Annotated in this window: 38 protein-coding genes; 21 read left to right on the top strand and 17 right to left on the bottom strand. The window is 71.2% G+C overall.

Translation table 11 applies throughout. From position 1 onward, the window contains the following. Positions 1–299: 299 nt before the first annotated feature. Positions 300–1,202 carry an LLM class F420-dependent oxidoreductase gene (locus RM704_RS27090; RefSeq protein ID WP_033531987.1) on the bottom strand — a complete coding sequence of 301 codons (903 nt, stop codon included), beginning with the start codon at positions 1,200–1,202 and terminating at the stop codon, positions 300–302. Between the two features lie 53 nt (positions 1,203–1,255). After that, the gene (locus tag RM704_RS27085; RefSeq protein WP_311591328.1) at positions 1,256–2,539 is read right to left on the bottom strand and encodes an amidohydrolase family protein; all 1,284 of its coding nucleotides are present in this window, start codon (positions 2,537–2,539) and stop codon (positions 1,256–1,258) included. 187 nt (positions 2,540–2,726) lie between these two features. Here RM704_RS27085 and afsR point away from each other — a divergent pair, with 187 nt between their 5' ends. The 3 genes from afsR (at position 2,727) to RM704_RS27070 (ending at position 6,689) form a co-directional block, all read left to right on the top strand. Beyond that, on the top strand, positions 2,727–5,732 hold the full coding sequence (gene afsR / locus RM704_RS27080; protein ID WP_033531828.1) for an SARP-family global regulator AfsR: 3,006 nt from the start codon (positions 2,727–2,729) through the stop codon (positions 5,730–5,732). A gap of 228 nt (positions 5,733–5,960) precedes the next feature. Next, positions 5,961–6,188, top strand: a complete 228-nt coding sequence (afsS, locus tag RM704_RS27075; RefSeq protein ID WP_052146496.1) for a regulatory protein AfsS — start codon at positions 5,961–5,963, stop codon at positions 6,186–6,188. Positions 6,189–6,314: 126 nt separating this feature from the next. Then, complete coding sequence (locus RM704_RS27070; protein ID WP_033531827.1) at positions 6,315–6,689, top strand: DUF6247 family protein; 375 nt, start codon at positions 6,315–6,317, stop codon at positions 6,687–6,689. A gap of 46 nt (positions 6,690–6,735) precedes the next feature. On the opposite strand, the gene RM704_RS27065 is transcribed toward RM704_RS27070, so the two are convergent. Continuing rightward, a complete protein-coding gene (locus tag RM704_RS27065; RefSeq protein ID WP_192829850.1) occupies positions 6,736–8,382 on the bottom strand; it encodes a fatty acid--CoA ligase family protein in 1,647 nt (548 codons plus the stop codon). A gap of 190 nt (positions 8,383–8,572) precedes the next feature. Here RM704_RS27065 and RM704_RS27060 point away from each other — a divergent pair, with 190 nt between their 5' ends. The 9 genes from RM704_RS27060 (at position 8,573) to RM704_RS27020 (ending at position 30,961) form a co-directional block, all read left to right on the top strand. Continuing rightward, on the top strand, positions 8,573–9,721 hold the full coding sequence (locus RM704_RS27060) for a lipid-transfer protein (RefSeq protein ID WP_033531825.1): 1,149 nt from the start codon (positions 8,573–8,575) through the stop codon (positions 9,719–9,721). A 12-nt stretch (positions 9,722–9,733) separates the two neighbouring features. Next, on the top strand, positions 9,734–10,150 hold the full coding sequence (locus tag RM704_RS27055; RefSeq protein ID WP_033531824.1) for a Zn-ribbon domain-containing OB-fold protein: 417 nt from the start codon (positions 9,734–9,736) through the stop codon (positions 10,148–10,150). Then, the gene (locus RM704_RS27050; protein ID WP_033531823.1) at positions 10,147–10,926 is read left to right on the top strand and encodes an enoyl-CoA hydratase/isomerase family protein; all 780 of its coding nucleotides are present in this window, start codon (positions 10,147–10,149) and stop codon (positions 10,924–10,926) included. Before RM704_RS27055 ends, RM704_RS27050 begins: the two co-directional genes overlap by 4 nt. Before the next feature lie 215 nt (positions 10,927–11,141). After that, the gene (locus tag RM704_RS27045; protein ID WP_438828953.1) at positions 11,142–15,536 is read left to right on the top strand and encodes a LamG domain-containing protein; all 4,395 of its coding nucleotides are present in this window, start codon (positions 11,142–11,144) and stop codon (positions 15,534–15,536) included. 129 nt (positions 15,537–15,665) lie between these two features. Further along, positions 15,666–22,547 carry a polymorphic toxin-type HINT domain-containing protein gene (locus tag RM704_RS27040; protein ID WP_078937479.1) on the top strand — a complete coding sequence of 2,294 codons (6,882 nt, stop codon included), beginning with the start codon at positions 15,666–15,668 and terminating at the stop codon, positions 22,545–22,547. A 6-nt stretch (positions 22,548–22,553) separates the two neighbouring features. After that, entirely contained in the window at positions 22,554–22,862 is a 309-nt protein-coding gene (locus tag RM704_RS27035) for a hypothetical protein (protein WP_033531822.1), read from the top strand. A 448-nt stretch (positions 22,863–23,310) separates the two neighbouring features. Continuing rightward, the gene (locus RM704_RS27030) at positions 23,311–23,676 is read left to right on the top strand and encodes a hypothetical protein (protein WP_157856810.1); all 366 of its coding nucleotides are present in this window, start codon (positions 23,311–23,313) and stop codon (positions 23,674–23,676) included. A gap of 114 nt (positions 23,677–23,790) precedes the next feature. Further along, positions 23,791–30,570, top strand: a complete 6,780-nt coding sequence (locus tag RM704_RS27025) for a polymorphic toxin-type HINT domain-containing protein (protein ID WP_107072440.1) — start codon at positions 23,791–23,793, stop codon at positions 30,568–30,570. Beyond that, complete coding sequence (locus RM704_RS27020; RefSeq protein ID WP_033531820.1) at positions 30,557–30,961, top strand: hypothetical protein; 405 nt, start codon at positions 30,557–30,559, stop codon at positions 30,959–30,961. The genes RM704_RS27025 and RM704_RS27020 overlap by 14 nt, the downstream gene beginning before the upstream one ends. A 55-nt stretch (positions 30,962–31,016) precedes the next feature. On the opposite strand, the gene RM704_RS27015 is transcribed toward RM704_RS27020, so the two are convergent. From RM704_RS27015 to kbpA, 4 genes are all read right to left on the bottom strand, one after another. After that, positions 31,017–32,318 (bottom strand): acyltransferase family protein, encoded by a 1,302-nt coding sequence (locus RM704_RS27015; RefSeq protein WP_078937477.1) that lies wholly within the window; start codon positions 32,316–32,318, stop codon positions 31,017–31,019. Positions 32,319–32,337: 19 nt separating this feature from the next. Further along, positions 32,338–32,850: a hypothetical protein gene (locus RM704_RS27010; RefSeq protein WP_033531819.1), complete on the bottom strand. Its 513-nt coding sequence runs from the start codon at positions 32,848–32,850 to the stop codon at positions 32,338–32,340. A 267-nt stretch (positions 32,851–33,117) separates the two neighbouring features. Then, positions 33,118–35,457, bottom strand: a complete 2,340-nt coding sequence (locus RM704_RS27005; protein WP_033531818.1) for a serine/threonine-protein kinase — start codon at positions 35,455–35,457, stop codon at positions 33,118–33,120. Positions 35,458–35,786: 329 nt separating this feature from the next. Beyond that, entirely contained in the window at positions 35,787–36,707 is a 921-nt protein-coding gene (kbpA, locus tag RM704_RS27000; RefSeq protein ID WP_033531817.1) for an AfsK-binding protein KbpA, read from the bottom strand. A gap of 443 nt (positions 36,708–37,150) precedes the next feature. Here kbpA and RM704_RS26995 point away from each other — a divergent pair, with 443 nt between their 5' ends. Then, positions 37,151–37,798, top strand: a complete 648-nt coding sequence (locus RM704_RS26995; RefSeq protein ID WP_033525860.1) for a TetR family transcriptional regulator — start codon at positions 37,151–37,153, stop codon at positions 37,796–37,798. 180 nt (positions 37,799–37,978) lie between these two features. On the opposite strand, the gene RM704_RS26990 is transcribed toward RM704_RS26995, so the two are convergent. Together RM704_RS26990 and RM704_RS26985 are read right to left on the bottom strand one after the other, a co-directional pair. After that, positions 37,979–38,467: a nitroreductase/quinone reductase family protein gene (locus RM704_RS26990; RefSeq protein ID WP_033525861.1), complete on the bottom strand. Its 489-nt coding sequence runs from the start codon at positions 38,465–38,467 to the stop codon at positions 37,979–37,981. Between the two features lie 23 nt (positions 38,468–38,490). After that, positions 38,491–39,993, bottom strand: coding sequence for an acyl-CoA dehydrogenase family protein (locus RM704_RS26985; protein ID WP_311591326.1), 1,503 nt, complete (start codon positions 39,991–39,993; stop codon positions 38,491–38,493). A gap of 133 nt (positions 39,994–40,126) precedes the next feature. Here RM704_RS26985 and RM704_RS26980 point away from each other — a divergent pair, with 133 nt between their 5' ends. From RM704_RS26980 to RM704_RS26970, 3 genes are all read left to right on the top strand, one after another. Then, positions 40,127–41,314 carry a thiolase C-terminal domain-containing protein gene (locus RM704_RS26980; protein WP_052145894.1) on the top strand — a complete coding sequence of 396 codons (1,188 nt, stop codon included), beginning with the start codon at positions 40,127–40,129 and terminating at the stop codon, positions 41,312–41,314. 84 nt (positions 41,315–41,398) lie between these two features. Next, positions 41,399–41,824, top strand: a complete 426-nt coding sequence (locus RM704_RS26975) for a pyridoxamine 5'-phosphate oxidase family protein (protein ID WP_033525863.1) — start codon at positions 41,399–41,401, stop codon at positions 41,822–41,824. Positions 41,825–41,837: 13 nt separating this feature from the next. Further along, complete coding sequence (locus RM704_RS26970; RefSeq protein WP_033525864.1) at positions 41,838–42,566, top strand: pyridoxine/pyridoxamine 5'-phosphate oxidase; 729 nt, start codon at positions 41,838–41,840, stop codon at positions 42,564–42,566. Positions 42,567–42,729: 163 nt separating this feature from the next. Here RM704_RS26970 and RM704_RS26965 read toward each other — a convergent pair whose 3' ends face one another. The 5 genes from RM704_RS26965 to RM704_RS26945 all read right to left on the bottom strand — a co-directional run bounded on the left by RM704_RS26965 (position 42,730) and on the right by RM704_RS26945 (position 46,733). Further along, entirely contained in the window at positions 42,730–43,524 is a 795-nt protein-coding gene (locus tag RM704_RS26965; protein WP_033525865.1) for a class I SAM-dependent DNA methyltransferase, read from the bottom strand. Further along, the gene (locus RM704_RS26960) at positions 43,521–44,147 is read right to left on the bottom strand and encodes a GNAT family N-acetyltransferase (RefSeq protein ID WP_033526030.1); all 627 of its coding nucleotides are present in this window, start codon (positions 44,145–44,147) and stop codon (positions 43,521–43,523) included. The genes RM704_RS26965 and RM704_RS26960 overlap by 4 nt, the downstream gene beginning before the upstream one ends. Positions 44,148–44,172: 25 nt before the next feature. Further along, the gene (locus tag RM704_RS26955) at positions 44,173–44,601 is read right to left on the bottom strand and encodes a Zn-ribbon domain-containing OB-fold protein (protein WP_311591325.1); all 429 of its coding nucleotides are present in this window, start codon (positions 44,599–44,601) and stop codon (positions 44,173–44,175) included. Positions 44,602–44,621: 20 nt separating this feature from the next. After that, complete coding sequence (locus tag RM704_RS26950) at positions 44,622–45,071, bottom strand: DoxX family membrane protein (RefSeq protein WP_033526032.1); 450 nt, start codon at positions 45,069–45,071, stop codon at positions 44,622–44,624. 141 nt (positions 45,072–45,212) lie between these two features. Next, entirely contained in the window at positions 45,213–46,733 is a 1,521-nt protein-coding gene (locus tag RM704_RS26945) for an AAA family ATPase (protein ID WP_078936997.1), read from the bottom strand. Positions 46,734–47,075: 342 nt separating this feature from the next. Here RM704_RS26945 and RM704_RS26940 point away from each other — a divergent pair, with 342 nt between their 5' ends. The 4 genes from RM704_RS26940 to RM704_RS26925 all read left to right on the top strand — a co-directional run bounded on the left by RM704_RS26940 (position 47,076) and on the right by RM704_RS26925 (position 52,617). Beyond that, positions 47,076–48,299 (top strand): flavin-containing monooxygenase, encoded by a 1,224-nt coding sequence (locus RM704_RS26940; protein ID WP_033525866.1) that lies wholly within the window; start codon positions 47,076–47,078, stop codon positions 48,297–48,299. Between the two features lie 247 nt (positions 48,300–48,546). After that, entirely contained in the window at positions 48,547–50,844 is a 2,298-nt protein-coding gene (locus tag RM704_RS26935; protein ID WP_033525867.1) for an acetate--CoA ligase family protein, read from the top strand. A 73-nt stretch (positions 50,845–50,917) separates the two neighbouring features. Further along, positions 50,918–51,814: an enoyl-CoA hydratase/isomerase family protein gene (locus RM704_RS26930; protein WP_052145895.1), complete on the top strand. Its 897-nt coding sequence runs from the start codon at positions 50,918–50,920 to the stop codon at positions 51,812–51,814. 98 nt (positions 51,815–51,912) lie between these two features. Then, on the top strand, positions 51,913–52,617 hold the full coding sequence (locus tag RM704_RS26925) for a flavin reductase family protein (protein ID WP_311591324.1): 705 nt from the start codon (positions 51,913–51,915) through the stop codon (positions 52,615–52,617). Positions 52,618–52,751: 134 nt separating this feature from the next. Here RM704_RS26925 and RM704_RS26920 read toward each other — a convergent pair whose 3' ends face one another. Beyond that, positions 52,752–54,107, bottom strand: coding sequence for an MFS transporter (locus RM704_RS26920; RefSeq protein WP_033525869.1), 1,356 nt, complete (start codon positions 54,105–54,107; stop codon positions 52,752–52,754). Positions 54,108–54,178: 71 nt separating this feature from the next. On the opposite strand from RM704_RS26920, the gene RM704_RS26915 reads away from it, so the two are divergent. Then, positions 54,179–55,300: a GlxA family transcriptional regulator gene (locus tag RM704_RS26915; protein WP_078936998.1), complete on the top strand. Its 1,122-nt coding sequence runs from the start codon at positions 54,179–54,181 to the stop codon at positions 55,298–55,300. On the opposite strand, the gene RM704_RS26910 is transcribed toward RM704_RS26915, so the two are convergent. Both RM704_RS26910 and RM704_RS26905 read right to left on the bottom strand, forming a co-directional pair. After that, positions 55,290–56,339, bottom strand: coding sequence for a Zn-dependent alcohol dehydrogenase (locus RM704_RS26910; protein ID WP_033526036.1), 1,050 nt, complete (start codon positions 56,337–56,339; stop codon positions 55,290–55,292). The genes RM704_RS26915 and RM704_RS26910 overlap by 11 nt on opposite strands. Positions 56,340–56,359: 20 nt before the next feature. Beyond that, complete coding sequence (locus RM704_RS26905; protein WP_033525870.1) at positions 56,360–57,526, bottom strand: acyl-CoA dehydrogenase family protein; 1,167 nt, start codon at positions 57,524–57,526, stop codon at positions 56,360–56,362. Between the last annotated feature and the right edge of the window lie 145 nt (positions 57,527–57,671).

Below are 57,671 nucleotides of genomic sequence, written 5' to 3'. Positions count from 1 at the left end.
CACGGACAGGACCCGGCACGGACAGGGCCCGGTGAAAGCTGGGCGGTACCCCGAGAGCGGAGTTTCCCGGCTGACCACCCGCACGTACCGCATCCGCCCCGACGGCATGGCCGTCGGCCAACCGCACCAGCGCACGGTCACCAGCGGGCACGACCCCGAGCGCCTGCCGACGTCGCACGAGTGGCCGCCGTGCGGATGTCCTCGCTGCCGGACCGGGCGGGAGACGGAACCGCGGTAACCCGCACCCTCACCATCGGCCGCCCGCCTCGCCACGGCCCCCGTGACAGGGCAGGCGGCTTCTACAACAGGGGGCCCACCTCGGCCCCGAAGGCCCGCATCTGGTCCACGAGTTCATCCGCACCCCGGCTCCGGAACCGCACCTGGATCTGATCCACCCCCATCGCCCGGTACGCACGCAAGGACTCGGCCATCGCGGCCGGGCTCCCGGTGAGGGTGCGGCGTCCGACGTCCCAGTTCGGGTCGCCCACGTACAGCGGCTCGGTGATCGCGCCGATGGTGAAGGGGCCGGTGGCGCCCGCCTCCTCCCGTAGTCGGCGGAGCCGGGCGATCTGCGCCGGGAGGCGGTCGCGCGGGTCGCCCTGGGGCAGCCAGCCGTCGCCCCGGACGGCGGCCCGGCGGACGGCGGCGGGGGACGAGCCGCCCACCCAGAGGGGCACCCGGTCCTGGGCGGGCCGGGGCAGCTGGCCCAGATCCTCGAAGTCGTACAGCTTGCCGTGGTGGGAGGGGAATTCGTCCGGTCCGAGGGCCGCGCGCAGCGCGTCCACGCACTCGTCCAGGACCGCTCCCCGCCGCTCGAAGTCCACCCCCAGCGCCTCGAACTCCTCCCGCACGTGCCCGGCGCCCACGCCGAGGATCAGCCGGCCTCCGGAGAGGTGGTCGAGGGTGGCGTACTGCTTCGCCGTGAGGAGCGGGTGGCGCAGGCCGACCACCGCGACATGGCTGAGCAGCCGGACGCGTTCGGTGACGGCGGCCAGGTGGGCGAGCGTGGCGACCGGGTCGTACCAGACGGTGCTCATCGCGGGCGCGAGGCGGCGCGGGACGGCCACGTGGTCGCAGACGGCGACATACGCGAACCCCGCCCGGTCGGCGGCCCGCGCGACCTCGGCCAGCTCCCGCGGCCCCGCGTCCGCCTCCCAGGGCTCGGCGTAGAGGGTGCTCTGCGACTGGACGGGGAGCTGCATGCCGTAGCTGAGCGCCAGGCCGGTTCCGTTCGACGGGCGTTCCCCGGACCCGCTCAACTCGCGCTCCCCGGCCCCGCCCACAACCCGTCCTCCGTCAACCCCAGCAACTCGATCGCGTTCCGCCGCACGATCCGGTCCACCACGTCCGGGTCCAGGTGGCCCATCTGGGCCTCGCCCACCTGGCGGGACTCGGGCCAGGTGGAGTCGGAGTGGGGGTAGTCGGTCTCGTAGAGGACGTTGCCGACGCCGATCGCGTCCAGGTTGCGGAGGCCGAACGCGTCGTCGAAGAAGCAGCCGTAGACGTGGTCGGCGAACAGCTCGGACGGCGGGCGGTGGACCTTGTCCGCGACGCCGCCCCAGCCCCGGTTCTCCTCCCAGACGACGTCCGCGCGTTCCAGGATGTACGGGATCCAGCCGATCTGGCCCTCGGCGTACATGACCTTGAGGTTCGGGAAGCGTTCGAACTTGCCGCTCATCAGCCAGTCGACCATCGAGAAGCAGCAGTTGGCGAAGGTGATGGTGGAGCCGACGGCGGGTGGCGCGTCCGCGGAGGTGGACGGCATGCGGCTGGAGGAGCCGATGTGCATGGCGACGACCGTGCCGGTCTCGTCGCAGGCGGCGAGGAAGGGGTCCCAGTCGTCGGTGTGGACGGAGGGGAGGCCCAGGTGCGGGGGTATCTCGGAGAAGGCCACCGCTCGGACGCCGCGCGCCGCGTTCCTGCGCACCTCCGCCGCCGCCAGCTCCGCGTCCCACAGCGGGATGAGGGTGAGCGGGATGAGCCGGCCCCGCGCCTCGGGGCCGCACCACTCCTCCACCATCCAGTCGTTGTACGCCCGGACGCCGAGCAGCCCCAGTTCACGGTCCGCGGCCTCGGTGAAGGTCTGGCCGCAGAAGCGGGGGAAGGTCGGGAAGCACAGGGCCGACTGGACGTGGTTGACGTCCATGTCGGCGAGGCGCTGCGGGACGTCGTACGAGCCGGGGCGCATCTGCTCGTACGTGATGATCTCCAGCTTGATCTCGTCCCTGGAGTAGCCGACGGCGGTGTCGAGGCGGGTCAGCGGGCGGTGCAGGTCCTCGTAGACCCACCAGTCGCCGATGGGGCCGTCGTCGCCGGGGGCGCCCATCACGGGCTTGAACCGGCCGCCGAGGAACGTCATCTCCTTCAGCGGCGCGCGGACCACCCGGGGGCCCGTCTCCAGGTACTTCTTGGGGAGCCGGTCCTGCCAGACGTTCGGGGGCTCCACCGTGTGGTCGTCGACGGAGATGATCATCGGGAAGGGGGCCGGGGCGGGGGTGGGGCTGTCGGGATCCGTGGCGCTCGTCTCCAAGGTGTCCATGTCCGTTACGGTAGCGCCGATCTGACGGTCCGTCAGTAATGGACCGCCGACAACCCCCGTGCGAAGAGCCTGTGTGGACCTCGTGACATCCCGCGCGTCACCTGTGATCGACCTCTCGCACGGCTGACGGATCTGCCATGAACAAGGCAAACTGGCCTGGATATCAGGAGGCCTTAGGGGGCTGTCGATGGGCGGTGGACCGGGAGTGCCGGAGGTCGGTGGGCCGCGAGTGCCGGAGCAAAGGACTGCCGTGGACGCCGAGACCGCGCAACCGGACCCCGAGGCCCCGGCCGAACTGCGCTTCAGCGTGCTCGGACCCGTGCGGGCCTGGCGCGGCGCCGAACCCCTCGCCACCGGTTCGCCACAGCAACGCGCCCTGCTCGCCGCACTGTTGCTCCGCGAGGGCCGTACGGCCACCGCGAGCGAGCTGATCGACGCGCTGTGGGGCGACGAGCCGCCGTCCCAGGCGCTGGCCGCCGTACGGACGTACGCCTCCCGGCTGCGCAAGGTGCTCTCCCCCGGTGTCCTGGTCAGCGAGTCCGGTGGCTACGCGGTCCGCGCGCTGCCTGCCGGCGCCCTGGACCTCGCCGTGGCCCAGGAACTGGCGACCGACGCGGAGAAGGCCAAGAACTCCGGGGACCTGTGCCAAGCCCGCCAGCTGCTGAACAAGGCGCTCGGGCTGTGGGACGGCGAGGTCCTGGCGAGCGTCCCGGGGCCGTACGCGGAGACCCAGCGGGCCCGTCTTGAGGAATGGCGCCTCCAACTGGTCGAGACCCGCCTCGACATGGACCTGGAGCAGGGCTGCCACGCGGAGGCCGTCTCCGAGCTGACCGCCCTCACCGCCGCGCACCCTTTGCGGGAGCGGCTGCGCGAACTGCTGATGCTGGCGCTGTACCGCAGCGGACGGCAGGCGGAGGCCCTCGCGGTGTACGCCGACACCCGCCGCCTGCTCGCCGACGAACTGGGTGTGGACCCCCGCCCGGGACTGCGGGAGTTGCAACAGCGCATCCTGCAAGCGGACCCGGGACTCGCGGAACCCTCCGCGCCCCTGACCGCCGAGCCCGCCGCGACACCCGTCCGCCCCGCCCAGCTGCCTGCCACCGTGCCCGACTTCACCGGTCGGTCCGCCTTCGTCAACGACCTGAGCGAGGTCCTCGCGGAGGCGTCCGGCGCCGAGGGGCAGGTGATGGCCGTGTCCGCGCTGGCCGGCATCGGCGGCGTCGGCAAGACGACCCTCGCGGTGCATGTGGCCCACCAGGCCCGGTCGGCCTTTCCGGACGGTCAGTTGTACGTCGACCTCCAGGGCGCCGGGGCCCGCCCCGCCGAGCCCGAGACGGTCCTCGGCTCCTTCCTGCGGGCGCTGGGCACGGCCGACTCCGCGATCCCCGACTCCCTGGAGGAGCGGGCCGCGCTGTACCGGTCGGTCCTGGACGGCCTCCGGGTGCTGGTCCTGCTCGACAACGCGCGGGACGCCGCCCAGGTACGGCCCCTCCTGCCGGGCACGGCGGGCTGCGCGGCCCTCGTCACCGCCCGGGTGCGCATGGTGGACCTGGCCGGGGCCCACCTGGTCGACCTCGACGTGATGTCCCCCGACGAGGCCCTCCAGCTCTTCACGAAGATCGTCGGCGAGGAGCGGGTGGCGGCGGAGCGCAAGGCCGCGCTCGATGTCGTCGCGGCCTGCGGCTTCCTGCCCCTCGCCATCCGCATCGCCGCGTCCAGGCTGGCGGCACGCAGAACCTGGACGGTCTCCGTCCTCGCCGCCAAACTCGCCGACGAGCGGCGGCGGCTGGACGAGCTGCAGGCAGGCGACCTGGCAGTGAAGGCCACCTTCGAGCTGGGCTACGGTCAGCTGGAAGCCGCCCAGGCCCGCGCCTTCCGCCTGCTCGGCCTCGCGGACGGCCCGGACATCTCGCTGGCCGCCGCGGCCGCCGTACTGGACCTGCCGCCGGAGGAGACCGAGGACCTCCTGGAGATCCTCGTCGACACCTCCCTCCTCGAATCCGCCGCGCCCGGCCGCTACCGCTTCCACGACCTCGTACGGCTCTACGCGCGTGCATGTGCCGAACGGGACGAACAGCCGCCAGGTGAGCGGGAGTCGGCGATGTCGCGGCTGCTGGACTTCTATCTGGCGACGGCGACGCGGGTGTACGCGATCGAGCGGCCGGGGGACCGGACGGTGGACCACCTGGAGGTGACCGAGCGGGCGGGCCAGGAGTTCAGCGACGACATGAGAGCACTCGACTGGCTGCACTCGGAAGCGGCCTCCATCCTGGCGTGCGTCCAGCAGTCGCTGGGGGCTGCCAGCCTGCGTCGCAGTGTCGATCTCCTTCTGGCGTCGAAGGACCTGGCGGAGTCGGGTGCGAGTTCGCTCCGCTATGAAGCGGCCGCCATCGCCGCGCGGGACGCCGCGGCCGCTGAGGGGGACGCCCACGCGGAGGGCCGCGCCCGCACAACCCTGGCCCAGGTACTCAGCCGGGCCGGACGGTTCGACGAGGCGCACCCGGAGGCGGAGCGAGCCATCGAACTGGGACGGCGAACAGGTGACCCCTGGACCTGCGGCAACGCCCACAACGAGCAGGGGATCATCGCCAACTGCCGGAACCAGCGCACCGTCAGCGAGGCGCATCTCCTCGAAGCGATCAAGGCGTTCCGCGCCGACGGCAACCGGCCGGGCGAGGCCAGCGCGCTGTGCAACCTCTCCCGGGTACTGGTCTCTCTCGGCCGTACGGCAGTGGCCATCGACCTGGTCCGCCAGGGCATCGCCATCTACGACGAGCTGGGACTCACCTTCCGCCTGGCCAACGCGAGGTACGCCCTCGGCATCGCCCTCAGTCACGCCGGGCGTCAGAGCGAGGCCCTGGACCAGCTCACCGAAGCGCTGAGCACGTTCGTGCAGAACCGTCAGCGGCTGTGGGAGGGAGCGACCCACTTCCGTATCGCCCAGGTGCACCTCTCGGCCCGCCGGCCGGCCCAGGCGGCACAGCACGCCGAGCAGGCCCTCACGACGGGATGCATCGGCGGCGACTGGATGCGCGCCAACATCCTCACCCTGCTGGGCCGCTCGCTCGACAGCCTCGGACAGGCCGACCGTGCGCGGGCGTGCTGGCGGGAAGCGCTGACGATCTACGAGGCGTCCCGCGCGCCGGAGGCCGCCGAGCTGAGGGCACTCCTGCAGCCGGTCGCAGCGGCTTGAACGGCGGCCGGAACGGCGGCTCGACCGGGGTCGGGCGGGCGTTCATCGAACGTTTATGAGTGGCTGCCACTCTTCAGTCCATCGATCCGTCGCGTCGGGGGGCAGGCGGGTCTCACGGGCCTCATTCATAGAGTGAGCGCCCCGGGAACGCCCGCTCGGCGGCCCTCGGGGGAGTTGCCGAACGGGCGTTCCACCCAACGCTCGACAAAACTCATGGGGGTTCCAGCAATGAGCAGCACCGAGAAGACGAAGCAGGACCCGAGCACGGCGAACGGCACGGACACGGCGGCCGAGGAGATCAGGACCCTCGACAGCCACATGCCTGCCCCGCCGAAGGACGGCGGCACCGCCACCCCGCAGGACAGCCACATGCCCGCCCCGCCGACCGACGACACCATCACCACCAAGGACAGCCACATGCCCGCCCCGCCGGCTCTGGACCTGGGCGGCAAGTAGACCTTCCTCCCGCAACGGGGATCGGCCGCGGTGGCGCGGAGGGGGAGCCACCGCGGCCGAGGTGTGTCCGGGACCGGTCAGCCGGAACCCCCGGCGGGGGCCGGCACGATCCAGGGAGGGACCAGGATGATCGCAGCGCATGTCGGACCCGGCGCTCCCGCGGCCTCACGGCCGGAATGGACACCGACCGCGCTGCGTGCGGCCCTGGAACAGGTGGCCCCTCACCGCCTCGGCGAGATGGAACGGCAGAAGGACGAGGCCATCACCCTGGCGGCCCGCACGGGCAGCCTCGGCCCGATCAACCGCTTCCTCGAAACCTGGGCCGTGACCGTCGAGATCGCCAGGATTCCCGCCTGCGCCGCGCGGCTGCGCGCCGCCGAGCACACCGCCCGCACCGTCGACCACGACGACCCGGCCTGGCGCGAGGCCATGGACGAGATCCGCGATCTGCACTCGGCCGCACGGCAGTCGCTCGACCGGCAGTCGCTCGACCGGGAGTGACCGGCACGGACTCGGCTCGCCCGCGGCCCCCGGCCCCACACCGCCCTCACCGCCCCCGCAACTCCCCCTTCACCACCTTCCCGCTGGCGTTGCGCGGCAGTTCGCCCACGAAGTCGACCGCCCTCGGCACCTTGTAGTTGGCCATCTCCCGACGGGACCAGGCGATGAGGTCGTCGGCGGTCACCAGGGACCCCGGGCGGCGGACGACGAACGCCTTGCCGACCTCGCCGAGGCGCGGGTCGGGGACGCCGACGACCGCCACGTCCGCGACGTCCGGGTGGAGGCCGAGGAGTTGCTCGATCTCGGCGGGATACGCGTTGAACCCGCCGACGATGAACATGTCCTTGACGCGGTCGGTGATCCGCAGGTTGCCGTCCTCGTCCAGGACGCCTATGTCCCCGGTGCGGAGCCAGCCGTCGGCGGTGACCACGCGCGCGGTCTCGGCGGGGTCCTCGAAGTAGCCGCGCATGACGTTGAAGCCGCGGACGAGGACCTCTCCGGGGGAGCCGGGCGGCAGCGGGGAGCCCAGCGGATCGACGACGCGCACCTCCGCCCCCGGGATCGCCCGGCCGGACGTCGACGCGATCACCGACGGCTCGTCGCCGCGCCGGCACATGGTGACGATGCCGGACGCCTCGGACAGGCCGTACGCCGTCAGCACGGTGTCCACGCGCAGTTCGGCCCGTAGCCGTTCGACGAGTCGGAGCGGGACCACCGCCGCGCCCGTCACCACCAGACGCAGCGCGCCGAGGTCGTAGTCGTCGCGGGCGGGGTGGTCCAGGAGGGACTGGTGCAGGGTGGGCGGGCCGGGCAGGACCGAGACCCGCTCGGCCGCCACGTTGGCCATCGCCGTCTCCACGTTGAACACCGGCTGGGGGATCATCGTCGCGCCCCGCATGAGGCAGGCGATCACCCCGGCCTTGTAGCCGAAGGTGTGGAAGAACGGGTTCACGATGAGGTAGCGGTCGCCCTGCCGGAGGCCGGCCAGCTCGCTCCACACCTCGTACGCGCGCAGGGTCTGCGCATGGGTGATCACCGCGCCCTTGGGGCGGCCGGTCGTCCCGGACGTGAAGATGATGTCGGAGGGGGAGTCGCCCGTCAGTCCGTCCGACCGCGCCCGCACCTCCTGCGCGCTCACCCCGTCGCCGCTGGCGAGGAAGTCCTTCCAGGTGCGGAAGTCGGCGGGGGCGTCGTCCGAGAGCACCACCACCTGTTCCAGGTGCGGGAGTCCGGGCAGCGGCCCCGGCCGCTCGCACACGCCGTCGGCCCCCGGTGCCCGCAGCCGCCCGCCGTCCGCCCCGGCCGCGCGCCGGAGCGAGGCCACGTACGAGGTCCCGAGGAAGGTTCCGGTGACGAACAGCAGCCTGGCCCGGCTGCGCGCCAGTACGTCCGCCGCCTCGCCGCCCTTGAAGCGGGTGTTCAGCGGGACGAGGACCGCGCCCGCCGAGACCGCGCCGAGCGCGGAGACGATCCAGTCGAGGGAGTTCGGGGCCCAGAGGGCGACCCGGTCGCCGACCCGCACCCCGTTCGCGACGCACGCCGCCGCCGCGCGCTCCACCCGGGCGCCCAGCTCCGCGTACGACACCCGCGTACGCCCGTCGACGACGGCCTCGACCCCGGCGAACCGCCGGGCCGCCGCGCGGACCAGCCCCGGGACGGTCCCCCACTCCAGGTCACCGCGCCGTCCCTCCATGTCACCGCTCACAGCAGGCCTCCGTACCCGAGAACCAGTGTTCAAGTGCCCAAGTGCCCTGGCGACAGCCGGACATCGGGAGCTGACTACCCGTCAGATTAGCTGTACCCTGACGGACTGTCAGCAGCCGACAGCCCCTTGCGGAGGTGTGCTCCGCAACCCTGTGCGGAGGTGTGCCCCTATGGCTCCCATGGCCGTGCTCAAGGACGCGACAGCGATCGTCGGCATCGGCCAGACCCCCTTCGCCAAGCGCCTTCCGGAATCCGAACGGGCGTTGGCGTGCCGGGCGATCCTGGCCGCCCTCGACGACGCCGGGATAGCGCCGGACGAGGTCGACGCGCTCGCCTCGTACACCATGGAGGAGACCGACGAGGTCGAGGTGGCCAAGGCCCTGGGCCTCGGCGACCTCACCTTCTTCAGCAAGGTCGGCTACGGCGGCGGCGGTTCGTGCGCCACGGTCGCGCATCTCGCCGCCGCGATCGCCACCGGCCAGGCCACGGTCGGTGTCGCCTGGCGGTCCCGCAAACGCGGCTCCGGCCCCCGCCCGTGGAAGAACACCGCGGTCCAACTCCCCACCCCGGCCCAGTGGACCCGCCCCTACGGCCTGCTCCGGCCCGCCGACGAGATAGCCATGCTGGCCCGCCGCCACATGCACGAGTACGGCACCACCCGCGACCACCTCTTCAACGTGGCCCTCGCCTGCCGCAACCGGGCCAACCAGAACCCCGCCGCGATCATGTACGAGCGCCCGCTGACCCGCGAGATGTACATGAACTCCCGCTGGATCAGTGAACCCCTGTGCCTGTTCGACAACTGCCTGGAGACGGACGGCGCGCTGGCCTGCGTGGTGGTCTCCGCCGAGCGCGCCCGCGACTGCCGCCGCACCCCCGTCTACGTCCACTCCGCCGCCCAGGGCCTGCCCGCCCAGCACCACGGCATGGTCAACTACTGGAACGACGACCCGCTGACCGGCCCCGCCTGGACCGCCGCCCGCCACCTGTGGAAACACGCGGACCTCGCCCCGGACGACATCGACGTCGCCCAGATCTACGACGCGTTCACCGCCCTGATCCCCCTGTCGCTGGAGGGCTACGGGTTCTGCGCGCGCGGCGAGGGCGGCGCCTTCACCGAGGGCGGCGCCCTGGAGATGGGCGGCCGGCTTCCCCTCAACACCTCCGGGGGCGGCCTCAGCGAGGCCTACGTGCACGGCTTCAACCTGATCACCGAGGGCGTACGGCAGCTGCGCGGCACGAGCACCGCCCAGGTCCCGGACGCGGCGACCTGCCTGGTCACGGCGGGTGAGGGGGTTCCGACCTCCGCCCTGCTGCTGAGGAACTGAGGAGTCGAGGAGATGCTGACACCGGTGGTGGACGACGACGGGGCCCCCTTCTGGGAGTACGCCGCGCGGGGCGAGCTACGGATCCAGGCGTGCGCCGACTGCGGCGAACTCCGCTTCCCGCCCCGCCCCTGCTGCCCGCACTGCCGCTCCTTCGCGACCGAGTGGCGCCGGGTCTCCGGCCGGGGCCGCGTCTGGTCGTACGTCCGCCCGCACCCGCCGCTCCTCCCCGACTACGCCGAGCAGGCCCCGTACCACGTGGTCCTCGTCGAACTGACCGACGCCCCCCGCATCCGTCTCGTCGGCAACCTGGTGAGCGGGCCGGACGCCCGCCTGGACTCGGTGCCGGCCGAGCGGATCCGGATCGGGGCGCGGGTGCAGGTGGTGTTCACGTCCACCGGCGTCCCCCAATGGGTACTGGAGCGGCCGTGACCGTGCGCACCACGACGGACAAGTCCACGGGCGTCGCCCTCCTGACCCTGGACCGCCCGGAGAGGCTGAACGCGATCGACCTGCCGACCGCGCAACAACTCGCCTCGTTCTGGCAGGACTTGAGGTTCGACGACGCGGTACGGGCGGTCGTCGTGACCGGCGCCGGCGAGCGCGCCTTCTGCACGGGCCTCGACCGGGACGCGGCCGGAGCCGTCCCGCAGCCGAACTCCCCTTACACCATCGAGGACCCCCTCCTCAGGATCGGCCCCAAGTCCAACGACTGCTGGAAACCACTGATCGCGGCTGTGAACGGTATGGCCTGCGGCGGAGCCTTCTATCTGCTGGGCGAGTCGGAGTTCCTCGTGGCCGACCCGTCCGCCACGTTCTTCGACCCCCACACCACCTACGGCATGGTCAGCGCCTTCGAGTCGATCCTGATGGCCCAGCGCATGCCGTACGGGGAGGCCGCGCGCATGGCGCTGCTGGGCACCGCCGAGCGGATGTCGGCACGGCGGGCGCACGAGGTGGGGCTGGTGTCGGAGGTGACGGAACCCGGCGGCGCGGTCGCGGCGGCCGTGCGGTGCGCCGAGGTGATCGCCGGCCACTCACCGGAGGCCGTCGAGGGCACGGTCCGCGCCTGCTGGGCCGCCCGGGAGGCGACGAGGGCGCACGCTCTCGCTTACGCCCCGCACCTGATTTCACTGGGCAACCAACCGCAGGCGCGGCAGGGGGAGTTGTTCGCCTCGCGGCGGAAGGGCGAGTACCGGACGCGATGAGGAGGGACCCTTCGAATCGCGGACAATTCGCGAATGAAACGTGAACTGTTTCACACTCCGGCTTCACTTGATTACGGCCACTCATGAGCTTTGTCCCCATGTGAGTCTCTGGTTAAGAGGCAGGAGTAGCTCGTATGTTGCGACCTGATCGCTCGACCTCTTGATCGCAACATATCCAGCCATAGCTCAACGCCGTTCGGCGGGGGACAAAACATATGAATACGTACGGGGGAAGACGCCGGCTCCGCAGAGCCGGCGTGGTGCTTTCCGCAGCTCTGATGCTGGCGGCGAGCACATCGGAGGGCGCGATGGCGGTGGCCGGCGGGAGTGCCGGCACCTCAGCCGTCGACGCCGCGAAGACCGCCAAGTCCGCTGGGACGGGCGGGGCGGCCGACGAGTCCGCTGAAGCCGGAGCGGGCGAGGACACCAAGGCCCTGGCCAAGGCCGCGCGCACGGGCAAACTGGTGGAGATCACCTCGATGCGCGGTGAGAGCAGCGAGGTGTTCGCCACCCCGGAGGGTCACCTGGAGGCCCGGGAACATCTGCGTCCGGTGCGGACGCGGGTGAACGGCGAGTGGCAGGACATCGACACCACGCTGGCGCTCGGCGCGAACGGCGCGGTGACGCCCAAGGCCACCACCGTCGGGCTGACGTTCTCCGGCGGGGGTTCCGACCCGCTGGTGCGCATGGTCAAGAACGGTCGGGAACTCGCGTTGTCCTGGCCCGAGAAGCTTCCCGCTCCGGAGCTGAGCGGGAACACCGTCACCTACCCGGACGTCCTGCCGGACGTGGATCTGCGGATGACGGCGCAGCAGGACGGTTTCACCCAGCTGCTGGTCGTCAAGTCGGCCGAGGCCGCGGCGAGCACGGAGCTGAACGAACTCCGTCTGAAACTGGACGCCGACGGCATGCGGGTCGAGGAGACCGACGACGGCGGCCTGGCGGCGATCGACGAGGGCGCCAAGAGCGCTGTCTTCGAAGCCCCTCGCCCGGTGATGTGGGACTCCAGCGACCAGGCACCCGCCACCACGGAACAGTCCTCGACCCAGTCCTCCGCCGGGGGCGCCTCGAAGGCGTCGGCGCTGTCCGCACCACGCTCGACCACCTCGGTCACCACGACGACCGCCGTCACCGCCTCCACCACCGCGGCCGACGACGGCGCGGACGACTCGGAGACCACCGCCGCGGAGTCGGCGAACGTGGCACCGGTGGGCGTGGACGTCCCCGCCGCGCAGGACGCGCTGGTGCTGACGCCCGACCGTGACGTGCTCCGGGGCAAGGACACGGTGTACCCCGTGTTCATCGACCCCCAGTGGTACTCCCCGAAGGCCTCGGCGTGGACGATGGCCTCCGAGTACTGGGCCTCGTCGCCGCAGTGGAAGTTCAACGGCGAGTCGGACGCGGGCCTCGGGTACTGCAACTGGGCGTACTGCGCGCCGCACGACACCAAGCGCCTCTTCTACCGCATCCCCACCTCCAAGTTCGCGGGCCGGACCGTGCTGCAGGCCGAGTTCGTGGTCCGCAACACCTGGTCGGCGTCCTGCTCCGACCGGAGCGTGGAGTTGTGGCGCACCAAGGACATCTCCTCGTCGACGACCTGGAACTCGCAGAACGCGTCCGGCTTCTGGATCGACCACCTCAAGACGGAGTCCTTCGCGTACGGATACACCGGCTGCGCCGCGAAGGACGCCGAGTTCAACGTGAAGTCCGCGATCCAGCTGGCGGCGGACAAGAAGTGGTCGACGATGACCTTCGGCATGAGGGCGGCGAGCGAGTCCGACGCCTACGGCTGGAAGCGGTTCTCGGACGACGCCTACCTGCGGGTGCAGTACAACCGGCCGCCGCCGCAGGTGAAGATGTCGCAGCTGGTCATGGAGTACGGCGGGACGTGCAAGAAGCCCGAGAACGCCGCACGCGTGCGCTCCCTGGGCAAGATCTACGCGAACGACATCACCGACCCCGACGGTGACACCGTCAAGGTGGAGTTCGCGGCGAGCTGGGACACCGGCGACGGCAAGGGTTCGGTGACCCGCTGGAGGTCGGGGCTGACGGGGGCGAAGAAGTCCGGCTCGGACTTCACGATCACCCTGCCGTCCACCCTCCCCAAGAACAAGACGATCAACTGGTACGTCCGTTCCAACGACGGGGCCCAGTCCTCGCCCTGGTCGTACTCGGGTGACGCGACCTCCTGCTACTTCGTGTACGACACGAGCGTGCCGAAGGCGCCGAGCATCTCCTCCGCCATCTACCCGGCGTCCAACCCGGAGGACCCCGAGGATCCCTGGTACGACGGAGTGGGCCAGTACGGCAACTTCGTGATCACCGGGGCCGTCTCCGACGTGACGAAGTACTGGTACGGCATCAACGGCGACCCGGTCTCCGCCAACACGGTCACCACCTCGGGCGGCGCGGCCAAGACCGTGCCCGTACTACCGCTCAAGCCGGGCCTCAACACCTTCACCGCGCGGTCCTTCGACGCCGCGGGCAACGGCTCCGAGATCCGCACCTACCAGTTCCGCGTCAAGGCCGGGCAGCTCGAACGCGCCAACTGGTCGATGGACGAGGCGGCCGGCGCCACCCAGGCGGCGGGCAGCGCGCCCGAGCAGGCCGCGACCCTGTACGGCGGCCCGACGCGGGAGGTCGAGGGCAAGATCGGCAAGGCGGTGCAGTTCGACGGTGTCGACGACTACGCCGCCACCGAGGTCGCCACCATCAACACCGACGTGAGCTTCACGGTGTCGGCGTGGGTGAAGCTGTCGGCGATGCCGTCCGGAGCGGCGGTCGTCGCCTCCCAGCGGGGCAACAACGCGCCGGGCTTCGAGCTGTACTACTCCAAGGGGTACGACCGCTGGGTGTTCAACCAGTACAGCGCCGACAGCACCAGCGGCACTCCCGTCCGGGCCATGCAGGCCGCCGCGGGCGGGGTCAAGGCCGGGGAGTGGACGCATCTGGTCGGCATGTACGCCGCCGGTGAGCAGCAGCTGAAGCTGTTCGTCAACGGCACGCTGGCCGGGACCACCGCCTACAGCACGGGGTGGAACGCGCGGCGCGGCATGGTGATCGGCGGCAGCATCCTGGGCTCCACGCCGACGTCGTTCTTCCCCGGGTCCATCGACGAGGTGAAGACCTTCGAGAAGCCGCTGTCGGCGGCCGAGGTGTCCACCCTCTACAGCGCGAACTCGATCGGCGCCGGCCGTCCGGCCCGCGCGGTCTTCCACATGGACGACGCCGCCGACGCGACCGCGCTGAGCGGCCGGGCCGACGTGAACCCGGCGGTCCTCAAGGGCGGGGCCACCGCGGGAGCGGCAGGGGTGGACGGCAACGCCCTCACCCTGGACGGCACCGACGACTACGCCGTCACCAGCGGCCCGCACATCAACACCTCCTACAGTTACGCCATCTCCGCCTGGGTGAAGCTGTCGAAGACCAAGCCGAACCACGCCGCCACGGTCGCCTCGCAGATCGGCACCACGGTGACGGGTCCGGAGCTGTACTACTCCAGTGCCTACGACCGCTGGGTGTTCAACCAGCACGGCGCCGACACCGCCGACTCCACGGTGGTGCGGGCCATGCAGCCCGAGGGCACCACGGCGTACGGCGGTGAGTGGACGCACCTGGTCGGTGTGCAGGACACGGTGGCCGACAAGCTCTCGCTGTACGTCAACGGCACCCTGGCCGGCACCACCGCCACGACCACCACCTGGTACGCCGGGGGTGCGGTGCAGATCGGCGCCAGCGCGTTCGAGCGGACGCCCACCTCGTTCTTCCCGGGCCAGATCGACGACGTACGGCTCTTCGACCGTCCGGTGTCGGCCGGTGAGGTGCAGCAGCTGTTCAAGCAGCGCGCGGTGGTCAAGGGCCGCTGGAAGTTCGAGACGGCCACCGGGACGCCGCTGACGTCGCCGGACGCCTCGCCCGCCGCCAACGCCATGACCCTCTACAACGGCGCCCAGACGGGCTCGGGCTGGGTCGACGGCGCGGTCACCCTCGACGGCACCAACGACTACGCCGCGGCCTCCGTGGTCCCGGTCGACACCGGTGCCAGCTTCACGGTCAGCGCCTACGTCCAGACGGCCGCCACCCCGACGAGCCCGGTCACGGTCATCAGCGCTCCGGGAGCGAAGAAGAGCGCCTTCGCGGTGCGCTACGAGCCCAGCGCCACCCCGGCGACCGATCCGGGCCGCTGGCGGATCGCCACGGCCGACTCCGACAGCGACAGCGCCGCGGTCTCCGACGTCGGCAACGGCATGTTCTACAGCCCGACCGACTGGAACCATCTGGCGCTGGTCTACGACGGGTTCTCCAAGGAGGTCCGCCTCTACGTCAACGGCGAACTCCAGGAGACCGCCTGCGCCGACGCCGACGAGGACGGGGTGCAGGACGACGCGAGCTGCGCCGACACCGTCTCGTGGGCCGACGACGTACTGACGTACAAGGCCGGGAAGACGCTGCAGCTCGGCCGGGACACGACGGGTACCACGTCGAGTCAGTACTTCCCCGGGTCGCTCTCCGACGTCTGGGTCTTCCAGGGTGCGCTGACCGAGACCCAGATCGCCCACCTCGCCGTCGGCATGCCGGGCGTGGAGACCGCCGTCCCCAGCGGCGACTGACCGGCTAGGCCATCGGGAACGGGGCCCGCCGCCGCACGCGGCCGGCCCCGTTCCCCGGCTGACTTCTTCGCTCCGCCGCACCTGGCTCTCCCCTGCCCGCGGAGCACCCAACGGGAGGAAAAGACTCGGATGACGACCAGACCACGCAGGAGAACAGGCCGACCGTGGCGGTGGGTCGCCATGGCCTCGGCCGCGGTGCTGACCGGCACCTTGATACAGGCGTCCGGCGTTCCCGCCGTCGCCCAGCCTGCCTGGCGCAAGCCCGCACTGCCCGAGGCCGAGTCCCCGGTCGCCGGCGGCCCGGCCGGCAAGGCCGTGCCCCGCAAGGTCACCAAGACACCCCGCACCCCCGCCAAAGCCCCGGCCACCACCTGGCCCAAGGCGACCACTGCGACGGTCACCCTTGACAAGAACACCACCCGGGTCAAGGGATCGCCCCTCGCGCTGGACACCCGGGTCAAGAAATCGAAGGACGCCGCCGACGGCACCTACACCCTGCGCACCCTGTCCAGGAAGGCCGCCCGCAAGACCGGCGTCGACGGCCCCGTCTTCACCCTGACACCCCGCAAGGGCGGCGCCCAGCGCGCCGGCAAGGTCCGCGCCGGACTCGACTACTCCTCCTTCGCCGGCCTCTACGGCGGCGGTTACGCCGACCGCCTCGGCCTCGTCCAGCTGCCCGCCTGCGCACTCACCACGCCGCAGAAGAAGCAGTGCCGCACGACCCGGCCCGTGGCCACCGTCAACGACACCGAGAAGCAGACGCTGACCGCGTCCGGCCTGGCCCTCGGCTCCGGCGGGCCCACCGTCTTCGCCGCCGTCGCGGACACGGAGAGCGTCGGCAGCGACTACAAGGCCACCTCGCTGTCCCCCTCCTCGACGTGGAGCACCAACCTCAACACCGGTGACTTCAACTGGTCGTACGAGATGGCGGTGCCCAGCGTCCCCGGCGGTCTGAAGCCCAACGTCGGTCTGACGTACTCCTCCGCGTCCGTCGACGGCCGGACGGGCAACACCAACAACCAGTCCTCCTGGGTCGGTGACGGCTTCGACCTGTCGCCCGGATTCGTCGAGCGCCGCTACAAGCCCTGCGACGACGACGGCGTGGAGAACGCGGACGGCGGCAAGCCCGGCGACCTGTGCTGGGCCTACGACAACGCCTTCCTCACCTTCAACGGCAAGGCCGGTGAGCTGGTCCCCGACGGAACCGACTCCTGGAAGCTGAAGAAGGACGACGGCACGAAGGTCGCCCGGATCCGCGGCTCCAGCGACAACGTGCGCGGCAACGGCGCCCGCGACGACGAGTACTGGCGGGTCACCGCCCCGGACGGCACCCGCTACTACTTCGGGTACAACCGCCTGCCGGGCTGGACGGAGGGCAAGGAGACCACCGACTCCGCGTGGACCGTGCCCGTGTTCGGCGACGACTCCGGTGAGCCCTGCCACGCCGCGGCGTTCGCCGACTCCTGGTGCCAGCAGGGCTGGCGCTGGAACCTCGACTACGTCGTCGACGCGCGCGGCAACGCCATCGCCTACTACTACGACAAGGAGACCAACTCCTACGGTCGCAACCTCAAGGCCGCCGACGACACCCGCTACGTCCGTGGCGGCACGGTCGACCGCATCGAGTACGGGCTGAAGTCCTCCGCCATGTACAGCGCGCAGGCGCTGGCCAAGGCCGACTTCACCAACAGCGAGCGCTGCATCGCGGACGCGCAGACCGACTGCGACTCCATCGCGAACGACGCCGCCTACTGGTACGACACCCCCTGGGACCTGAACTGCGACGCGGGCACCGACTGTGACGACGGCCGGTTCTCCCCGGTGTACTTCACCCGCAAGCGGCTCACCGGGGTCACCACCCAGGTGTACGACGGCAGCGGCTACAAGAACGTCGACTCCTGGAAGCTGACGCACCGCTGGGGCATGGCCGACACCGACTACCAGCTGCTGCTCGACTCCATCCAGCGCACGGGCCACACCGCCACCCCGGCGATCACCCTGCCGAAGACCACGTTCGCGTACACCCAGCTCGCCAACCGCCTCGACAGGACCGGCGACGGGTACGCCCCCTTCATCAAGGACCGGCTGTCCACGATCGCCGACGAGTCCGGCGGCCAGACCGACGTCAACTACTCCGCGCCGGTCTGTGACGCGGCCGCGCTGCCCACGCCGCAGACCAACACGACCCGCTGCTTCCCGCAGTACATCGGGGGCAGTTCCACCGCCGATCCCGACCTGCAGTGGTTCAACAAGTACGTGGTCGCCTCCGTCACCGCGACCGACCGCACGGGCGGCTCCCCCGACCAGGTCATCACCTACGACTACAAGGACGGCGCGGCCTGGCACTTCGACGACGACGACGGGCTGACGAAGGAGAAGCACAAGACCTGGTCCCAGTGGCGCGGCTACGGACACGTCCGGGTCCAGACCGGCGGCCAGGGCGGCGCCTCGGCCATGAGGACGCAGCAGGACTCGTACTTCCTGCGCGGCATGGACGGCGACCGCAAGGACACCTCCGGGGGCACCAAGACCGTCAGCGTCACCCTGGGCGACGGTGAGGGCGACCCGATCACCGACCACGAGTCCGCGGCCGGCTTCGCCTACAAGGCGGTGGCCTACTCCGGACCGGGCGGCAAGGCGCTGACCAAGACGGTCAACCGCCCCTGGCACCACGAGACGGCGAAGAAGACCCGGGACTGGGGCACGGTGACGGCCGACCTCACCGGCACCGCCTCCACCAAGACGTGGACCTCGCTGGACGACGGCGCCGGCGCGGCCTGGCGGATCACCTCGCTCGCCAACTCGCACGACACCGTGGCCGGACGGGTCACCCAGGTCGACGACTTCGGCGACAACACCACGTCCACCGACAACAAGTGCACCCGCACCACCTACGCCACCAACACCACCGACAACATCCTCAACTTCCCCTCCCGCGTGGAGACCGTCGCCAAGGCGTGCGACACGACCCCCAGCCGTCCCGCCGACGTGATCTCCGACGTGCGCTCCGCCTATGACGGCGGTACGTACGGCGCGGCCCCCACCAAGGGCGATCTGACCGCGAACGCGGTCCTGAAGAAGTACGACGGCACCACCGCCGTCTACCTGGAGTCCGGAGCCACCTTCGACTCCTACGCCCGCCCGCTGACCAGCACCGACCTGACGGCGGACGTGAAGGTCACCGCCACCGGGGTCCTGAGCCGGACGGTACGCGGCGACAGCCGTACGACCACCACCGCCTACACGCCCACCACGGGCTTCGCCACCAGCACGAAGGTGACCTCGCCACCGGCCACGGCGGGTGACGCGGCCACGGCGCACTCCTCGACGACCACGTACGACATCCTCCGCGGCCAGCCGCAGACCCAGACCGACACCAACTCCAAGGTCACCAACCTCACCTACGACGCGCTGGGCCGCTCCTCCAAGGTGTGGCTGGCCGACCGGACCACCAGCCAGACCCCGAACTTCGAGTTCACGTACACCATCGCCGAGGGCAAGCCGGCCGCGGTCGGCACCAAGACGCTCGGCAACAACGGAACCCAGCGCACCTCGTACGTCCTGTACGACGGCTTCCTCCGCCAGCGCCAGACCCAGGAGCCCGGCCCGAACGGCGGAAGCCTCCTGGCCGACACCTTCTACGACGAACGCGGCCTGGCCGCCAAGGAGTTCGCGAGCTACTACGCGGAAGTCGCCCCGTCCACGACACTCTTCAAGCCCGAGAACGCGCTGAGCGTCGAGACGCAGAACCGCTACACCTACGACGGCCTGGGCCGGCAGACCGAGATGAAGCAGCTCGCCGGAAACGGCGACGGCGGAGCGGTCCTCGGTGTCACGAAGACCCTCTACGGCGGTGACCGCGTCACGGTCGTCCCGCCCGTCGGAGGCGTCGCCACCACCAAGCTCACCGACGCCCGCGGCCAGCTGACCGAGCTGCGCCAGCACCACAGCCGCAGCGCGACCGCCGCGTACGACACCACCAAGTACGGCTACACGGCGGGCGGCAAGCTGGAGAAGGTCACCGACCCGGCGGGCAACTCCTGGGAGTACCAGTACGACCTGCTGGGCCGGCAGACCAAGGCCGTCGACCCGGACAAGGGCACCACCGTCAGCGCGTACGACGACCGGGGCCGGCTCACCACGGCCGACGACGCCCGTCCGAACGCGGAGACTCCCGCGCTCTGGTACGGCTATGACAACCTCGGCCGCCGCACCGAGATCCGGGAGGGTTCCTCCAGCGGCGCCCTGCGCGCCAAGTGGGTGTACGACACGGTCAGCGGCGCCAAGGGGTACCTCGCGGAGTCCATCCGCTACAGCGGAAGCAACGCCTACAGCACCAAGGTCGTCGCCTACGACCGGCTGTACCGTCCGCTGCGCACCTCCGTCACCATCCCGTCCTCCGAGGGCGCTCTGCAGGGCACCTACCTCTCGTCGACCACGTACAACGACTCGGGCACGGTCCAGGGCGTCGGCTACCCGAAGGCCGGGGCCCTCCCGGCGGCGACGGTGGCCTACACCTACGAGGACGCGACCCTGCGTCCGACGGGCGTCTCCGGCAGCCAGGGGCTGAAGTCCACCACGAGCTACAGCCTCACGGGCAAGCCGCTGCAGTACGAACTGTCCAACAACGGGGGCAAGAAGACCTGGGCGTCCAACACCTACGAGTGGGGCACCCAGCGTCTGGCCACCTCCCGCGTGGACCGCGAGAACATCGCGGGCGTCGACCAGCACAACACCTTCCGCTACGACGAGGCGGGCAACGTGCTGTCCGTGTCGGACGTCTCCCGCTCCGGCACCGACAACCAGTGCTTCACCTACGACCACCTGCGCCGCATGACCGAGGCCTGGGCCCAGCCCACCACCGCCTGCGCCACCGCGCCCAGCGCCGGTGTCCTCGGCGGCCCGGCCCCGTACTGGCACTCCTACACCTACGACAAGGTGGGCAACCGGCAGAACGAGACGATCCACGACACCACCGGCGACACGGCCAAGGACACCAAGAGGGCGTACGACTACCCGGACCCGGGCACCGCTCGCCCGCACACCCTGTCCTCGGTCGTCACGACCGACGCGACGGGCACGGCGGAGGACAGCTACGGCTACGACGAGACCGGCAACACCGAGACCCGCACGCTGAACGGTGACACCCAGACCCTCGCCTGGGACGCGGAGGGCCACCTCGCCAAGGTGACCGAACCGGTCGAGGGCGGCGGCAGCAAGGTCACGGAGTACCTCTACGACACCGGCGGGAACCGTCTGATCGGTCGCACCCCCACCGAGACCACGCTCTACCTCGGCGCCACCGAGATCACCCTGGCCAAGGGCTCCACCACCGCCAAGGCCACCCGCTACTTCGACCTCGGCGGCGGCCACCAGGGCGTCCAGAAGGACGACGGCAGCGTCTCGATCACCCTCGCCGACCACCACGGCACGTCCCAGCTGGCGGTCGACGCGGCCACCCAGCAGCTCACCCAGCGCCGCACCCTGCCGTTCGGTGGGCCCCGCGGCACCCAGCCGGCGAACTGGCCGGGCACCAAGGGGTTCGTCGGCGGCACCGACGACACCAAGGTCACCGGGCTGACCCACATCGGGGCCCGCGAGTACGACCCGGCGATCGGCCGTTTCATCAGCGTCGACCCGGTGATGGACCTGACCGACGCGCAGCAGATGCACGGCTACACCTACAGCAACAACAACCCGGTGACGTTCTCCGACCCGACCGGCCTGTGGTGCGACAGCTGCAACGACGGCAAGGGCTGGCCGACGGCGGACGGGTACGAGGGCGCGTCCAAGACCACCAAGAAGACCACGACGACAACCAGCAGCAACGACGACAGCGTGTGGATCTCCCAGCACGCGCCGGCCTCGACCGACACGGACCAGCTCGACGCCTGGTTCTCGGAGTACTCGCCGAGCGGACGCGCGCCGGACGGTGACTACTGGAACACACCGGTCTACGAGCGTGACGGCAGCGTCGGCCAGGCCTGCTTCGGCCGACTGGCATGCCTCAAGGCGAACAACTACCTGACGAAGCTCGGTCGCAAGCTCACCGACGCCGACTACGCACAGGCCAAGCGCATCGCCGCGACCTACTGCCTCGACAACGCCTCCGAATGCGTCGACGACGCGGAGGCGTGGGAGCGCGGCAAGGTCATCGAGAGCCTCATGGCCATGGTGATCACCGGCGGCAAGGGCGGCAGGGTCGCCAAGTCCCTGCCCTGCACCAAGTGTTTCCTCGCCGGCACCGACGTCCTCATGGCCGACGGCACCAGCAAGGACATCGAGGACATCAAGCTCGGCGACAAGGTCCTGGCCACCGATCCGAAGACCGGCGAGTCCGGTCCCCGGAAGGTGACCCGCCTGATCGTCACCGAGGACGACAAGCACTTCAACGAGCTGTCGATCGCCACCGAGGACGGCGTCGAGAAGCTCACGGCGACCCACGAGCACCCGTTCTGGTCCCCGTCCGAGAAGGACTGGATCGAGGCGGGCGACCTCGCCGCGGGCATGACCCTGCTCACCGACGACGGCGACACGGTCATCGTGACGGCCAACCGCGCCTTCACGCAGCGGGCCAGGACGTACAACCTCACGGTGGCGGGCCTGCACACGTACTTCGTGCTGGCGGGCGAGACTCCGGTCCTGGTTCACAATGCCGGGGGGTGTCTGTTCCCCTGGTCCAGCGGTCGGGTCTCATCGGCATCGCGTGCCATCGATGAGGGGCGGACGAGCATCACGGTCGGGTCGCGTGCCGAAGCGGAGGAACTCTTCCTGGGCAAGTTCCAGGGCAACGGATATCGAAACGCCGCCGGTTTCGACGGCAAGGGGACCAGGCAGTATTTCGGGTCGAAGAGCGGAACGTACCACTGGGATGATCAGCTGGGTGCGGACGGCCGGGTGGCGGGGCACGGTGCGGGCAACAGAGACGGGGACTTCCCTCATCTCCAGATTCACACCTTCGAGAACTCCCAATACGGTGGATCCATCATTCGCATCTTCTGGAAGCCGTAGGTTCATATGCGCACCGAGGTGGCAAACCGCCTGACCATGACGAAATCCCTGGTGTCGGCGCGTCGCGAGCCGGAATCTCAGGATCGCTACGCCTGGGTATGGGTGTTTCCGTTGCAGGACGGGACCTTCAGGGTCTCGACCGTGGAGATCCCCAAAAATCTCGTCGACGAAGACATCTGTTTCGCGGAAGAGGACATCGAGCGCGTGCAGGTGGCTGTCGTGGCGACGCTGGAAGCAGTCGACAGTGCGGTCAGCGACCTCGGGGTCGACCCGAATTCGCTCGACGCACCCTGGAAAAATGACTTTCCTTTGTAGTCCAGCGTGAAGTCCAGCGGCCCTAGCAACGTCCCACCCGGTAGGGCCGCTGGCGCTCTCGAATCTCCGACATCGGAACAAGGGAACGACTTTGGTTAGATCAGGCGTCAATGGTGCGGTGGTCGCGACGCTGGCCGCATTTCTCGTCGGGGCGTGTGGGCAGGGTACCGGAGCGGGCAGCGTGAGTTCCGAGGGCGGAAGTTCCTCAGCAGAAAGCCCCGCGCGCGGACCGTGGACCGAGGCAGATCTTGACGACGTGGCATTGGGAAAGCGTGACGGCGAGAATTTCGGCCGCATACCGATGAGCCCGGCCCCTTCCGAAAGGAGGGCGGAACCGGGCACGTGCAGTGCGATCGCCCAGACTCTCGGGCGGAGCAGCAGCGCCTACGCGGCCCATGCACGCATCAATCGGACGTACAGCGGAAGAGGAACCCGCCCCTGGGCCGTCATGACTCTCGCATCGCATCGGCTCGGCGATGCGAAAGCGGCGGTGCGCGAATTCAGGAGAGCAGCCGAAAGCTGCACCGCCTTCAAGGAGGGCCGGAGGTCCTATGCGGATGTCAAGGTGCAACGCGACTCCGTACACGGGGACGAATCCGTCTCCCTGCGCCTGGTCGAGGTCGTGTCGTATCCGGACGGCGTGAGGATCCGCGTGCCCCATGCGGTCGTGGTGCTGCGGGAAGGCACGACGGTCGCCATGTTTCACAACTTCGTCAGGCCCAACGCGTCGGACGGGAAGAAGCCGGCCGTCATTCCGGACGAGCTGGTCACGGCGCAGGTGAAGAAGATCCGTGCCTTCGGTGCCGCCCAGTAGCGGTCACCCCTCCACCACCACTCGCCACTCAGTCCGCACCACTCAACGGGAGAAGCAGAGCGTATGCAGGTAAGACCACGCAGAAGAACAGGTAGGCCCTGGCGCCGGGTGGCCATGGCCACGGCCGCCGTGCTGACCGGAACACTGATACAGGCGTCGGGCGTGCCCGCCGTCGCCCAGGCGGCCTGGCGCAAGCCCGCGCTGCCGAAGGCCGAATCCCCGGTCACCGGCGGCCCGGCAGGCAAGGCCGTGCCCCGCACGGTCACTAAGGGCCCCCGCACACCCGCCAAGGCCCCGGCCACCACCTGGCCCAAGGCGGCCGGCACGACGGTCACCCTGGACAAGGACACCACCCGGGTCAAGGGACTCCCCCTGACCCTGGACACCCGCGTCAAGAAGACCGCAGACGCCGCCGAGGGCACCTACACCGTGCGCGCCCTGTCCAAGAAGGCCGCCCGCAGGACCGGTGTCGACGGCCCCGTCTTCACCCTCACACCCCGCCAGAACACCGAGCAGCGCGCGGGCAAGACACGCGCCGCGCTCGACTACTCCTCCTTCGCCGGCCTCTACGGTGGCGGTTACGCCTCCCGCCTCACCTTCGTCCAACTCCCCGCCTGCGCGCTCACCACACCGCAGAAGGCGAAGTGCCGCACCACGCGTCCGGTGGAGACCGTCAACGACACCGACAAGCAGACGCTGACAACGAAGTCGGTCACCCTCAGCGCCGGCTCGGCCACCGTCCTGGCGGCCACCACGGCGGCGAGCAGCGACAAGGGTGACTACACGGCCACGTCCCTGTCGGCCTCGTCGACCTGGAACACGGACCTGAGCAGCGGCTCGTTCGCCTGGTCGTACGACATGGCGGTGCCCAAGGTGCCCGGCGGACTGACACCGCAGATCGGGCTGTCGTACTCCTCCGGCGGTGTCGACGGCCGGACGGGCAACAGCAACAACCAGGCGTCCTGGGTCGGTGACGGCTTCGATCTGGCGCCCGGTTTCATCGAGCGCAGCTACAAGAGCTGCGAGAAGGACGGGGCCAAGAACGCCGACGGCAAGGAGCCGGGCGACCTGTGCTGGGCGTACGACAACGCCACCCTGTCGCTGAACGGCTCCGGCGGCGAGCTGGTGCCCAACGGCACCAACTCCTGGAAGCTGCAGAACGACGACGGCACGAAGGTCGACCGGATCTACGGCTCGTCGTCCGACGTGCGGTCCAACGGCGCCCGCAACGACGAGTACTGGCGGGTGACCACCCCCGACGGCACCCGGTACTTCTTCGGCTACAACCGGCTGCCGGGCTGGGCGAGCGGCAACGAGACCACGGACTCGACGTGGACGGTGCCGGTCTTCGGCAACAACGCCGACGAGCCCTGCAACGCCTCCACGTTCGCGTCGTCCTGGTGCCAGCAGGGCTGGCGCTGGAACCTCGACTACGTCGTGGACCGACGCGGCAACGCGGTCGCGTACTACTACGACAAGGAGACCAACTCCTACGGCCGCAACCTCAAGGCCGCCGACGACACCCCGTACGTACGCGGCGGCACCCTGGACCGCGTCGAGTACGGGCTGAAGTCCTCCGCCATGTATTCGACGAAGGCGCTGGCCAAGGTCGACCTCAGCAACAGTGAGCGGTGCATCGCCGACAACTCGACCACCTGCTCGTCCATCTCCACGGACTCCCAGTACTGGTACGACACTCCCTGGGACCTGAACTGCGAGGCGGGCACGGACTGCGACGAGGGCCGGTTCTCCCCTGCGTTCTTCACCCGCAAACGGCTCACCGAGGTCGCCACCCAGGTCTACGACGGCAGCGGGTACAAGAACGTCGACTCCTGGAAGCTGACGCACCGCTGGGGCATGGCCGACACCGACTACCAGCTGCTGCTCGACTCCGTCCAGCGCACCGGTCATGACGGCACGGCCTCGATCACGCTGCCGAAGACCACCTTCGCGTACACCCAGCTCGCCAACCGGCTCGACAAGACCGGCGACGGCTACGCCCCGTACATCAAGGACCGGCTGTCCACGATCGCCGACGACTCGGGCGGCCAGATCGACGTCAACTACTCGGCGCCGGTCTGTGACTTCGACGCGTTGCCGACCCCGCAGACCAACACCACCCGCTGCTTCCCGCAGTACATCGGCGGCAGTTCGAGCGACGACCCCGAGCTGCAGTGGTTCAACAAGTACGTCGTCGACACGGTCACCGCGACCGACCGCACGGGCGGCTCGCCCGACCAGGTCACCATGTACGACTACCTGGACGGCGCCGCCTGGCACTACGACGATGACGACGGCATGTCCAAGGCCAAGCTGCGGACCTGGTCGCAGTGGCGCGGTTACGGCCACGTACGGGTGCGCACCGGTGGCCAGGGCGGCGCCTCGGCGATGAAGACCCAGCAGGACTCGTACTTCCTGCGCGGCATGGACGGCGACCGCAAGGAGCCCTCCGGCGGCACCAAGAGCGTCTCCGTCACCCTGGACTCGGGCGAGGGCGACCCGATCACCGACCACGAGTCGCAGGCCGGCTTCGCGTACAAGACCGTCACCTACTCCGGCCCCGGCGGCAAGGTCCTCGAGAAGTCGGTGAGCCGGCCCTGGTACAAGGAGACCGCGAAGAAGGTCCGTGACTGGGGGACCGTCACCGCCAACTTCACCGGCACCGCCTCCTCCAAGTCGTGGACCTCACTGGACGACGGCGCGGGCGCCAAGTGGCGGATCACCTCGGGTTCCGAGACCCACGACCCCGCCACAGGCCTGGTCGTGCAGAGCGAGGACCTGGGCGACACGGCGACCGCCGCCGACAACCAGTGCACCCGCACCACCTATGTCACCGGCAGCGTCCCCCTGGCCAGCCCGGCACGGGTCGAGACGGTCGCCAAGGCTTGCGACGCCACCACCAGCCGCCCGGACGACGTCATCTCCGACGTCCGCACCGCCTACGACGGCGGGGCCTACGGCGCCGCGGCGACCAAGGGCGACGCCACCAGGACGGCGAAGCTCAAGACGTACGACGGCACCACCGCGGTCTACCTGGAGTCCAGCTCCACTTTCGACGGCTACGGCCGGGCGCTGACCACCACCGACCTGACCGCAGACGTCACGGTCACCGCCGCCGGCGCGCTCACCCGGACCGCCCGCACCGGCGGACGGACCACCACCACCGCGTACACCCCGGCCACGGGCTTCGCGACGAGCAGCAAGGTGACCACCCCGCCCGCCACGGCGGGCGACAGCACCACCGCCCAGACCTCGACCACCACCTACGAGGCGCTGCGCGGGCTGCCGCTCACCGAGACCGACACCAACAGCAAGGTCACCACCTACGCGTACGACGCGCTGGGCCGCGCCACCAAGGTGTGGCAGCCGGACCGGACCACGGGCCAGACCCCCAGCTACGAGTTCACCTACACCATCACCGACGGCAAGCCGGTCGTGGTAGGGACGAAGAGCATCGGCAACTCGGGTGCGCAGGACACCTCGTACGTCCTGTACGACGGCTTCCTCCGCCCCCGCCAGACGCAGGCTCCCGGCCCGGACGGCGGGACGCTGCTGGCCGACACCTTCTACGACGAACGCGGCCTGAAGGCAAAGGAGTTCTCCACCTACTACATCACCGCCGCACCGTCGACGACGCTCTTCAAGCCCGCCGACGCACTGAGCGTCGAGACCCAGAGTTGGTACACCTACGACGGCCTGGGCCGGCCGACCGAGCTCAAGCAGATCGCCGGGAACGGCGACGGCGGAGAGGTCCTCGGCGTCACCAGGACCCTCTACGGCGGGGACCGCACCACGGTCATCCCGCCCGTCGGCGGCACCGCGCAGACCACCGTCACCGACGCCCGCGGCCGCACCACCGAGCTGCGCCTGCTGCACTCGCGTTCCGCCGACGCCGCCTACGACACCACGTCGTACGACTACTCGCCGCGCGGTGAGCTGACCAAGGTCACCGACCCGGCGGGCAACGCCTGGACGTGGAAGTACGACCTGATGGGCCGGCTCACCGACACCACGGACCCGGACAAGGGCGCCGGTCGCCTGGAGTACGACGACAGGTCCCTGATGACCCTGTCCAGGAACGCCAAGGGTGTCCTGGCCTACGTGTACGACGGCCTGGGCCGCAAGACCGAGATGCGGGACAACTCCTCCTCCGGGACGCTGCGCGCCAAGTGGGTCTACGACAGCGTCAGCGGCGCCAAGGGCCGGCTCGCCTCCAGCTCCCGCTTCAGCGGCGGCCAGGAGTACAAGTCGAGCGTCGTCGCCTACGACCGGCTGTACCGGCCACTGCGCACCTCCGTCACCATCCCGTCCTCCGAGGGCGACCTCCAGGGCACCTACCTCTCGGCGACCACGTACAACGCGTCGGGCAACGTGGAGGGCGTCGGCTACCCGAAGGCCGGTGACCTGGCCGCCAACACGGTCACCTACACCTACGAGGACGGCACGCTGCGGCCCGTCGGGGTCAGCGGTCCGCTGAACCTGGCCGCGAGCACCCGCTACAGCTACACCGGCAAGCCGCTGCAGTACTCCATGGCCGCGAACGGCGGGAAGGCGACGTACGAGACCAACACCTACCAATTCGGCACGCAGCGGCTGGCCACCTCACGGGTGGACCGCCAGGACGTCGCGGGTGTCGACCAGCTCAACACGTACAAGTACGACGAGGCGGGCAACGTCCTGTCCGTCTCCGACACCTCCCGCTCCGGCACCGACAACCAGTGCTTCACCTACGACCACCTCGGGCGGGTGAAGGAGGCCTGGGCCCAGTCGACCACCGGCTGTGTCGCCACTCCCACCACGAGCGCGGTGGGCGGCCCGGCCCCGTACTGGACGTCCTACACCTACGACAAGGTGGGCAACCGGCTCACCGAGACCCAGCACGCGACAACGTCCGGCGGCTCCGACACCGAGCGGGAGTACCACTACCCGGACCCGGGTGCCGTGCGCCCGCACGCGCTGACCTCGGTGGACAACACCACCGGGACCGTGAAGTCCACCGACAGCTTCGGCTACGACGACGCGGGCAACACCCACACCCGACTGCTGGGCGACGGCACCTCCCAGACCCTGGACTGGGACACCGAGGGCCATCTGACCAAGGTCACCGAACCCGTGGAGGGCGGTAGCGACAAGGTCACCGAGTACCTGTACGACACCGAGGGCAACCGCCTGATCGGACGGACCCCGACCGAGACCACGCTCTACCTCGGTCCCACGGAGATCACCCTGGCCAAGGGAGCGACGGCCCCCAAGGGCACCCGCTACTTCGATCTCGGCGGCGGCCACACGGCCGTCCAGGCCAACGACGGGAAGATCTCCTTCACTCTGGCCGACCACCACGGCACGGCCCAGCTGTCCGTGGACGCGACCACCCAGGCCCTGACCCAGCGCCGCACCCTGCCGTTCGGCGGGCCGCGCGGCACCGAGCCGAACGCCTGGCCCGGCACCAGGGGCTTCGTCGGCGGCACCATCGACACCGCCACCGGCCTCACGCACCTCGGCGCCCGCGAGTACGACCCCGCCACGGGCCGCTTCCTGTCGGTCGACCCGGTCTTCACGGCCACCGACCCGCAGCAGATGCACGGCTACACCTACGCCAACAACAACCCGCTGACCTACTCGGACCCGGCGGGCACGGAGATCGGGTCCAAGCCCAACTCCTGCCAGTACGACCTCAAGTACTGCAGCAAGAAGACCCAGAAGGAAGTCGGCTACGACCCGAAGTCCGGCACCACCGACTACCGCCGCGGCAACATCTACAAGCGCTCCCAGGCGGCGAAGAAGCAGTGGGTGTCGACGAACACCCCGGTGACGAACGACATCGACGTCCTGGCGGACCAGTACTGGTCCCCCAGGATGAACGGGGAGTTCACGGACGACTTCTGGTACAACCCGGTCTACGAGTCGTCCCAGAAGGGCCGGGAGGGCACCGCCTGCTACGGCCGTGAGGGATGCCGTCAGGCGTATCTGTACGTGCTGCACGGCGGCAAGGACGTCGAGAAGGCCAAGGAGCTCGCGGCCACCTACTGCGTCTACAACGCCGAGGAGTGCAACGAGAAGGCCGCGGCCGTCGCCCGAGGCAACGTCATTAAGGAGATCGTCTACACGGGGCTCCTCGCCTACCTGGGCGGCGCGGCCGGCCGGGGCGCGCCCTGCAACAGCTTCGTCCCGGGCACGAAGGTCCTCATGGCCGACGGCACGACCAAGGCCATCGAGGACGTGCGGACCGGGGACAAGGTTCTCGCCACGGACCCCGAGACCGGCCGCACCACGGTCAAGACGGTCACCGCCGAAATCACCGGCAAGGGCCAGAAGGACCTGGTCAAGATCACCCTGACCATCGAGATCGACGGCAAGAAGCAGACCACTACGGTCACCGCCACGGGCGGGCACCCGTTCTGGGTCCCGGCCCTGGGTACGTGGGCCGAGGCCACCGACCTGTCCACCGGCGACCGGCTCCGTACGTCCGCCGGGGCGCTGGTCGAGATCACCGCGATCGACCGCTGGACCCAACCGACCACGGTCCACAACCTGACCGTCGCCGACCTCCACACGTACTACGTCGTGGCGGGTGAGACCACCGTGCTGGTGCACAACGACAGTGGCGTGCCGAACGCCGCTCGCGTGCCGGACTTGTCGGGGCTGTCACAGACGGAAGCCGACAACGTCCTGAGCTCTCGCGGATTCGACCTCCAGGCGATCTCCGACAAGTACGCGACCTACAGAAGCGGGGACGGCAGCAAGTTGACCATCCGCCTGGGCGACGGCCGGGTGACCCGTACGTCGGTGGTGGATCCCGGGCCCAACCAGAAGAACTGGGCGCAGCGCTGGGACCAGAATGGAAACAAGACGAGTTCACACGATCACGGAGAATATCTTGGTGGCTGCAAGTGAGGATTTCGCGGCTGTGTGTCGGCGGGCATCCGAGGCTCTGGAGGGGTGTGAGGGCTACTTCCTGGAGCGCGTCTCGGCCGACACGGCGCGAGCCGACGGCTGCGTGGACATTTTCCTGCGCCTCGGCCCCAGCGCCCCGGATGTCATGGTCTCGCTCACGGGAGTCGTCTGGACGTCCATGGGAGCCGTTCTCGACATGGATGCGGCTTTCGTCGACGAGATCCGTGTGAAGCACGTTCCCGGAAGTGATCCGTCCTGGCCCGAAGGTCTTTCCGGGCCGGGTGCGCGGCCACCCGGCTTCCCCGATGTCGCGTGGCTGACCGTCGAAGGGCCCGTGCCGGTGGAGGTCGTAGCGAAGACGATCACCGTGTTCGTGGCACAGGTGTACTGATCCGACCCTTGAAGAAGCCACCCTCCGCACCGTGCGGAGGGTGGCTTCCTCGCTGTCAGCCCACTCGATCCGGCGCCGGCTCCGCTGCCGACGCCGACTGCGCCCCGGGCCCCACCCGGCCCTGGTCGTCGCGGCTGGTCAGGCGGCGTGTCAGGCGCCGCCCCCACCTCTGCGCCGGCGCCTCGACGCAGTAGTACGTCACCACGCACACCGGCAGCAGCACGGCGTAGAAGGCCACTTCGAGGACGAGGTCGTCGTGGCGGCGGCGGCCGATCGTGCCGTCGCTCACCGCCAGCAGCAGCGGATGCACGAGGTAGACGGAGTAGCTGATCGTGCCCAGGAACGTCAGCAGCCGTGGGATCCGCCGACGGCGCAGCGCCAGCCCGATGCCGAAGGTGGCCACGGCCAGCAGGAAGGACACGATCCAGGCGCGCCGCGTGAAGTGGCCCCCGTCGCCGTCGACATACGCGCTCCCGACCGCGCAGGCGACCACCAGGGCCGCCGCGCATCCCGCCCACGCCCAGCCGCTCTGACCGGTGTCGGCCCGGTACACCGCCGTACCGAGGAACATCACGGCGAGGATCACCAACCCCTCCCACACCGGGACCGTGCCGTTGAGGGCGACCAGGGCCAGCGCGAGGACACCGCCCAGCAGCCCCCCGAACACCTTCAGCACGGCCGACCCGGTGCTCGCGCAGCAGATGGCGACGACCATGACGACCGACGCGAGCGCGATCAGCCGGCCGGTGCCCAGTTCGTCGGAGAGCGCCGACGCCGGCAGCGTGAACCCGGCCGCCACGCTCAGCGCGGCGAACCCCGCCAGGGTGACGGCCACCGCACCGGACCGCTGGTGCAGACGCACCGTGAAGAGGGCGACGACCAGCAGGTAGAAGGCCATCTCGTACGAAAGCGTCCAGAGGACGAGCAGGAGATTGGGGGTACCCAACAGCTCCTGGAACAGGGTGAGATGGGCCAGAGCCACCGTGGCGAGGCTCTGCCCGCCGAAGTCCCGGATCTCCGCGACACCCAGGTGGTCGGCCGCGATCAGACCGGCGACGACGGCCGCGCACAGCGGGTAGATGCGGAAGAGACGGCCGGTCCAGAACGTCCTCACACAGCCCCGACGTTCCAGCGACGCGGGGATGATGTAGCCGCTGACCAGGAAGAACACCATGATGCCGTAACGGCTGGTGTTGAACTCCGGCATCAGCTCCCGGCGGAACTCCGCCATGAAGGAGTACGACGAGTGGTCGAACACCACGACGAGCGCGGCGATGCCGCGCAAGGCGTCCAGCCAGCCGAGCCGCGACGGCCCGGACGGGGCCGTCCGGGGCGTCGCGGCGGGTGATGACTTCATACCCGCTCTCATGTGCAGCTCAGAAGGAGGAGCGCTCCAGGTCGGCCAGCTTGCAGCTGCCGCCGCTCGTGCCGGCGTCGTCGACCGTGCCGGCGGGCGCCTTCACCTCGACGGTGGCGGACTCGCCCGGCGGCACGGAGGGGATGCTGTTGTCCTCCGCGGTGTGCAGCACGGTGCCGCTCGCGTCGGTGAACTCCAGGTCGAACTCGTACGAGTAGGTGCTGGTGGAGCTGGTGTTGGTGGCGCGGACACGGGAGACGAGGCCGTTGTCGTAGGTGCAGGTCTCGATCTTCAGGTCCCTCGCGGCGCCGCGCTGGGAGCTGGACGAGCCGCCCGTCCCCACGGTGGTGCTGCCACCCGAGGTGGACGACGAGCCGCTGTCGGATCCACCGCTGCTGCTGGAGCCGCCGCTGGAGCTGGACGAGGAGGACGAGCCGCCCGAGCAGCCTCCACCGCCGGAGCCGCGGGCTCCGGTGAGGGCGAGGACGGTGATACCGAAGACGGCGACGGCACGGACGTGGCGGGACTTCACGTGTTCAACCCCCGTTGAAACGTTGCGAAATGAGCGCCGAAATGGCGAAACGCCAGCGCATTGCTGGCAGGTGCACGACACCATAGCAGCGATTCGGCCACGGGCCGGGAGCAAGCGATTGCGGGCCGCGCACGGGACCGGCTCCTCGCCGCGGGCGCGGGCGGATACCCGGACGGGCTTACGCCGAGGCGTACTTGAGGGAGGGCGGCGCGCGAGGGGCGTGATCGAGGGAGTCGGGGGCGCGGCCCCGGCTCCCTCGTACGGCACTCAGCTCGTGCGCGCCGTCCCCGTGCCCTTCTCCGCGTCCAGCGCGTACACGCACCGGTCCTTGCTGCACGCGTAGACGACGCCGTCCTTGACGACCGGCGACCCGGTGATCTCCCCGCCCGTCGCGAGCTTCCAGCGCAGTCGGCCGTCGTCGGCCTTCAGCGTGTACAACAGGTGATCCGTCGAACCGAAGTGGATGCGGCCCTCCGCCACCGACGGCGCGCCCACGATCTCGCCGCCCGCCTGGAAGCGCCACTTGGGCGTGCCCGTGACCGCGTCGAGGGTGTAGAGCCCCTTGCCGCTGCCGACATGGACGTGCCCGGCGGCCACGAGCACCGGCTCCAGCGAGGAACGGGACTCCGTGGCGATACGCCATCGGTCACGGCCGTCGGTCGCGTCGAGGGCGTAGACCGTGCCGAGGTAGTCGGCGAGGTAGACACCGCCGCCCGTGACGGCGGGGCCCGGCGCGAACGTGGGGGCGGACAGGAACACCGCCGGGGCCTCGAAGTGCCAGCGGACATGGCCGCCGGCGATGTCGACGGCGAGGACACGGCTTCCGGCGGCGATGTAGACGTAGCCGTCGGAGGCCGGGGTCAGCCGTACCGGAACACCGCCGCAGGAGGCCGCGTCGCCGATGGGGTACGACCAGCGCTCCTCACCCGTCCGGGCCTCCAGCGCGCGCAGCCGGGCGTCCTTCCAGATGTACACCGTGCCGTCCTGGACTACCGGCCCGGCCTCCGGGGACTCGAAGTCGGTCTGTGCGCCGGTGAGCTCCCACAGCTTCTGCCCGTTGGACGCCTCCCAGCCCTGGACGCCGCCGCCCCGGGTGGCGGTGACCACGGTGCCCCGGTCGGCCTTCAGCGAGTACACCCAGGCTTCCGTGGACAGCCGCCACAGGTCGGCGCCCTCGCGGGCGTCGAGCGCGAAGAGGGTCGGGCCGTCGGAGGCGTGGATACGCCCGTCGGCGACCGCCATCGACCAGGCGACGTCCCGGGTCTTGAAGCGGCGCCGGCCGGTGGCCACGTCGAGGGCGTGCACCTCGAAGGAGGTGACGTAGACGAGGTCGCCGGCGACGGACGGGGTGCCCCAGACGTCGTTCGACATGCGGAAACGCCAGGGGCGCCAGCCGGAGGCGGCCGGTTCCGGGGCGGGCGGGGCCACGGCGGGCGCGGGGTCGGCGCCGTTCACGCCGGCGCGCGGCCGGGACCAGGACGCGGCGAGACCGGCCTCGGGAGGGGGCGCCTTCACGGCGGCGGCGCGGGCGTCGGCGACGCGCGGACCGGGCCCGATGGGCACCTGGCCGCCTGCGAGCCGTACCGGCCCGGTGTCCGGGGCGCCGAGGGAGACGGGCGCGGGGTCGTACGGAGGTGGCGGCGGGGGCACGGGCGCGGGGCGGGCACCGCCGCCGCTGCGTCCACCGGAGTTCTGCTGCTTGGGCGCCGGGCGTCCGCCGCGGCGGGTCTCGATCAGGCTGACCGCCTTCTCGGGCAGCCACGCCGACGCCGTACCGCTGTCGTCCGAGCCGGAGCCGAAGAGGTGCGGCGCGAGCTGCGCCTGGAGGTCCGCGGGGTTCGGGCGCGCGGTCGGGTCCATCTGCATACAGGACTCGATGAGGGGGCGCAGATCGTCCGGGAGGCCGGAGAGGTCGGGGCCCTCGCGCAGCAGCATGAACACGGTCTCGACGGGGTTTGCGCCGTGGAACGGCGCGTGCCCGGTGGCCGCGAAGACGAGCATCGAGCCGAGCGAGAAGACGTCGCTCGCGCCGGTCACGCTCCGCGAGTCCTTCGCCTGCTCGGGGGACATGTAGGCGGGCGTACCGACGGCGACGTTCGTCATCGTCAGACGTGTGTTCGACACGCCGGAGGCGATACCGAAGTCGATCACTCGCGGCCCGTCCTCGACGACGAGCACGTTGGAGGGCTTCAGGTCGCGGTGGACGAGTCCGGCGCCGTGGATGGACTGGAGGGCTTCGGCCACTCCCGCGGCGAGCCAGCGGACGGCCTGGACCGGCATGGGCCCGCAGTCGTTCACTATCTCCTCGAGCGAGGGCGCGGGGACGTACGCGGTCGCCAGCCACGGCACGGCGGCACGCGGGTCGGCATCGACCACGGCCGCCGTGTAGAAACCGGACACCGCGCGGGCCGCCTCGACCTCACGCGTGAAACGGACCCGGAAGAGCTGGTCCTCCGCGAGCTCGGTCCGCACCGTCTTGATCGCGACGCGCCGACCCGACGCCGAGCGCGCCAGATAGACCAGCCCCATGCCGCCGGCCCCCAGCCGTCCCAGCACCTCGAACGGCCCGATCCGCCGCGGATCGTGCTGCGTCAGCTGATCCACCACTTGCCCTGCCACCTCCCCGTACGGACCGCGTCACCCACGTTGTGCGCGCGACCCCGTGCAGCGTCTCACCACCGCACCGCCATGGCGGCACGCACCCCGATTCTTCCTGCTACCGGGGGCAGGTGCGAACCCGGGGGCGGATCGGGGTGTCTCAGGACAAAACCACGTTGTCCGCCCCTCGGGAAGTGGGAGCCCGGATGGTGGGACAGCACGGCGGGCCGCGTACCACCGGCGCACAACCCCATACGTCTGCCCGCTCGGCGCCCCCTTCACGCCCCGCGCGACCACCGGACCGCACGTCGACCCGACAACTGCCCGCAGCCCCCGCCTCAGCGGTCTTCCCGCTGGTCAGCGTCGCCCTTCAGGCCGTTCGCCGCGCGTTCCCCCGTCGGCCGCGCCTCGTCCTCGCGCTGGTCGTCCCCCTGTTGCCGGAGTTCGTCCGGACGCTGTTCGACCTGATCCGCCGCCCGCGGGGCATCCCGCCAGCCGTTCTCGTCCCTCCGCTGGAGCAGCGCGAACGACGCCCCTTGATTGTCCGTGACGACCGCCACATTTCCGTACGAGGTGTCGAAGGGCGGCACCTGCACCCGGCCCCCGAGCCGGCTGACGGTCCCGAGCGCGGCCTCGCAGTCCTCCGTGCCGAAGTGGACCAGGAAGTGCGACGGCATCTCCGCCGGGAAGACCTCCGTGAGCGTGGCGCGGCCGAAGTCGGGGGTGGCGTCCGGGCCGAAGAGGGCGTCGTGGAAGAGGTGCGCGTAGAAGGAGTTGGCCGCCTTGGTGTCGCGGGTGTAGAGCTCGGCCCACGCGAACGTGCCGGGCTCGTGACGCCGACCGAAGCCGTGGTGCGCGGCGGCCTGCCAGAGACCGAAGACCGCGCTCTCCGGGTCCGTGGCGAGCGCGGCCGTGCCGAGACGGCCGACCGGGGTGGGCGGGATGATCACCTGACCGCCGGCCGCGACGATCCGGGCGGTGAGGGCGACCGCGTCAGGGGTCGCGAAGTGGACCGTCCACACGGTGGGCAGACGGCCGTCGGGTTTGGGGGCGAGGGCGGCGACGGGGGCGCCCTCGACGCGCGCCCACACCTCGTGCGCACCGTCTCCGGGCGCCACCTCGAAGGTCCACCCGAAGAGTTCGCCGTAGAACCGCTTGCCCGCTTCCACATCGGGCAACTGGGCATCCACCCAGCAGGGCACGCCCTCGGGATACGGGGCGCTTCCCGTCTCGGCGGCGCCCCCCGTCTCATCGGCCATAGCGCCAACGTAAACGCGCCCGCCCCACCCCGCGCGCCGGAGCATCCGACAGCGGCACGCACGGGGGCAGAGGGCGCCCCCCAAGGGGCGCGAGGAACTGCGCGACCAGCCCCCACCGAACCCGCACCCAAAAACCCCACCGGAGGGGGTCAAAGGGGCGCAGCCCCTCGTGAATGGAACGGCCAAGGGCCGCCGACGGGGGCGCCCCCCCAAGGGGCGCGAGGAACTGCGCGACCAGCCCCCACCGAACCCGCACCCAAGAACCCCACCGAGGGGGTCAAAGGGGCGCAGCCCCTTGTGGAAGGGACGGGTAGGGGCGGCGGGGGCGAAAGAAAATGGCCAACCCACTCCCCACTCACCACGCGAACCCCTTGGTGAAGCCCACACTCCCCATTTGCAGTCGGCCGAATCGCGCTCCGATCACCCCTCGGTAAGCTGACGGCATGACAGGACAAGTGCGTACCGTCGACGGCCGCGTGGCCGGCCGACGAGGGCAGGCGACCCGGCAGAAGCTGCTCGACTGCCTCAGCGAGATGCTCAGCTCGTCGCCCTACCGGGACGTCAAAGTCATTGATGTCGCCCGGAAGGCGGGCACTTCACCCGCGACCTTCTACCAGTACTTTCCGGACGTCGAGGGCGCCGTCCTGGAGATCGCCGAGCAAATGGCCACCGAGGGCGCCGCGTTGACGAGCCTCCTCGAAGGCCGCTCCTGGGTCGGCAAGGCCGGCTGGCAGACCGCGCAGGAACTCGTCGACGGATTCCTCGAGTTCTGGCGCAAGAACGACGCCATCCTCCGCGTCATCGACCTGGGCGCCGCCGAGGGCGACAAGCGCTTCTACAAGATCCGTATGAAGATCCTGAACTCGGTCACCAACTCCCTCTCGGAGACGGTCGCCGAACTCCAGGCCAAGGGTCGCGTCGACAAGGACGTGAACCCGGCGGCCCTCGCCGGTTCCCTGGTCGCCATGCTCGCCTCGGTCTCCGGCCACCAGAAGGGCTTCCAGACCTGGGGCGTGAAGCAGGCCGAACTGAAGCCCAACCTGGCCCTGTTGGTCCACCTGGGCATCACCGGCAAGAAGCCCACCAAGTAGCCAGGAGCCCCCGGGCACGCCCCCGGACGCGATTCCTGTCACGCAGACGGCACCCTCGCCCGAGGAGTGCCGCCTGCCGCGTTCACGGGACCGGGCCCTGCGACTCGCTCGGCACACGGCTCAGCGCCGCACGATCCGCCGGCACACGGCTCAACGCCGCACGATCCGCCGGCCCACGGCTCAGCGCCGTACGATCCGGAACACCCGGATCTCCCGGTCGACCCGGGCCTGGTACGTCGAGTACGGCGGCCAGAACCGCAGCAACTCCTGCCAGACGGCGGCCCGTTCCGCGCCCGCCAGCAGGTGTGCGGTGACGGGGATGTCCTGCCCCTTCCAGTTGATCTCGGCGTCGGGCTGGGCCAGCAGGTTGGCGCTCCAGGCGGGGTGACCCGGGCGACCGAAGTTCGACCCCACGAGAATCCAACTCCCGCCGCCCTCCTCGGGCATACAGGCCAGCGGCGTCCGCCGCGGCACCCCGCTGCGCGCGCCGGTCGCGGTCAGGACGACCCCGGGCAGCAGCTGCGCGCTGAGCAGCACGCGGCCCCGGGTGACCCGGTGCACCGCCCGGTCCAGGGCGGGGATGACGTGCGGCGCGACCCGGGCGAACGCGGGTGCCGAGGACACCTTCTGCACCAGCCGTACGCCCATGCCCTTGATCCCCTCGGTCATCCCCGCAGCGCTCCTCGAAGCCATCAGCCCCGCACCTCCTCGCGTACGCCCCGCTCGTGGAGCTCCCGACCACCGGGACCCCGTCCGTCAAGCCCCCTACCGGCGCCGTCCCGGCCGTGAACGTCCCGGCCGTGAACGTCCCGGCCGTCGCCGCCCCGACCGTCACCGTCCCGGCCGTCGCCGCCCCGACCGTCACCGTCCCGGCCGTGGCCGCCCCGGCCGGCGCCCGTGAAGACCCCCGCCGCGTCGGCCGCCCGCCCCCGTAGCCGGTGCACCTGTCCGAAGAGCAGCTCGTCCCCCGCCGCCCGCTTGAAGTACAGGTGCGCCTCGTGCTCCCAGGTGAACCCGATCCCCCCGTGGAGCTGGATCCCCTCCCCCGCGGCCACCCGCAAGGCCTCCAGGGCCTGGGCGAGTGCCAGCCCACCGACCCGTTCCTCTTGGCTACGGCCCTCGCCAGGGGACTCGGCCGCCGCCGCCCAGGCCGCGTAGTACGCCGCCGAGCGAGCCGCCCGCACCCGTACGTACACGTCCGCGAGCCGGTGCTTCACCGCCTGGAACGACCCGATCGGCCGCCCGAACTGCTCCCGCTGCCGCACATACGCGACCGTCCGCTCCAACGCCCGGTCGGCGGCGCCCACGGCCTCGGCGGCGAGCACGGCGGCCGCCGCGTCCCCGACACCGGCCAGGGCGCCCGGCACGTCCGCCTCGTCGTCGTCGCCCAGCAACTCGGCCCGCACATCCCGCAGTTCGAGCCTGGCCACCGGTCGCGTCTCGTCGACAGCGGTCTGCCGCACCCGTACGACCCCAGCACCGGCGCCAGTACCCGCAGCCGCACCCGCACCGGCACCGGCACCGGCACCGGCACCGGCACCGGCACCGGCACCGGCCCGAGCGTCGACGCCACCGCCCCCCTCCCCGCCCGCCCGCACCAGGAACAGCAGCGTCCGCGAGCGGGCGTACCCCCCGGCGTGCGCGGCGACGACCAGCAGTCCCGCGCTGTGCCCGTCGAGGACCTGTCCGGCCTCCCCGTAGAGCCGCCACGCGTCCCCGGCGCGTCGGGCCTGGACGCCGCCGGCCCGGCCGCCGCCGGACCACGCGCCCCTGTTGTCGGCGGTCAGGGCCAGTGCGGTGGACAGAGCGCCGCCCGGTACCGCGAGGGCGGCGGTGAGCCGGCCGGAGGCGAGCAGGGGGAGCAGCTCGGCGCGCTGCCGCTCGGTGCCGAGGGCGAGGATCAGGGGAGCGGCGAGGACGGAGGTGGCCAGCAGCGGGGAGGGGGCGAGCGCACGCCCCAACTCCTCCGCTGCCAGGGCGAATTCCGTCACCGAGCAGCCGACGCCGCCGTACGGTTCGGGGAGCGCGAGTCCCGGCAGCCCGAGCTGGTCGGAGAGGGCGGCCCACAGCCCGCTGTCGTACCCCTGCCCCGTCCGCACGGCGGCCCGGACCTCCTCCGGACCGCAGCGCTTGAGCAGCAACTCCCGTACGGTGCGCCGGATCTCCTCCTGCTCGGCGGTGAAGCGGGCATCCATGGGCGGCCCCCCTTCCATTCCCCCGGCCACGATCTCCATACCTGACGGACCGTCATATTAGGCGGGATGCCGACCGAAGCACAGGCCCGCCGCACGGGTTTGCGCAGCCCGAATCTGATGTACCGTCAGATTCATGACCCCTGCTGTGCCTGCCCCACAGGGACGAAAGGTCGCGGTCGTCGGCGTAGCCCTGTCCGACTGCGGCCGGGTGGACGACGCGACCCCGTACGCGCTCCATGCCCAGGCCGCCCGCCGCGCCCTCGCCGACGCGGGACTGGACCGCACGGCCGTCGACGGCCTCGCGTCGGCCGGACTGGGGACGCTGGCGCCGGTGGAGGTGGCGGAGTACCTGGGCCTGCGGCCCACCTGGGTGGATTCCACGTCCGTCGGGGGGTCCACCTGGGAGGTCATGGCGGCGCACGCGGCGGACGCCATCGCCGCCGGGCACGCGAACGTCGTGCTCCTCGTCTACGGCTCCACGGCCCGCGCGGACATCAAGGCGGGGCGCCGCACCGGCAACCTCTCCTTCGGGGCGCGCGGCCCGCTCCAGTACGAGGTCCCCTACGGGCACACCCTGATCGCCAAGTACGCCATGGCCGCGCGCCGCCACATGCACGAGTACGGCACCACCCTGGAACAACTGGCCTCGGTGGCCGTGCAGGCCCGGACGAACGCGGCGGCGAACCCCGAGGCGATGTTCCGCACCCCGATCACCGTCGACGACGTACTGTCGTCCGCGCCGATCGCCGACCCCTTCACCAAGCTGCACTGCTGCATCCGTTCCGACGGCGGCGCGGCGGTCGTGCTGGCGGCCGAGGAGTACGTACGGGACTGCCGGCCGACGACGCCCGTCTGGATCCTCGGCACCGGCGAGCACACCTCCCACACGACCATGTCCGAGTGGGAGGACTTCACCGTCTCCCCGGCGGCGGTCAGCGGGCGCCTGGCCTTCGAACGCGCCGGAGTGCGCCCCGCCGAGATCGACTTCGCCGAGATCTACGACGCCTTCACGTACATGACCCTCGTGACCCTGGAGGACCTCGGGTTCTGCGCCAAGGGCGAGGGCGGGGCCTTCGTGGAGAAGGACCGCCTGACCCTGACCGGCGACCTCCCCGTCAACACCGACGGCGGCGGCCTCTCCGCCCAGCACCCCGGGATGCGCGGCCTCTTCCTCCTCGTCGAGGCCGTACGCCAGCTGCGCGGCGAGGCGGACGCCCGCCAGATCCGCACCCCCACCGGCGACCTCCCCCGCCTGGCGGTCGCCTCGGGCACAGGTGGCTGGTTCTGCTCGTCGGGGACGGTGGTGCTGGGGCGGGGGTGAGCGGGCCGGAATAGCGGGCGGAGCCGGGGCGCTGAAGCGACTCGGCAGGCGAAGGCGCCCCCGAAGCATCCCGGAGGAAGTGACATGGCACTGTCCCGCAAGGAGCGCGAGGAGTTTCTGGCCGAGGCTCATGTGGCCGCGTTGGCGGTGGACGCGGAGGAGGGCCGGGCCCCGCTGACGGTACCGATCTGGTACCAGTACGAGCCCGGCGGCGACATCTGGGTCATGACCGGCCGGGACTCCCGCAAGAACCGGCTGATCCAGGCCGCCGGGCGCTTCACCCTGATGATCGACCGCCTGGAACCCACCATCCGCTACGTCTCCGTCGAGGGCCCCGTCACCGATACGACTCCCGCCACCCTCGACCAGCTCCGGGAGATCTCCGCGCGCTACCTCGCGCCCGAGAAGGTCGACGGCTACGTGGACTTCGCCTCCGCGAACCACGGCGACCAGGTCGTCATCCGTATGCGCCCCGAGCGGTGGGTCTCGTCCGATCTGGGCACGGTGTGAGACCGTCCCACCCATGATCGAGCCCCCTTCCCGGCCCGAGGCCCAGGCCCAGGCCGCACCCGACCCCGCTCCTGTCCGGCCGTCCGAGTTCGTGCAGGCCCTGCGCGGGCTGCGCGTCTGGGATCCCCAGGTCAGCGCCCTGCCCCTGTTCGACCCGGCCACGGCGCCCGCCGAGCCGGTGTCGCTCTTCGCCACCTGGTTCGGGGAGGTGGTGGCGGCCGGGGAGGTGGAGCCGCACACGATGTCGCTGGCCACGGCGGACGCGGAGGGCCGGCCGGACGTCCGTACGGTGATGCTGCACGACGTGGACGCGCGGGGCTGGCACTTCGCCTCCCACGCCGGAAGCCGCAAGGGCAGGCAGCTCGCGCACCGGCCCTACGCGTCCCTCGGCTTCTACTGGCCCCGCCTCGGCCGCCAGGTACGGGTGCGGGGCCCTGTCACGGTCGAGCCCGCCGAGGTCGCCCACGCCGACCTGCACACCCGATCGACGGGTGCGCTGGCCGCCGCCCTCGTGGGTCACCAGAGCGAAGTCCTCTCCTCGTACGAGGAGTTGGAGCGCGCGTCGGAGGCCGCCTGGGCACGGGCCGAGCGGGAACCGGACGTACCCGTGCCCTCCTGGACGGCGTACGTCGTGGAGCCGGACGAGGTGGAGTTCTTCCAGGGGGACGCGCGGCGCCGGCACGTACGGCTCGACTACCGCCGGGACGGCGGCGGTTGGGCCACGGAGCTGCTGTGGCCCTGACGCGCGCCGACCGTGGCGGTGAGCGTCGTTGGAGGTGCGGGTGTGGGCGTGGGTGTCCTCAGTCATGCGCCCGAGGTCGGGGGCGGAGCTGAAGGGCTTCTGAGGTGCGGCCGTGGGCGGTCTGTGCCCGGCCCGCCCGCCTCGGGCGCGGCGCGGACCGCCCTCAGACCTTCTCCCACACGGAGACGTGCTTGGTGCTGTCGTTCGTGAACGGCTCCCCCTTCCACCCCGCCCACCGGTTCCGCAACCGCATCCCGGCCAGTCGGGCCATCAGATCCAGCTCGGCCGGCCAGACGTACCGGAACGGGATCGACCGGTACTCCGTCCGTCCGTCGACGACCGTCACGTGGTGCGACCGCATCCCCTGCGTCGCCACGTCGTACGTGTCGAACCCGAGCCGCGTCGGGCCGACCCGGAACGGCACCGCGTTCTGCCCCGGCGGCAGTCTGCGCAGGTCCGGCACGCCGACCTCGATGACGAAGCGGCCGCCCCGCACGAGATGGGCGGCGGCGTTGCGGAAGCACTCCACCTGGGCGTCCTGCGTGGTCAGATTGCCGATCGTGTTGAAGACCAGGTACGCGACGGTGAAAGCGGGCCCGTCGACCCGTGCCGTGGCGAAGTCGCCGATGGTGACACCGATGTCGGCGCCGCCCGGCTTGGCCCGCAGCCGCCGCACCATGGCCCGCGACAGGTCGATCCCGTGCACCGGCACGCCCCGCCGGGCGAGCGGCAGCGCGATCCGCCCGGTGCCGACGCCGAACTCCAGCGCCCGCGCGTCCCCTCCCGGCCCGCCCGCGAGACCGGCGATCAGGTCCACCACGGGGTCCACGGCCTCCGGGCCGAACACCTCGTCGAAGGGGTCGTCCGAGGGGCCGTCGTAGTGGGCGGCGACGGCTTCCCCGAAGTACCCGTCGGGGTCGTCGACGGTCTCGTACTCTTCTCGGCTCTCCGCGCTCATCGCATCCCCTCCGGGGCCGGATCCGTGGCCAGTCGTGCGTGCAGGTGGGCGTCCCGGAACGCGTCCTGGCGCCCCTCCTCGAAGGCCGCCCCGCGCATGAGCCCCTCCAAGGCGAACCCGCACCGTTCGGCGATGCGGCAGGACGCGGCGTGGCCGACGACGTGGTCGAGTTCGAGCCGGTGGATGCCGAGTTCGGTGAAGGTCCAGCGGGCGGCGAGGTCGAGGGCCCGGGTGGCGACCCGGCGGCCACGGGCCTCGGGCAGCACCCAGTAGCCGACGACGGCCCTGCGCATATGCGCGTCGATCCCGCTCAGCCCGACCTGCCCGAGGGTCGCGCCGCTCTGAGCGTCCGTGATCCGGAAGGCCACGGTGGTGCCCTCCGCGTCGGACTCGGCCCGCCGCCGCAGCGACTCCCGGGCGCCCTCGAAGCTCGCGTCCCACACCAGCGGCGTGTTCCACCGCTGGAAGTCGGGATCGGTGCGGCCCCGCAACCACGCCTCGACATCGGCGTCGGACTCGGCGTCCCAGGCGCACAGGCGCAGCCCGTGACCGTGCGGCTCGGCCGAGGGTGGGCAGGCAGGATCGGGCAACGGGCTGAGGGCTCGCTCATCGGTACGGCTCACGCCCCCCATTGAAACGCGCGGCCCCTCACACCCGCACGCGAAATACGGGCACCACGAAGCCCCCGCTCTCCCGGAAGGCGACGTCGAGCCCCGTCCCCGCCCGCAGTTCCCCGCCCCCGTCCTCCCACTCCACGAGCTCGGTCATCATCCGGGGCCCCTCGGCGAGGTCGACGACGGCGGGCACGTACGGCGTGCGCTCCCCGAAGGGCGGCAGGTCGTTGCGGTGGACGACGGACCAGGTGTAGAGCACGGCGCGGCCGGAGGCCTCCTCCCATCGCACGTCCTCGCTCCAGCAGTAGGGGCAGAACTCGCGCGGATAGTGATGGGCGCGCCCACAGCCCGCCGCTCCGCACCGCCGCAGCAGCAGCAGCCCTTCCGCGGCGGCGTCCCAGTACGTACGACTGAGGCCGTCGGCCTCCGGCAGATCGAACCGCACGCCCTCGCCACCCTTCACCACCGGGCTCCCTTCACCCGTCAGAACAAGCCCAACGCGCTGTCGACGGACCACGTCTGCCAGGACATCCCGAACAGCGCCACCACCGAGATGAGCGCCATCATCGAGTTCTGCCCCTGCTCGGCCCAGTCGTGGATCATCAGCACGAGATACAGGAGGTTGAGCACCAGACCTCCGACGAGCGCGACCGGTGTGAGGAACCCGAGGACCAGCCCGAGCCCGAGGGCGAGTTCGGCGTAGACGACGACGTAGGCCATGGCCTTCGGCCGAGGCCTGACCACGACATCGAACCCACCACGCACCGCCCCCCACCGATGCTTCTCCGCCACCCCCGCGGCCCAGGCGATCCCGGTCCCCTCCGCGAACCAGGCCCTCTTGTCCTTGTGCCGCCAACTCTCCAGCCACCACAGCCCGAGCCCGATACGAAGCACGGCCACCCATTCGGCACCGCTGAGCCAGATCGTCTCCATGGACATCGCCCTTCCGCACCCACGCGGGTTTCTGACGGTATGTCAGTTCAGCGGACGGGGGGTGGATGCGCAAGAGACGCGGACCGGCCGACGGAACCCGGGGCGGGCGTGCCGCGAGATCCCGTCCGTCCCGTGTCCCGCCTAGGGCACGAACCCGATCGGCATGGCACGCCCGTACAACTCGTCAAGGCCGACCAGCAGTACGCCGCCCCGCTCCGCCGCGGCGCGCAGCGAGTCGCTGAATCCCGCGGCGCTGAAGAACGCCAGCCCGCAGTGGGCCGTGTCGAACCCTCGGCCCGCCAGCAGCTCGCGGGCCCGGTTCAGCCGCTCCAGGTGGCCGCTCCCCATGACGGTGCCCCACTTCGCTTCTCCCAGGAGGGCGACCGAGGGCCGTTGCCCCCCGGAACCCGGCTCGACGACAGCCACATCCACCTGGAGCTGCCGGCGTTCCGCCGAGTCGGTCACGATGCCGCTGCCGACCTCCCCCAGCGACGTACTGAGCAACGACCGGCCCGGTCCGATCACATAGTCACGGCAGACGGCCTCGAAATGCGGTCCGGCCACCTGCGCCGCGAACCGCTCGGTCGCCTGCCCCCACACCTCCGTGGCCTGGCCGCTCTCCAGCCGGGCCCAGGCGGGACGCATGACCGCCTCGTAGAAGTTGATCAGCGGTTCGGCGACGCGGTACTGCGACTTGCCCGCCCGGAAGACATCGGACTCCCGAACCAGGAGGTGACTGTCTTCGAGGACGTTGAGCGGGTGCGAGATGTCGACGGCCTTCCGGCCGATGTAACCGGCGATGCCGCCGCGCGTCGTGTTGCCCTGCGCCACGGCCGCCAGGACCGAGTGGTACAGGGCCGTGTCCCGGATGTCGGCCTCCTCGGCAAGCAGGTAACGCGCCTCCCGGAAGAGCGGACTGAACGGCGACAGGACCGTACGGCAGATCCAGTCGTCGAACGCCCGCAGGTTCTCGGGTACGTCGTCCGCCAGGAACTGGCGACGGTACGCGGGCGTGCCCCCGAGGACGGCGTGCAGTCGGGCCGCGAGGGCGGGCTCGTCGGCAACGCCCCAGAACTCCGCGGCGGCGCGGTAACCGAAAGGCCGTACGACGAGTTCGAGCTGGGCCCGGCCCCGCAGGGGGGCCGTGCTCGCCAGCAGCCCGCCCATGACCGACATCGCCGAACCGCACAGGAGCATCCGCATGCGGCTCTCCCGTGTCTGATGGCGATCGATCTCACGCTGGATGAGGGAGGGGAGTTCGGGAGCCACCTTGACCAGATAGGGAAACTCGTCGATGACGACGAGACGCGACACCTTCCCGCCCGCCACCCTCCCGCCCGGAGAAGCGAGGTCGAAGAGGGAGGAGATGGCGTCGTCCCACGTCGTGAAGGACAGAGGCGCCGGAGAGCCCACATGCTCGGCCAGGGCGGCACCGAACTGCCGAAGCGACTCCGTGGCGGTGCCCGCCGTGGCACCGAAGTAGAAGCCCCCGTACTGCTCGACCAAGGCCCTCAGCAGATACGTCTTCCCCATCCGGCGGCGACCGCTGACGACCCCGAGCATGGCTTGCGGCAGGGGTCGTTCCACGAAGGCGACGAGCGCCTCCCACTCGGACACACGGTCGAACACATGCGGAGGTTTGACCAACCCCGACTGACGCATCACGAGGGCCCTCACTCCTTAGGAGTACACTCCTAAGGAGTGTACTCCTAATAACTCCACTCCCCTACGAGCTCGGATCGTCAGGGCCTTCTGGCCGCGAGCCCGAGAGTGGCGCCCTCGAGCGGACCGAGTACTGCTCGGCGGCCGCGCAAGGGGGTGCAGGCAGGGAGGGGCCTCGGCCTGCCCCTCCCTGCCTGCACCGCGTACGGCCACCGCCTCCCCACACTCCGACCCACCTACGTCACCGATCCCACCCACCCCTCCTACACCCGTGATCAATCCGCAACCAATTCCGGTCTTGACCGAGACCCAACAAGTGAGGGCGTGAATACGCTCAGGCACATGGCCGACTCCAGTGCATCCGCGGGACCCGCGACCCCTGCCCCCTCCGACCGCCCCGTCTACGTGATCGGCGGCGGACCCGGCGGGCTGGCCGTCGCGCACGCGTTGCGGGTCCAGGGGGTGCGGGCGGTGGTGCTGGAGAAGTCGGACGCGGTCGGCGCGTCCTGGCGGCGGCACTACGACCGGCTGCACCTGCACACGACCCGCCGGCTGTCGGGGCTCCCCGGCCTCCCCATGCCACGCCGCTTCGGCCGATGGGTGTCGCGGGACAACGTGGTGCGGTACCTGGAGAAGTACGCCGAGGTGCACCAGCTGGAGATCGTGACGGGCGTCGAGGTGTCCCGGGTCGAGCGCACCCCGGACGGCACCGGCTGGCTGCTGCACGCCACCGGCGGCCGCGAGCTGACCGGCGGCGCGGTCGTCGTCGCCACCGGTTACAACCACACGCCCCGCATCCCCGACTGGCCCGGCCGGGACTCGTACGAGGGCGAGCTGGTGCACGCCGCCGAGTACCGCAACCCGAAGCCCTACGCCGGCCGGGACGTCCTCGTCGTCGGCATCGGCAACACCGGCGCCGAGATCGCCGTCGACCTCGTCGAGGGCGGGGCGGCGCGCGTACGGCTCGCGGTGCGGACGGCCCCGCACATCGTGCGCCGGACGACCGCCGGGTGGGCGGCCCAGTACACGGCCGTCCTCGTACGGCGGCTGCCGGTCGCCCTCGTGGACCGGCTCGCCAAGCCGGTGGCCAAGCTCAGCGTGCCGGACCTGTCGGCGCACGGCCTGGCCCGGCCCGACACCGGCCTCTACTCCCGCGTGCGCGAGGGCTCCATCCCCGTGCAGGACGTCGGCCTCATCGACGCCGTGCGCAAGGGGAAGGTCGAGATCGTCGGCCCGGTCGAGGGGTTCGAGGACGGCAAGGTCGTCCTCGGCGACGGCACCCGCATCGCGGTCGACGCCATGATTGCCGCCACCGGCTACCGGCGCGCCCTGGAGGGACTCGTCGGACACCTCGACGTGCTCGACGAACGCGGCAAGCCCGTCGCGCACGGCGCCCACACCCCCGTCAACGCCCCCGGCCTGTACTTCACCGGCTTCACCAACCCCATCAGCGGCATGTTCCGCGAACTCGCCCTCGACGCCGGGAAGATCGCCAAGGCGGTCGCGAAGACCGGCGGGGTCGCCACCCGCGACGCGATCACCGTACGCATCCGCACCGAGCGCTGACCGACCGACGGCCGTCGGCGTGACGACGGCCGTCCATCGCACCGACCGGATCGTCACCCGTGGCGAATCCGGCCACAGGTCTGACCGCCGCCCCGCGTGGGTACAACCTCCTTACTGCCGCGTAACTTTGCTCGCACACCCATTCCTGACACAGCGTCAGTTCAGTAGTCTGAAATCTGACGTGTCGTCAGAAACGTGTACGTCGCCACGTCACTGAATTGGCTGTCACACAGGAGCGGGCGGACCGATGCTTGGATCAACCCACGGCACCCTCACCACCGACTCCCGCCGGGCCCGGGCCATCGCATGCGGCGAACACCCCGCACAGGCCGTGCACGGCAGGCCCGCCGAGGCCGGAGACCTGGACGTCAGCGGACGCCCGCTGCACGCCGACGTCCCCGACCTGGACCGTTTCTTCCGCCCGGAGTCCGTCGCCGTCATCGGCGCCTCGGACACGGAGGGCCGGCCGAACAGCGGGATCACCCGGCAGTTGCTCGCCTGGTCCGAACGCGTCGGCGCCCGGTTCCACCCCGTGCACCCCACCCGCGAGTCGGTCTTCGGCATCCCCTGCGCGCCTTCCGTCGCCGCCCTGCCCGAACAGGTCGATCTCGCCGCGCTGCTCGTCTCCGACCCCCTCCCCCTGATCGGCGAACTGGCCGAGGCCAAGGTGAAGTTCGCCGTCGCCTTCGCCTCCGGTTTCGCCGAGACCGGCGCGCAGGGTGCCGCCGCCCAGGAACGGCTGGCCGCCGCCGTGGCCCGAGCCGACGGTCTGCGGCTGCTCGGCCCCAACACCAACCTCAACGCCTTCGAGCGCTTCCGCGACGACCTCGACGGCCCGGCGATCGCGCTGATCACCCAGTCCGGCCACCAGGGCCGCCCCGTCTTCTCGCTCCAGGAACTCGGTATCCGCCTCTCCCACTGGGCCCCCACCGGCAACGAGGCCGACCTGGAGACCGCCGACTTCATCTCCTACTTCGCCGAACGCCCCGAGGTCGGCGCCATCGCCGCCTACGTCGAGGGCCTCAAGGACGGCCGCGCCTTCCTCCTCGCCGCCGACCGGGCCGCCCGGCGCGGTGTCCCCGTCGTCGCCGTCAAGGTCGGCCGCACCGAGACCGGCGCCCGCACCGCCGCCTCCCACACCGGCAAGCTCACCGGCGCGGACGCGGTGGTCGACGCGGCGATGCGGCAGTACGGAGTGATCCGCGTCGACGGGCTCGACGAACTCCAGGACACAGCCACCCTGTTGGCACGGGCCCGGCGCGCGCCCAGCCAAGGATCATCGGCTCCGGGGCCGGCCGCACCCACTCCAGCCGCGCCGAGGCCGGCCGTGCCGAGGCCCGAAGGCGTCGTCGTCTATTCGATCTCGGGCGGCACGGGCGCGCACTTCGCCGACCTGGCCACCGAGGCCGGGCTGCCCCTCCCCACGCTCTCCGAGGCCAAGCAGGCCGAGCTGCACCAGTGGATCCCCGACTATCTGAGCGTGGCCAACCCCGTCGACAACGGCGGCCATCCCGTGGGCGACTGGCGCGGCCCCCGCATCCTCGACGCGATCCTCGACGACCCTGCCGTCGGGGTGCTGATCTGCCCCATCACCGGCCCCTTCCCTCCCATGAGCGACAAGCTCGCCCAGGACCTGGTGGCCGCGGCGGAGCGGACGGACAAGCTGGTGTGCGTGGTGTGGGGGTCCCCGGTGGGCACCGAGGCCGCCTACCGCGAGACGCTGCTCGGGTCCTCCCGGGTGGCGACCTTCCGTACCTTCGCCAACTGCATCACGGCCGTCCGCGCCCACCTCGACCACTCCCGCTTCACCGCCGCCTACCGCTCCCCCTTCGACGAGGCGCCCCGCACCACCTCGCCCTCCTTCCGCAAGGCGCAGGCACTGATGCGGCCGGGGCAGCAGCTGAGCGAGCACGCGGCCAAGCAGTTGCTGCGCGCGTACGGCATCCGCGTGCCGCGCGAGCAGTTGGTGACCAGTGCGGCGGCGGCCGTACGCGCGGCGAGTCTCGTCGGCTACCCGGTGGTGATGAAGGCGTCCGGCGCGAGCATCGCCCACAAGACGGAGCTCGGCCTGGTGAAGATCGGCCTGACCTCCGCGAGCCAGATCCGTGACGCCTATCGCGAACTCACCGACATCGCCCGCTACGAGGACGTCTCCCTCGACGGGGTGCTGGTGTGCCAGATGGTCGAACGGGGAGTGGAGATGGTCGTGGGCGTGACCCACGACGACCTCTTCGGGCCCACGGTCACGGTGGGCCTCGGCGGCGTCCTCGTGGAGGTGCTCCGCGATTCCGCCGTGCGGGTGCCGCCCTTCGGCGAGGACCAGGCCCACGCCATGCTCACCGAGCTGCGCGGGCGGGCCCTGCTGGACGGGGTGCGCGGGGCTCCACCGGCCGACGTGGACGCCCTCGTGGAGGTCGTGCTCCGCGTGCAGCGCATGGCGCTCGAACTCGGGGACCAGATAGCGGAGCTGGACATCAACCCGCTGATGGTGCTGCCGAGGGGGCAGGGGGCGGTGGCCCTGGACGCGCTGGCGGTGTGCCGCTGAGCGCCGACGCACCCGGAAGGCGCCCCGCACACCCCAGAGCACCCTCACTCCCCGTAAGAATCGGAGCACCCACATGTCCGCTTCCCCCCTTGAACATCCCGAAAAATCCCGTGACTCATTGATACTGCACGCCACTGACAACGCCGTCTCGTGGATCACCCTCAACCGCCCCGAGGCGATGAACGCCATAGCTCCTGACCAGCGAGAACGCCTCATCCAACTCCTCTTTGAGGCCTCCGCGGACCCCGCCGTGCGCGCGGTGGTGATCACGGGCACCGGTCGCGGATTCTGCGCGGGCGCGGACCTAAGGGGGACGGCGACCGGCGGCGGGTCCTCGCCGGGAGGCGGCTCCACGTCGAGGGTCGGGCCCCCGGGAGCCGGACCCTCGGGAGGAGACGGGACGCGGGTGGCCGGTGACGTGGCGCGCGTGATCCGCCTCGGCGCCCAGCGCCTCATCGCGGCCGTACTGGACTGCGAGAAGCCGGTGATCGCGGCGGTGAACGGCACGGCCGCCGGCCTCGGCGCGCACCTCGCCCTCGCCTGCGACCTCGTCCTCGCGGCCGAAGGCGCCCGCTTCATCGAGGTGTTCGTACGACGCGGCCTCGTCCCCGACGGCGGCGGGGCGTACCTCCTCCCCCGCCTCGTCGGCCCCCAGCGGGCGAAGGAGCTGATGTTCTTCGGTGACGCCCTGCCCGCCGCCGACGCGCATCGTCTCGGCCTCGTCAACCGGGTCGTCCCCGCCGCGGACCTGGAGAAGACGGCCCGCGAGTGGGCCGAACGCCTCGCCGCCGGCCCCACCCGCGCCATCGCACTGACCAAGCACCTGGTCAACACGTCCCTCGACACCGACCGCGCCACCGCCTTCAGCGCCGAGGCCACCGCCCAGGAGATCAACATGACGACGGCGGACGCCCAGGAGGGCGTGACGAGCTTCGTGGAGCGCCGCGACCCTCACTACGAGGGCCGCTGACGCCCACCGAAGAACCATGACGAGGCAACCTGGCGGAGAACATGAAGGCATGACGAGCCTTCACTTCTGACGGACCGTCAGTTTCAATGGTCGACGTGATGGGACACGCGGGAATGGCAGCCGCCGCCGTCCGCTACCTGAGAGCGGACCCGGCGAACAGGAGCCGGGAGAAGCGGGAGAAGAGCGCCGCCCGGCCGGTCGTCGAGGCCCTGCCCCGCCCCGAGCTGCGCTGTGTCGGCGAGCACGAGCGGCCACCGGTCGGCCAGGCCGAGTTCCGGCGCGTCCTCGGGAACTTCGCGACGGGGGTCACGGTGATCACGGCCCCGGGAGCCCCGGGAGCCCCGGAAACCCCGTCGGCCTCGGGAGCCCTGGTGACACCGGCCCCGGCTCCCGCTCCCGCCCCCGCCCCGGCCGGCTTCGCCTGCCAGTCCTTCTCGGCCCTGTCCCTCGACCCGCCGCTCGTCGTCTTCATGGTCGGCCGTACGTCGACGACCTGGCCCCGGATCGCCCGCGCGGGCGTCTTCTGCGTGAACGTACTCGGCGCGGATCAGGGCGAGTTGTGCCGACGCTTCGCGGTGAGCGGCACGGACAAGTTCGCCGGCGTCGCCCACACCCCGGCCCCCGCCACGGGCTCCCCCCGCCTCACCGGCGCCCCCGCCTGGATCGACTGCACGATCCACGCCGTCCACCCCGGCGGCGACCACCTGATCGTGGTGGGCCGGGTGGAGGCGCTGGGCGCCGACGCGGAGGCGCCACCACCCCTGCTGTTCCACCGGGGCCGCTTCGGGGAACTCAGGAGCTGAGGACAGGCGGGCGGGACCATGCCCGCCCTCCCCCTCCTCGAACGGTTCGCCGTCGCCCTCGGCATGCGCCTCCACGTCGCCTTCGAGCCACGCGACCGCGCGGGCTGAGGCGTCCCCCTGCCCGCCCCGGCAACTCAGGCCACCGTCGCCCCCACCTTCCCCACCGGCCCCCGCCGTATCACCAGCGCCATCAGTGCCGCCGCCGCGCACAGCGCGCCCGAGGCGTACCAGACGACGTCGTAGCGGCCGAACGCGTCGCGGGCGAGGCCGCCGAGGAAGGCGACGAGGGCGGCTCCGACCTGGTGGGAGGCGAGGACCCAGCCGAAGACGATGGCACTGTCCTGCCCGTAGTGCTCGCGGCACAGCGCCATGGTGGGCGGGACGGTGGCGACCCAGTCGAGGCCGTAGAAGACGATGAAGAAGATCATCGGGAGATGGACCGTCGGCGCCAGCAGGATCGGGAGGAAGAGGAGCGAGACGCCCCGGAACGCGTAGTACACCGCCAGCAGCCGCCGTGAGTCGAAGCGGTCCGTGAACCAGCCCGAGGCGATCGTGCCGAGGACGTCGAAGACCCCGATGACCGCCAGCAGCGAGGCCGCCGCCGTGATCGGCATGCCGTGGTCGTGGGCGGCCGGAACGAAGTGGGTCTGGATGAGGCCGTTGGTGGAGGCGCCGCAGATCGCGAACGTCCCGGCCAGCAGCCAGAACGGCCCCGTCCGCACCGCCGAGAACAGCACCCTCACCGCCCGCCGCGCCGCCCCCTGCACCGGCCCCGGCTTGGGCACGAACTCCTTCGCCCCGTACGGCTTCAGTCCCACGTCCGCCGGGTGGTCCCGCAGCAGCAGCCAGACGAACGGCACGACGGCCAGCGCGGCGAGCGCCACGGTGACGGAGGCGGGCCGCCAGCCTCGCTCGGAGACGATCCACGACAGCAGCGGCAGGAAGATCAGCTGCCCGGACGCCGAGGCCGCGGTCAGGATGCCCGAGACCAGACCCCGCCGTTCGGTGAACCAGCGGTCGGTGACGGTCGCCGCGAACGCCAGCGCCATCGAACCGGACCCCAGCCCCACCAGCAGCCCCCAGCAGAGCATCAACTGCCAGGCCGAGGTCATCCACACCGTCGCACCCGCGCCGACCGCGATCACCGTCAACGCCACCGCGACGACCCGGCGGATGCCGAAGCGGTCCATCAGCGCGGCGGCGAAGGGGGCCGTCAGACCGTACAGCGCCAGATTGATCGAGACCGCCGACGCGATGGTGCCGCGCGACCAGTCGAACTCCTGGTGCAGCGGATCGATCAGCAGCCCCGGCAGCGAACGGAAGGCCGCCGCGCCGATGATCGTCACGAAGGTGACGGCGGCGACGAACCACGCGCGGTGCATACGCACCCGGCCGACACCGCCATTGCCACCGCCGGCACCGCCACCGCCACCGATACGGGCGTCGGAGGGGCGGGAGTCGGCGGTGGCGTCATCGGCTGTCTGGGTCATGCCGTCAAGCTTCCGACCTGCGGTCATCCCGGACGAGTGGCCGAAGGGACAGTGTTCGCTAGGATCGGGCCATGACCGCCGTCCCGCCGGCCGAGCGGCCCGCCGCCCGACACCGCGTCGTGGTGCTCGCCCTCGACGGCCTGCTCCCCTTCGAACTCGGCATCCCGCAGCGCATCTTCGGCAAGGCACGGGACGCCGCGGGACGACCGCTCTACGACATCGTCACCTGCTCGATCCGGCCGCCCGGCCCGGTAAAGACGGACGCCGACTTCGCGATCCTCGTCCCGAACGGCCCGGAGGCCCTCGCCACCGCCGACACGGTCGTCGTGCCCGCCTCGTTCGAGCTGGGCCCGGTCCACGAGGAGGGCCTCCTCACCCCCGAACTGGCCACCGCCGTCGCCCACATCCGCCCCGGCACCCGGCTGGTGTCCATCTGCACCGGCGGCTACGTCCTGGCCGCGGCCGGTTTCCTCGACGGTCGTCCGGCGACCACGCACTGGCACCACGCCGAACACTTCCAGCGGCTCTTCCCGAAGGTACGGGTCGACGCGGACGTCCTCTTCGTCGACGACGGTGACGTCCTCACCTCCGCGGGCGTCGCGGCCGGGATCGACCTGTGCCTGCATCTCGTACGACGCGACCACGGCACCGGCGTCGCCAACGACGTGGCCCGGCGCACGGTCGTGCCGCCGCACCGGGACGGCGGGCAGGCCCAGTACATCCAGCGGCCACTGCCCGAGCCGAAGACGGCGACCACGACCGCCGCCCGGGCGTGGGCCCTCGGGCGGCTCCACGAACCGATCCAGCTGCGGGACATGGCCGCGCAGGAGTCCATGTCCGTCCGCACGTTCACCCGCCGCTTCCGTGAGGAGGTCGGCGTCAGCCCGGGCCAGTGGCTCACCCGCCAACGCGTCGAACGCGCCCGCCACCTCCTCGAATCCACCGACCTCACCATCGACCAGGTCGCCCACGACGCGGGCTTCGGTACGGCCCAGTCCATGCGGCAGCACCTCCAGGCGGTGCTGGGGGTGACCCCGACGGCGTACCGACGGACGTTCCGCTCCGCCGGGGCAGCCGGGCCCACCGGGACCACCGGGACCACCGGGACCACCGGGACCACCGGGGCGACCGGGACCACCGAAGGCCCCGGCCCCACCGGAGGCGCCGAGGCACCGAGGCCGCTCAGAACGTGAGCACCGCCCGTGCCACCCGCCCCTCCCCCGCGTCCTCCGCCGCCTTCGCGAAGTCCTCCACGGGATAGGTGGCCGTGACCAGCTCGTCCAGGAGCAGTCGTCCCTCCCGGTACAGGTCGGCGTAGAGGGCGATGTCCCGCTGCGGTCGCGACGACCCGTAGCGGCAGCCCAGGATCGACTTGTCCAGGTAGAGGGAGGAGACGAGGAAGGAGGCCTCGGCGGTCGCGGCCGGCACTCCGAGCAGAACCGCCTGCCCGTGCCGGTCCAGCAGGTCGACGGCCTGGCGGACGAGGTCGACGCGGCCGACGCACTCGAACGCGTGGTCGGCTCCGGTGGGGAGAACGTCCCGCACGCCTGCCACGGACGTCAGGAAGTGCGTGGCCCCGAACAGCCGCGCCACCGCCTCCTTGTCCGGGTTGGCGTCCACGGCGACGATCCGCGTGGCCCCCGCGATGCGCGCGCCCTGCACCACGTTGAGCCCGATCCCCCCGGCTCCGATGACGACGACGGCGTCCCCCCGGTCGACACGGGCCCGGTTGAGCACCGCGCCCACCCCGGTCAGCACCCCGCACCCGATCAGCGCGGCGGAGGTCAGCGGGATGTCCTCCGGTATCCGTACGGCCTGCACGGCCTTGACCACCGTCTGCTCGGCGAAGGCGGAGTTCGCGGCGAACTGGAACACCTCCCGCCCACCCCGTGAGAACGGCCGCGTGGGCCGCCCGATCGCCCGTCGGCACATCGTCGGCCGTCCCCGGTCGCAGTCGGCGCAGGCCCCGCAGTTGGCGAGGGTGGACAGGGCGACATGGTCCCCGGGCCGGACATGGCGGACCCCCGCCCCCACCTCGGCGACGACCCCCGCTCCCTCATGCCCGAGCACCACGGGAACGGGGAACGGAATGGTCCCGTCCACCACCGACAGATCGCTGTGGCAGAGCCCCGCGGCCGCGATCGCCACCCTCACCTCGCCGGGCCCCGGATCGCGCACGGCCAGGTCGTCGACGACCTCGGCGCGCTTCCCGTCGAACACCACTCCGCGCATGGCCTCCACCCCTCAGCGTCTCAGCCTCTCGGCTCCCTCGGCAGACCGAGCACCCGCTCGGCGATGATCGTGCGCTGCACCTCGTCCGAACCGCCGTAGATGGTGTCGGCCCGGCTGAACAGGAAGAGCTGCTGGAACGGGTCCAGTTGGTACGGCTCGGCCGCCGACCACTCCCGCTGTCCGACGGCCGCCCTCGCGCCCCGCACCTCCATCGCCAGCTCTCCGAGCCGCCGATGCCACCGCCCCCACAGCAACTTGGCCACACTCGGCGCGCCCGGCTCCGCGCCGCTCTCCGCTCCGCCCTCCGCCCCGCCGAGCGTGCGCAGTGCGTTCCACCGCATGGTCTTCAACTCGGCCCACTGGCGTACGAGATGATTACGGACGACGGCGTCGTCCACGGCCCCGCTGTCCACCGCGGCCCGTACGACGTCCGCCAACTCCTTCTCGAACCCGATCTGTTGGGCGAGGGTCGACACCCCGCGCTCGAAGCCGAGCAGCCCCATGGCCACCCGCCAGCCGTTCCCCTCACTCCCGACGACATGCTCCGCGCGGGCGTGCGCCCCGTCGAAGAACACCTCGTTGAACTCGCTCGTCCCGGTCATCTGCCGGATGGGCCGCACCTCGATCCGCCCCGGCTGGTCCATGGGCACGAGCAGCAACGACAGCCCGTGGTGGCGCTCGGAACCCGCCTCGGTACGGGCCAGTACGAAGCACCAGTCGGCCTCGTGGGCGAGCGAGGTCCAGATCTTCTGTCCGGTGATCCGGTACGACCCGTCCCCGGTCCGTTCCGCCTTCGTCCGCACTCCGGCGAGGTCGGACCCGGCGCCGGGCTCGCTGTACCCCTGGCACCAGAGTTCGTCGCCGCGCGCGATCGCCGGCAGGAACCGCCGCTTCTGCTCCTCGCTCCCGAACGCGATCAGCGTCGGCGCGAGCAGCTTCTCCCCGATGTGTCCGGAGCGGGCGGGTACGTCGGCCCGCGCGTACTCCTCGGCCCACACCACCTGCTGGACGAGCGTGGCCGTGCGGTTGCCGTACCCACCCTCGCTCCAGCCGAGCCCGATCCACCCGGCGGCGCCGAGCGTCCGCTCCCAGGCGCGCCGGTCCTCCCGCACCCCGGCGTGCGCCCCCAGCCAGGCTCGTGCCTCCTCCCGGAACGCCTCGTCCTCGTCCCCGAACCCGAAGTCCATGCCACCTCCAAGTTGACCGCCGCGGGTGATATCGGTGCGTTGTCGGGTGCGGGTCCGGTGGGGCTTCTCGCGCAGTTCCCCGCGCCCCTAAAAGCCCATGCCCTTGCGGGCCCGAAAAGCAGGGGGCGCAGCCCCTGCTTTTCAG

This window comes from Streptomyces gottesmaniae, from assembly GCF_031845845.1.
GTDB classification, from domain to species: Bacteria; Actinomycetota; Actinomycetes; order Streptomycetales; family Streptomycetaceae; genus Streptomyces; species Streptomyces akebiae.
The sequence above is the reverse complement of the archived record's forward strand: the minus strand, read 5'-3'. Positions and strand labels throughout refer to the sequence as shown.

Bases quoted from the DNA above. Each gene is read 5' to 3' on its own strand.
- RM704_RS26980 (WP_052145894.1), top strand. From the start codon at position 40,127: ATGACCCCTGCTGTGCCTGCCCCACAGGGACGAAAGGTCGCGGTCGTC.
- RM704_RS27085 (WP_311591328.1), bottom strand. From the start codon at position 2,539: ATGGACACCTTGGAGACGAGCGCCACGGATCCCGACAGCCCCACCCCC.
- afsR (WP_033531828.1), top strand. From the start codon at position 2,727: ATGGGCGGTGGACCGGGAGTGCCGGAGGTCGGTGGGCCGCGAGTGCCG.
- RM704_RS27025 (WP_107072440.1), top strand. From the start codon at position 23,791: ATGGCCACGGCCGCCGTGCTGACCGGAACACTGATACAGGCGTCGGGC.
- RM704_RS27015 (WP_078937477.1), bottom strand. From the start codon at position 32,318: ATGAAGTCATCACCCGCCGCGACGCCCCGGACGGCCCCGTCCGGGCCG.
- RM704_RS26930 (WP_052145895.1), top strand. From the start codon at position 50,918: ATGTCCGCTTCCCCCCTTGAACATCCCGAAAAATCCCGTGACTCATTG.
- kbpA (WP_033531817.1), bottom strand. From the start codon at position 36,707: ATGGCCGATGAGACGGGGGGCGCCGCCGAGACGGGAAGCGCCCCGTAT.
- RM704_RS27045 (WP_438828953.1), top strand. From the start codon at position 11,142: ATGAATACGTACGGGGGAAGACGCCGGCTCCGCAGAGCCGGCGTGGTG.
- RM704_RS27035 (WP_033531822.1), top strand. From the start codon at position 22,554: ATGCGCACCGAGGTGGCAAACCGCCTGACCATGACGAAATCCCTGGTG.
- RM704_RS27060 (WP_033531825.1), top strand. From the start codon at position 8,573: ATGGCCGTGCTCAAGGACGCGACAGCGATCGTCGGCATCGGCCAGACC.
- RM704_RS26920 (WP_033525869.1), bottom strand. From the start codon at position 54,107: ATGACCCAGACAGCCGATGACGCCACCGCCGACTCCCGCCCCTCCGAC.
- RM704_RS26905 (WP_033525870.1), bottom strand. From the start codon at position 57,526: ATGGACTTCGGGTTCGGGGACGAGGACGAGGCGTTCCGGGAGGAGGCA.
- RM704_RS26985 (WP_311591326.1), bottom strand. From the start codon at position 39,993: ATGGATGCCCGCTTCACCGCCGAGCAGGAGGAGATCCGGCGCACCGTA.
- RM704_RS26990 (WP_033525861.1), bottom strand. From the start codon at position 38,467: ATGACCGAGGGGATCAAGGGCATGGGCGTACGGCTGGTGCAGAAGGTG.
- RM704_RS27065 (WP_192829850.1), bottom strand. From the start codon at position 8,382: ATGGAGGGACGGCGCGGTGACCTGGAGTGGGGGACCGTCCCGGGGCTG.
- RM704_RS27090 (WP_033531987.1), bottom strand. From the start codon at position 1,202: ATGCAGCTCCCCGTCCAGTCGCAGAGCACCCTCTACGCCGAGCCCTGG.
- RM704_RS26940 (WP_033525866.1), top strand. From the start codon at position 47,076: ATGGCCGACTCCAGTGCATCCGCGGGACCCGCGACCCCTGCCCCCTCC.
- RM704_RS27055 (WP_033531824.1), top strand. From the start codon at position 9,734: ATGCTGACACCGGTGGTGGACGACGACGGGGCCCCCTTCTGGGAGTAC.
- RM704_RS26915 (WP_078936998.1), top strand. From the start codon at position 54,179: ATGACCGCCGTCCCGCCGGCCGAGCGGCCCGCCGCCCGACACCGCGTC.
- RM704_RS26975 (WP_033525863.1), top strand. From the start codon at position 41,399: ATGGCACTGTCCCGCAAGGAGCGCGAGGAGTTTCTGGCCGAGGCTCAT.
- RM704_RS26995 (WP_033525860.1), top strand. From the start codon at position 37,151: ATGACAGGACAAGTGCGTACCGTCGACGGCCGCGTGGCCGGCCGACGA.
- RM704_RS26970 (WP_033525864.1), top strand. From the start codon at position 41,838: ATGATCGAGCCCCCTTCCCGGCCCGAGGCCCAGGCCCAGGCCGCACCC.
- afsS (WP_052146496.1), top strand. From the start codon at position 5,961: ATGAGCAGCACCGAGAAGACGAAGCAGGACCCGAGCACGGCGAACGGC.
- RM704_RS26965 (WP_033525865.1), bottom strand. From the start codon at position 43,524: ATGAGCGCGGAGAGCCGAGAAGAGTACGAGACCGTCGACGACCCCGAC.
- RM704_RS27040 (WP_078937479.1), top strand. From the start codon at position 15,666: ATGACGACCAGACCACGCAGGAGAACAGGCCGACCGTGGCGGTGGGTC.
- RM704_RS26935 (WP_033525867.1), top strand. From the start codon at position 48,547: ATGCTTGGATCAACCCACGGCACCCTCACCACCGACTCCCGCCGGGCC.
- RM704_RS26945 (WP_078936997.1), bottom strand. From the start codon at position 46,733: ATGCGTCAGTCGGGGTTGGTCAAACCTCCGCATGTGTTCGACCGTGTG.
- RM704_RS27030 (WP_157856810.1), top strand. From the start codon at position 23,311: ATGACTCTCGCATCGCATCGGCTCGGCGATGCGAAAGCGGCGGTGCGC.
- RM704_RS26910 (WP_033526036.1), bottom strand. From the start codon at position 56,339: ATGCGCGGAGTGGTGTTCGACGGGAAGCGCGCCGAGGTCGTCGACGAC.
- RM704_RS26950 (WP_033526032.1), bottom strand. From the start codon at position 45,071: ATGGAGACGATCTGGCTCAGCGGTGCCGAATGGGTGGCCGTGCTTCGT.
- RM704_RS27070 (WP_033531827.1), top strand. From the start codon at position 6,315: ATGATCGCAGCGCATGTCGGACCCGGCGCTCCCGCGGCCTCACGGCCG.
- RM704_RS26925 (WP_311591324.1), top strand. From the start codon at position 51,913: ATGGGACACGCGGGAATGGCAGCCGCCGCCGTCCGCTACCTGAGAGCG.